This is a genomic window from Rhodopseudomonas sp. AAP120, from assembly GCF_001295845.1.
GTDB lineage: Bacteria > Pseudomonadota > Alphaproteobacteria > Rhizobiales > Xanthobacteraceae > Rhodopseudomonas.
The window spans coordinates 1-57,208 of record NZ_LJIC01000170.1 but is presented as its reverse complement, the minus strand read 5'-3'; the positions used below and the strand labels follow the sequence as shown (position 1 = coordinate 57,208).

54 protein-coding genes, 1 tRNA gene and 1 pseudogene (1 of these 56 cut by a window edge) are annotated in these 57,208 nt (G+C 65.2%); 19 read left to right on the top strand and 37 right to left on the bottom strand.

The genetic code is table 11. From position 1 onward, the window contains the following. From ppx to IP86_RS23905, 4 genes are all read right to left on the bottom strand, one after another. Positions 1–1,232 carry the 5' portion of an exopolyphosphatase gene (gene ppx, locus IP86_RS23920; protein WP_054164933.1) on the bottom strand. The gene continues 274 nt to the left of window position 1, outside the view, so only the first 1,232 of its 1,506 coding nucleotides appear in the window; its start codon is at positions 1,230–1,232; the stop codon falls past the left edge of the window. A 12-nt stretch (positions 1,233–1,244) separates the two neighbouring features. After that, positions 1,245–3,446, bottom strand: a complete 2,202-nt coding sequence (locus tag IP86_RS23915; protein WP_054164932.1) for an RNA degradosome polyphosphate kinase — start codon at positions 3,444–3,446, stop codon at positions 1,245–1,247. Positions 3,447–3,583: 137 nt separating this feature from the next. Then, positions 3,584–4,261 carry a P-loop NTPase family protein gene (locus IP86_RS23910; protein ID WP_054164931.1) on the bottom strand — a complete coding sequence of 226 codons (678 nt, stop codon included), beginning with the start codon at positions 4,259–4,261 and terminating at the stop codon, positions 3,584–3,586. A 47-nt stretch (positions 4,262–4,308) separates the two neighbouring features. Next, on the bottom strand, positions 4,309–4,854 hold the full coding sequence (locus IP86_RS23905; protein ID WP_054164930.1) for a CDP-alcohol phosphatidyltransferase family protein: 546 nt from the start codon (positions 4,852–4,854) through the stop codon (positions 4,309–4,311). A 263-nt stretch (positions 4,855–5,117) separates the two neighbouring features. On the opposite strand from IP86_RS23905, the gene purM reads away from it, so the two are divergent. Both purM and purN read left to right on the top strand, forming a co-directional pair. Continuing rightward, positions 5,118–6,191: a phosphoribosylformylglycinamidine cyclo-ligase gene (purM, locus tag IP86_RS23900; RefSeq protein ID WP_054164955.1), complete on the top strand. Its 1,074-nt coding sequence runs from the start codon at positions 5,118–5,120 to the stop codon at positions 6,189–6,191. Between the two features lie 4 nt (positions 6,192–6,195). Then, the gene (purN, locus tag IP86_RS23895; RefSeq protein ID WP_254982842.1) at positions 6,196–6,846 is read left to right on the top strand and encodes a phosphoribosylglycinamide formyltransferase; all 651 of its coding nucleotides are present in this window, start codon (positions 6,196–6,198) and stop codon (positions 6,844–6,846) included. Positions 6,847–6,902: 56 nt separating this feature from the next. Here the strand turns inward: purN and IP86_RS23890 are convergent, their stop codons facing one another. Further along, the gene (locus IP86_RS23890) at positions 6,903–7,106 is read right to left on the bottom strand and encodes a cold-shock protein (RefSeq protein WP_054164928.1); all 204 of its coding nucleotides are present in this window, start codon (positions 7,104–7,106) and stop codon (positions 6,903–6,905) included. A gap of 506 nt (positions 7,107–7,612) precedes the next feature. Here IP86_RS23890 and IP86_RS23885 point away from each other — a divergent pair. Beyond that, positions 7,613–8,401, top strand: a complete 789-nt coding sequence (locus IP86_RS23885; protein ID WP_054164954.1) for a Crp/Fnr family transcriptional regulator — start codon at positions 7,613–7,615, stop codon at positions 8,399–8,401. A 73-nt stretch (positions 8,402–8,474) separates the two neighbouring features. Here IP86_RS23885 and IP86_RS23880 read toward each other — a convergent pair whose 3' ends face one another. Both IP86_RS23880 and ndk read right to left on the bottom strand, forming a co-directional pair. Then, positions 8,475–9,305, bottom strand: coding sequence for a TerC family protein (locus IP86_RS23880; RefSeq protein WP_054164927.1), 831 nt, complete (start codon positions 9,303–9,305; stop codon positions 8,475–8,477). Between the two features lie 71 nt (positions 9,306–9,376). Continuing rightward, the gene (gene ndk, locus IP86_RS23875; RefSeq protein WP_054164926.1) at positions 9,377–9,799 is read right to left on the bottom strand and encodes a nucleoside-diphosphate kinase; all 423 of its coding nucleotides are present in this window, start codon (positions 9,797–9,799) and stop codon (positions 9,377–9,379) included. A 163-nt stretch (positions 9,800–9,962) separates the two neighbouring features. Between ndk and IP86_RS23870 the strand changes: the two genes are divergently transcribed. Beyond that, on the top strand, positions 9,963–11,840 hold the full coding sequence (locus IP86_RS23870) for an ABC-F family ATP-binding cassette domain-containing protein (RefSeq protein WP_054164925.1): 1,878 nt from the start codon (positions 9,963–9,965) through the stop codon (positions 11,838–11,840). 76 nt (positions 11,841–11,916) lie between these two features. On the opposite strand, the gene IP86_RS23865 is transcribed toward IP86_RS23870, so the two are convergent. Both IP86_RS23865 and IP86_RS23860 read right to left on the bottom strand, forming a co-directional pair. Further along, positions 11,917–12,414: a hypothetical protein gene (locus IP86_RS23865; protein WP_245290720.1), complete on the bottom strand. Its 498-nt coding sequence runs from the start codon at positions 12,412–12,414 to the stop codon at positions 11,917–11,919. Between the two features lie 11 nt (positions 12,415–12,425). Continuing rightward, on the bottom strand, positions 12,426–13,172 hold the full coding sequence (locus IP86_RS23860; protein WP_054164924.1) for a S1 family peptidase: 747 nt from the start codon (positions 13,170–13,172) through the stop codon (positions 12,426–12,428). Positions 13,173–13,431: 259 nt separating this feature from the next. On the opposite strand from IP86_RS23860, the gene IP86_RS23855 reads away from it, so the two are divergent. Further along, complete coding sequence (locus IP86_RS23855) at positions 13,432–13,614, top strand: hypothetical protein (RefSeq protein WP_054164923.1); 183 nt, start codon at positions 13,432–13,434, stop codon at positions 13,612–13,614. 347 nt (positions 13,615–13,961) lie between these two features. Here IP86_RS23855 and IP86_RS23850 read toward each other — a convergent pair whose 3' ends face one another. The 3 genes from IP86_RS23850 to IP86_RS23840 are packed head-to-tail and all read right to left on the bottom strand — an operon-like array spanning position 13,962 to position 19,921. Then, a complete protein-coding gene (locus tag IP86_RS23850; protein ID WP_054164922.1) occupies positions 13,962–15,449 on the bottom strand; it encodes an efflux transporter outer membrane subunit in 1,488 nt (495 codons plus the stop codon). Next, a complete protein-coding gene (locus tag IP86_RS23845) occupies positions 15,446–18,673 on the bottom strand; it encodes an efflux RND transporter permease subunit (protein WP_054164921.1) in 3,228 nt (1,075 codons plus the stop codon). The genes IP86_RS23850 and IP86_RS23845 overlap by 4 nt, the downstream gene beginning before the upstream one ends. Positions 18,674–18,703: 30 nt before the next feature. Beyond that, entirely contained in the window at positions 18,704–19,921 is a 1,218-nt protein-coding gene (locus tag IP86_RS23840) for an efflux RND transporter periplasmic adaptor subunit (RefSeq protein ID WP_082364231.1), read from the bottom strand. A 187-nt stretch (positions 19,922–20,108) separates the two neighbouring features. Between IP86_RS23840 and IP86_RS23835 the strand changes: the two genes are divergently transcribed. Both IP86_RS23835 and IP86_RS23830 read left to right on the top strand, forming a co-directional pair. After that, on the top strand, positions 20,109–20,783 hold the full coding sequence (locus tag IP86_RS23835) for a response regulator transcription factor (RefSeq protein WP_054164920.1): 675 nt from the start codon (positions 20,109–20,111) through the stop codon (positions 20,781–20,783). Continuing rightward, positions 20,784–22,127, top strand: a complete 1,344-nt coding sequence (locus tag IP86_RS23830) for an ATP-binding protein (protein WP_349509541.1) — start codon at positions 20,784–20,786, stop codon at positions 22,125–22,127. On the opposite strand, the gene IP86_RS23825 is transcribed toward IP86_RS23830, so the two are convergent. The 5 genes and pseudogenes from IP86_RS23825 to IP86_RS28855 form a co-directional block, all read right to left on the bottom strand. After that, the gene (locus IP86_RS23825) at positions 22,102–23,445 is read right to left on the bottom strand and encodes a nitrogenase component 1 (protein WP_082364230.1); all 1,344 of its coding nucleotides are present in this window, start codon (positions 23,443–23,445) and stop codon (positions 22,102–22,104) included. The genes IP86_RS23830 and IP86_RS23825 overlap by 26 nt on opposite strands. After that, a complete protein-coding gene (locus tag IP86_RS23820) occupies positions 23,445–24,803 on the bottom strand; it encodes a nitrogenase component 1 (protein ID WP_054164919.1) in 1,359 nt (452 codons plus the stop codon). Before IP86_RS23820 ends, IP86_RS23825 begins: the two co-directional genes overlap by 1 nt. Before the next feature lies 1 nt (position 24,804). Continuing rightward, a pseudogene (locus tag IP86_RS23815) lies at positions 24,805–25,672 on the bottom strand (nucleotide-binding protein). 37 nt (positions 25,673–25,709) lie between these two features. Continuing rightward, on the bottom strand, positions 25,710–26,927 hold the full coding sequence (locus IP86_RS23810; RefSeq protein ID WP_054164918.1) for a radical SAM protein: 1,218 nt from the start codon (positions 26,925–26,927) through the stop codon (positions 25,710–25,712). A 32-nt stretch (positions 26,928–26,959) separates the two neighbouring features. Then, positions 26,960–27,226, bottom strand: a complete 267-nt coding sequence (locus tag IP86_RS28855) for a hypothetical protein (protein WP_156332607.1) — start codon at positions 27,224–27,226, stop codon at positions 26,960–26,962. A gap of 147 nt (positions 27,227–27,373) precedes the next feature. Here IP86_RS28855 and IP86_RS23805 point away from each other — a divergent pair, with 147 nt between their 5' ends. From IP86_RS23805 to IP86_RS23770, 8 genes are all read left to right on the top strand, one after another. Next, positions 27,374–28,321 (top strand): aliphatic sulfonate ABC transporter substrate-binding protein, encoded by a 948-nt coding sequence (locus tag IP86_RS23805; protein WP_054164917.1) that lies wholly within the window; start codon positions 27,374–27,376, stop codon positions 28,319–28,321. 42 nt (positions 28,322–28,363) lie between these two features. Beyond that, on the top strand, positions 28,364–29,533 hold the full coding sequence (ssuD, locus tag IP86_RS23800; protein WP_054164916.1) for an FMNH2-dependent alkanesulfonate monooxygenase: 1,170 nt from the start codon (positions 28,364–28,366) through the stop codon (positions 29,531–29,533). After that, positions 29,530–30,336, top strand: a complete 807-nt coding sequence (gene ssuC, locus IP86_RS23795; RefSeq protein WP_054164915.1) for an aliphatic sulfonate ABC transporter permease SsuC — start codon at positions 29,530–29,532, stop codon at positions 30,334–30,336. Before ssuD ends, ssuC begins: the two co-directional genes overlap by 4 nt. A 7-nt stretch (positions 30,337–30,343) precedes the next feature. Beyond that, positions 30,344–31,186, top strand: a complete 843-nt coding sequence (locus IP86_RS23790) for an ATP-binding cassette domain-containing protein (protein ID WP_054164914.1) — start codon at positions 30,344–30,346, stop codon at positions 31,184–31,186. A 10-nt stretch (positions 31,187–31,196) separates the two neighbouring features. Next, positions 31,197–31,766 carry a flavin reductase family protein gene (locus IP86_RS23785; protein WP_054164913.1) on the top strand — a complete coding sequence of 190 codons (570 nt, stop codon included), beginning with the start codon at positions 31,197–31,199 and terminating at the stop codon, positions 31,764–31,766. 164 nt (positions 31,767–31,930) lie between these two features. Further along, positions 31,931–32,884, top strand: coding sequence for an aliphatic sulfonate ABC transporter substrate-binding protein (locus IP86_RS23780; RefSeq protein ID WP_054164912.1), 954 nt, complete (start codon positions 31,931–31,933; stop codon positions 32,882–32,884). Positions 32,885–33,165: 281 nt separating this feature from the next. After that, the gene (locus tag IP86_RS23775; protein WP_054164911.1) at positions 33,166–33,690 is read left to right on the top strand and encodes an Lrp/AsnC family transcriptional regulator; all 525 of its coding nucleotides are present in this window, start codon (positions 33,166–33,168) and stop codon (positions 33,688–33,690) included. Positions 33,691–33,895: 205 nt separating this feature from the next. After that, positions 33,896–34,864 (top strand): aliphatic sulfonate ABC transporter substrate-binding protein, encoded by a 969-nt coding sequence (locus IP86_RS23770; protein ID WP_054164910.1) that lies wholly within the window; start codon positions 33,896–33,898, stop codon positions 34,862–34,864. A 255-nt stretch (positions 34,865–35,119) separates the two neighbouring features. Here the strand turns inward: IP86_RS23770 and IP86_RS23765 are convergent, their stop codons facing one another. The 5 genes from IP86_RS23765 to IP86_RS23745 are packed head-to-tail and all read right to left on the bottom strand — an operon-like array spanning position 35,120 to position 40,211. Next, positions 35,120–36,697 (bottom strand): rhodanese-like domain-containing protein, encoded by a 1,578-nt coding sequence (locus tag IP86_RS23765; RefSeq protein ID WP_054164909.1) that lies wholly within the window; start codon positions 36,695–36,697, stop codon positions 35,120–35,122. A gap of 44 nt (positions 36,698–36,741) precedes the next feature. Next, the gene (locus IP86_RS23760; RefSeq protein ID WP_502694014.1) at positions 36,742–37,332 is read right to left on the bottom strand and encodes a cysteine dioxygenase family protein; all 591 of its coding nucleotides are present in this window, start codon (positions 37,330–37,332) and stop codon (positions 36,742–36,744) included. Then, positions 37,329–38,123 (bottom strand): ABC transporter ATP-binding protein, encoded by a 795-nt coding sequence (locus IP86_RS23755; protein WP_054164907.1) that lies wholly within the window; start codon positions 38,121–38,123, stop codon positions 37,329–37,331. Before IP86_RS23755 ends, IP86_RS23760 begins: the two co-directional genes overlap by 4 nt. Beyond that, positions 38,117–39,127 carry an ABC transporter permease gene (locus tag IP86_RS23750; RefSeq protein ID WP_054164906.1) on the bottom strand — a complete coding sequence of 337 codons (1,011 nt, stop codon included), beginning with the start codon at positions 39,125–39,127 and terminating at the stop codon, positions 38,117–38,119. Before IP86_RS23750 ends, IP86_RS23755 begins: the two co-directional genes overlap by 7 nt. Positions 39,128–39,134: 7 nt before the next feature. Further along, entirely contained in the window at positions 39,135–40,211 is a 1,077-nt protein-coding gene (locus tag IP86_RS23745; RefSeq protein WP_054164905.1) for an ABC transporter substrate-binding protein, read from the bottom strand. A 400-nt stretch (positions 40,212–40,611) separates the two neighbouring features. Here IP86_RS23745 and IP86_RS23740 point away from each other — a divergent pair, with 400 nt between their 5' ends. Continuing rightward, positions 40,612–41,277 (top strand): DUF1847 domain-containing protein, encoded by a 666-nt coding sequence (locus IP86_RS23740; protein WP_054164904.1) that lies wholly within the window; start codon positions 40,612–40,614, stop codon positions 41,275–41,277. Between the two features lie 372 nt (positions 41,278–41,649). Here IP86_RS23740 and IP86_RS23735 read toward each other — a convergent pair. The 7 genes from IP86_RS23735 to IP86_RS23705 form a co-directional block, all read right to left on the bottom strand. Next, positions 41,650–41,727 (bottom strand) — tRNA-Pro (locus IP86_RS23735). A gap of 94 nt (positions 41,728–41,821) precedes the next feature. Beyond that, complete coding sequence (locus IP86_RS29745; protein WP_054164903.1) at positions 41,822–42,562, bottom strand: MerR family transcriptional regulator; 741 nt, start codon at positions 42,560–42,562, stop codon at positions 41,822–41,824. A gap of 14 nt (positions 42,563–42,576) precedes the next feature. Further along, positions 42,577–42,957 carry an integration host factor subunit alpha gene (locus IP86_RS23725; RefSeq protein WP_054164902.1) on the bottom strand — a complete coding sequence of 127 codons (381 nt, stop codon included), beginning with the start codon at positions 42,955–42,957 and terminating at the stop codon, positions 42,577–42,579. Positions 42,958–43,089: 132 nt separating this feature from the next. After that, on the bottom strand, positions 43,090–44,067 hold the full coding sequence (locus tag IP86_RS23720) for a beta-ketoacyl-ACP synthase III (RefSeq protein ID WP_054164901.1): 978 nt from the start codon (positions 44,065–44,067) through the stop codon (positions 43,090–43,092). Further along, entirely contained in the window at positions 44,064–45,125 is a 1,062-nt protein-coding gene (plsX, locus tag IP86_RS23715; protein ID WP_054164900.1) for a phosphate acyltransferase PlsX, read from the bottom strand. The genes IP86_RS23720 and plsX overlap by 4 nt, the downstream gene beginning before the upstream one ends. Before the next feature lie 238 nt (positions 45,126–45,363). Beyond that, positions 45,364–45,921, bottom strand: coding sequence for a YceD family protein (locus tag IP86_RS23710; RefSeq protein WP_054164950.1), 558 nt, complete (start codon positions 45,919–45,921; stop codon positions 45,364–45,366). 16 nt (positions 45,922–45,937) lie between these two features. After that, positions 45,938–46,477 carry a ubiquinol-cytochrome C chaperone family protein gene (locus IP86_RS23705; protein WP_054164899.1) on the bottom strand — a complete coding sequence of 180 codons (540 nt, stop codon included), beginning with the start codon at positions 46,475–46,477 and terminating at the stop codon, positions 45,938–45,940. Positions 46,478–46,575: 98 nt separating this feature from the next. Between IP86_RS23705 and IP86_RS23700 the strand changes: the two genes are divergently transcribed. Together IP86_RS23700 and IP86_RS23695 are read left to right on the top strand one after the other, a co-directional pair. After that, a complete protein-coding gene (locus IP86_RS23700; RefSeq protein WP_054164898.1) occupies positions 46,576–47,052 on the top strand; it encodes an outer membrane protein assembly factor BamE in 477 nt (158 codons plus the stop codon). 112 nt (positions 47,053–47,164) lie between these two features. Further along, on the top strand, positions 47,165–48,160 hold the full coding sequence (locus IP86_RS23695) for a Bug family tripartite tricarboxylate transporter substrate binding protein (protein ID WP_054164897.1): 996 nt from the start codon (positions 47,165–47,167) through the stop codon (positions 48,158–48,160). A gap of 219 nt (positions 48,161–48,379) precedes the next feature. On the opposite strand, the gene IP86_RS23690 is transcribed toward IP86_RS23695, so the two are convergent. From IP86_RS23690 to IP86_RS23660, 8 genes are all read right to left on the bottom strand, one after another. After that, positions 48,380–49,249, bottom strand: coding sequence for an alpha/beta fold hydrolase (locus IP86_RS23690; protein WP_054164896.1), 870 nt, complete (start codon positions 49,247–49,249; stop codon positions 48,380–48,382). A 3-nt stretch (positions 49,250–49,252) separates the two neighbouring features. Next, positions 49,253–49,408 carry a hypothetical protein gene (locus IP86_RS29175; protein WP_197279965.1) on the bottom strand — a complete coding sequence of 52 codons (156 nt, stop codon included), beginning with the start codon at positions 49,406–49,408 and terminating at the stop codon, positions 49,253–49,255. A gap of 251 nt (positions 49,409–49,659) precedes the next feature. Further along, positions 49,660–49,902: a DUF2171 domain-containing protein gene (locus tag IP86_RS23685; protein ID WP_054164895.1), complete on the bottom strand. Its 243-nt coding sequence runs from the start codon at positions 49,900–49,902 to the stop codon at positions 49,660–49,662. Positions 49,903–50,023: 121 nt separating this feature from the next. Further along, positions 50,024–50,707, bottom strand: coding sequence for an HAD hydrolase-like protein (locus IP86_RS23680; RefSeq protein WP_054164894.1), 684 nt, complete (start codon positions 50,705–50,707; stop codon positions 50,024–50,026). 9 nt (positions 50,708–50,716) lie between these two features. Then, positions 50,717–51,463: a hypothetical protein gene (locus IP86_RS23675; protein WP_054164893.1), complete on the bottom strand. Its 747-nt coding sequence runs from the start codon at positions 51,461–51,463 to the stop codon at positions 50,717–50,719. 161 nt (positions 51,464–51,624) lie between these two features. Next, entirely contained in the window at positions 51,625–53,745 is a 2,121-nt protein-coding gene (locus tag IP86_RS23670) for a sodium-translocating pyrophosphatase (protein WP_054164892.1), read from the bottom strand. A gap of 229 nt (positions 53,746–53,974) precedes the next feature. Continuing rightward, on the bottom strand, positions 53,975–54,970 hold the full coding sequence (gene thiL / locus IP86_RS23665; RefSeq protein WP_502694013.1) for a thiamine-phosphate kinase: 996 nt from the start codon (positions 54,968–54,970) through the stop codon (positions 53,975–53,977). A gap of 71 nt (positions 54,971–55,041) precedes the next feature. Beyond that, complete coding sequence (locus IP86_RS23660; protein ID WP_054164890.1) at positions 55,042–55,977, bottom strand: LysR family transcriptional regulator; 936 nt, start codon at positions 55,975–55,977, stop codon at positions 55,042–55,044. Positions 55,978–56,143: 166 nt separating this feature from the next. Between IP86_RS23660 and IP86_RS23655 the strand changes: the two genes are divergently transcribed. Beyond that, positions 56,144–57,082 (top strand): MBL fold metallo-hydrolase, encoded by a 939-nt coding sequence (locus tag IP86_RS23655; RefSeq protein ID WP_502694015.1) that lies wholly within the window; start codon positions 56,144–56,146, stop codon positions 57,080–57,082. The last annotated feature ends 126 nt before the right edge of the window (positions 57,083–57,208 follow it).

Below are 57,208 nucleotides of genomic sequence, written 5' to 3'. Positions count from 1 at the left end.
CTGAAGCCGGCGTAGCGATAGAACACCGACAACGCCATGAAGGCACGCTCCTGGTGGGTGACGTCGCCGAAATTGCCGTTGGTGATCAGCGACAGCGTCTGCTCGCCACGGTGATCGGGATGCACGCGCCAGCCGATGTCGGACATCAGGCAAGCGGCGTGACGCAGCCGGCGTTCGCCTTCGATCTCGCGCACTTTGGCGATCCGGAACAGCCGGTCGGTCCAGTCGATCAGCTCCTCGGCATGGCGGGCGGAGCGCGACAGCAGCTTGTTGAGATCCTGCGCGGCGCAGATCAGTCCGTCCTTGGCGCGCTCGGCAGCGGGAAGCTGTTCGTACAGCAGGCCTTCGCGAACACCGTAAGTCGAGAACACGATGGTCTTCGGCTTCGCCGCCTCGATGACGTATTCGAGCACGAGCGCCGCATAGACGAGCAGCGGCCGGCGTGCATCGGAGACGAGTTCGAGATCGGCCAGCTGATTGGTCGCGACCAGTGTGCGCAGCCGTCGCACGAAGCGGAGCGCCTCGGCCGCCGGGATCGCATACCCGTGCATCACCTTGAGCTGATAGCCGCTCTGCGCGATGTGAATCCGCGCCAGCGCACGCCAGGTACCGCCGACCGCGTAGAACGCCCGGCCCCGCGCGGCCTTCAACGGCAGCGCCCCGGTCAGCGCTTCCTTGGCGATCTTCTCGGCGCGCTTCAGCGACTTCTGCGAAGCGTCCTGAAGCGCCAGACTGCCGAGCGGCAGCGTCACACCCTTGCGAACCGCATTACCACGGACGTCGATCAGTTCAAGCGAGCCGCCGCCGAGATCGCCGACGATGCCGTTGGGCTTGTGCACGCCCGAGATCACGCCGAGCGCCGACAGCTTGGCCTCGCGAGGCCCCGACAGGATCTCGATCGACACGCCGCAGATCCGCTCCGCAGCAGCGATGAAATCCGGCCCGTTGCTGGCGTCCCGGCAGGCCGCGGTGGCGATCGCATAGACCCGCCCGACCTTCATGACGCGGACCAGCGCGCGGAATCGGCGCAGCGCCGTCAGCGCCTTGTCGACGGCGTCGGTCGCGAGCAGCCCGGTGCTCTGCACTTCACGGCCGAGGCCGCACAGCGCCTTTTCGTTGAAAACCGTGATCAGGCTGCGCGCCAGCGCCTCGTAAACCACGAGGCGGACGGAGTTCGAGCCGATATCGATCACGGCGACGCTGGTTTCGCGCCTCAGCGCCCGCTTCGTCAACGTCGCTGTTCCTCAAGTGGAGGTGTTGCGCTCCGAACGGCGCGTAAGGCGCCGCGGCGAGGATTCCTTGAGCGACTTTCCACGGCCTGACAGACTCGGATTGGTCATGAAGTAGTTGTGCACATTGAAAGGCTCCTCGCCCTTCGCCGCCTTCATACGCGTGGACGATCCGTCCGGCAACAATTGCCAGCTCTGCTCGGTATCCTTCAGGTTCGCCACCATAATCTGTTCCAGCACCTGCTGGTGAACCGTCGGGTTCTGCAACGGGCACAGGATCTCGACCCGGCGGTCGAGGTTACGGGGCATCATGTCGGCAGACGAGATGTAGACCGAAGCCTTGGCGCTCGGCAGGCCGTGACCGTTGCCGAAGCAATACACCCGGCCGTGCTCCAGAAAGCGCCCGATGATCGATTTGACACGGATGTTCTCAGACAGCCCGGGCACGCCGGGGCGCAGGCAGCAGATGCCGCGTACGATCAGATCGACCGAGACGCCGGCCCGCGAGGCTTCATACAACGCGTCGATGATGTCCGGATCGACCAGTGCGTTCATTTTGAGCCAGATCGCGGCGGGTTTGCCATGGCGGGCGAACATCGTCTCGCCGTGGATGTGCTCGAGCATCCGTTTGCGCAGCGTCAACGGTGACACCGCCATCTTTTCGATGTCGCTCGGCTCGGCGTAGCCGGTGATGTAGTTGAACACCCGGGCAGCGTCGCGGCCGATGATCGGATCGGACGTGAAGTATGACAGGTCCGTATAAATACGCGCCGTGACCGGGTGATAATTACCCGTACCGGTGTGCACATACGTCGTCAGGCTGCCGCCCTCGCGGCGCACGACCAGCGACAGCTTGGCGTGAGTCTTGAGTTGCAGGAATCCGTACACCACCTGCACGCCTGCGCGTTCGAGATCGCGCGCCCAGCGGATGTTTGCTTCCTCGTCGAACCGCGCCTTCAGTTCGACCAGCGCGGTGACCGACTTGCCGGCCTCCGCGGCTTCGGCGAGCGCGCGGACGATCGGCGAGTTGTTGGAGGTGCGGTACAGCGTCTGCTTGATCGCCACCACGTCCGGATCGCGCGTTGCATGCTGCAGGAACTGTACAACCACGTCGAACGACTCGTAGGGGTGATGGACGATCAGGTCCTTCTGCCGGATCGCCGCAAAGATATCGCCGCCATGTTCGCGCACCCGCTCCGGATGCCGCGGCACGTAAGGCGGGAATTCGAGATCGGGGCGATCGACGCGGGTCAGTTGGGAGAGCTCGTTCATCGCCAGCACGCCGTCGACCAGCAGTACCTCGTCATCGGACGTGGTCAGCGCGCGCTGCACGAATGCGCGCAGTTCTTCCGGCATCGTAGCGTCGACTTCCAACCGGATCACCGATCCGCGGCGGCGGCGCTTCAGCGCGGTCTCGAACAGTCGGACGAGGTCCTCTGCCTCTTCCTCGATTTCGAGCTCGCTGTCGCGGATCACTCGGAACGACCCCTGCCCCTTGACCAGATAGCCCGGGAAAAGCCGTCCGATGAACAAGGAGGTCGCCTGCTCGAGCGTGATCAGCCTGACGTTCTGGTCCTTGCCGTTCGGCGGCAGGCGGATGAAGCGGTCGATCTTGCCGGGCATACGGATCAGCGCATTCATCGCCCTGCCGTCGGTGATCCGGGAGAGCTGCAGCCCGATGGTGAAGCCGAGGCTGGGGATGAACGGGAACGGATGCGCCGGATCGATCGCCAGCGGGGTCAGCAGCGGGAAAATGTTGTGGAGGAAATGATCCTCGATCCAGGTCCGTTCCGCTTTGTTGCAATCGCGGCCATCCAGCAGAAGGATCCCGCTTTCCGCAAGGACGCCGCGAAGGTCCCGCCAGATCGCCTGCTGGTCCGCGGCCAGACGAGACACCGCCTCGTTGATCAGCACCAATTGCTCGGCAGGGGTCAGCCCGTCGGGGCTGCGTTCGGTGATGCCTTCGCGGACCTGCGCCTTGATGCCGGCGACGCGGACCATGAAGAATTCATCGAGATTGTTGGCGGAAATCGACAGAAAGCGGACGCGCTCAAGCACCGGGTGGTGCGGATTCACCGATTCTTCGAGCACCCGGCGATTGAAATGCAGCCAGGACAGCTCGCGATTGATGAACCGCTCCGGTCCGGCCGCCACCACCGAAGCCGGCTCGGCCTCGCCTTTTTTCTCTTCTATTGTAATGATTTGGTCGGATTCCATGAGAAATCGGGTCCACTGTCCTAACGAGCGGGATACCGCAGCGCGGCGGCGCGACAATGCTGCAAACGTAAGACGTTTCCATGACATTGAGCGGCGCGCAGAACATGTCGTCAAGCGGCGCCGGCGCACCCCGGCGTTCAGCCCTCGCGCAGAACCTCTGCGGCGAGCGCGCGCGTCACGGGCCGCCCGAGGCGCAACGCTTCAGTATCGAGCAGTTCCACCGTCCGGCGCGCTGCCGCGAAGGAGCGGTCGATCCGCTTGGCCAGATAGCCGACCAGGTTGGCATCGATACTCATCTGTCGGTCGGCACAGAACTTGACGATCAAAGCCCGAAACAGCGCGTCGTCGGGCGCCAGCAGGCTGACGACCGGCACGGCACGCAGCCGCGAGCGCAGGTCGCGCAGTTCCGGCGGAAATGCCGATGGCGCCAAGCGCGCGGTGATCAGGACGAAGGCCTCATCCTCGCGTGCCAGGTTGATGAGATGGAACAGGGCCCGCTCATCGAAGCTTCCCGGGACCAAGTCCTCGACCACCAGCGCGCCGGTAGCGAGTTCTCCAGGCACATTCGCTGGCGTCAGCGCATGTGCCGAGGTCGACCTGGCGCCGGCCAGTTCGGCCCAGATCGAGGCCAGATGGCTCTTGCCGCTGCCTTCTGGACCGACCAGCAGCATGATCCGGTTCGGCCAGTCCGGCCAGCTCTCGATCAGTTTGAGCGCCGCGGTATTCGCCGTCCCCTCGAGGAAATCCTCGCGCGACAGGCTTTCGCCGTGCGGCAGGTCCAGGGCCAGTTGTCGGGGTTGTACGCTGACTGCCACGGGGGTCGCTCCATGCCGGCCCGCGTGTCGCGACCGGCCGACGCGTGTCAGCGACCAGGCTCGATCGTGCTCATGTGCCGCGTCCACTCCACGAGATAGAGGGAGACCGAAAGCAAGGTCAAGACCGTCACCAGGACCATGAGAATAACGTCGTAGGGCGCCGGCTCGATCCCGAAGCCGAGCGTGCCGAGCACGAGTGCGGCGAACCCGACCTGCGCCACGGTGTTCAGTTTCGAGACCATCAGCGGTTTCATCGGCACCGGCTTGCCGAACAGCCACGACACGATCACGGCGCCGACGATCATGATGTCGCGCGACACAACCAGGATCACGAGCCAGCGCGGAATCGCGCCCCAGATCCCGAGCGAGACGTAGATCGAGACAAGCAGCGCCTTGTCAGCCAGCGGGTCGAGCAGCGCGCCGAGTTCGCTTGCCATGTTGAACCGCTTGGCAAGGAAGCCGTCGACGGCATCGCTCACGCCAGCGATGACGAAGATCGCGAACGCCACCGCCATTTCATTCGACGCGATCGCCCAGACAATGACCGGCACCAGCAGAATACGAACAAGCGTAATAATATTCGGAATGCTCACGCGACGGTCCCGGCTTGCACCCCAGATCCGGCCAAACTCACGAAGTTTCCACGGCAGCCGGGGCCGGTTGTCTACATAGACCATGCTGGGTCAGCTTGCGAGCCATTGCGCGCCGGCGAAATCCGACGTAACCACCCCAAAACCATCGTTCGGGCGCGAACAAGCGGGACTTAGGTCTAGCGCGACCGGCGGTCACCAATGGCGGCGGCTTGATGCCGGGCGGCACGCCTGCCGCGCAGCGCCTTTTTCTGCAGGAGCCGGCCATGACCGAGCGCAAGCACGGCCTCACCTACGCCGATTCAGGCGTCGACATCGACGCCGGCAATCGTCTCGTCGACCTGATCAAGCCGATGGTGCGGGCGACCGCGCGGGCCGGCGCCGATTCCGAGATCGGCGGCTTCGGCGGCCTGTTCGACCTCAAGGCCGCCGGCTTCAAGGATCCGGTTTTGGTGGCGGCGACCGACGGGGTCGGCACCAAGATCAAGGTCGCGATCGAAGCCAAGCTGCACGCTGGCATCGGCGTCGATCTGGTGGCGATGTCGGTCAACGACCTCGTCGTCCAGGGCGCCGAGCCGCTGTTCTTTCTCGACTACTTCGCCTGCGGCAAGCTCGATCCCGAGGCGACCGCCGAGATCATCGCCGGCGTCGCCGAAGGCTGCCGGGAATCCGGCTGCGCGCTGATCGGCGGCGAGACCGCCGAAATGCCGGGCCTCTACAAGGACGGCGACTATGACCTCGCCGGCTTCGCGGTCGGCGCTGCCGAGCGCGGCACGCTGCTGCCATCCCCCGACATCGCCGAAGGCGACGCGGTGATCGGCCTCGCCTCCTCCGGCGTGCACTCCAACGGCTTCTCGCTGGTGCGCAAGATCGTCGAGAAGTCCGGTCTGCCCTATGACGCGCAGGCGCCTTTCTCGCCGGTCATGACGCTCGGCGGAGCGCTGCTGGCGCCGACGCGGCTCTACGTGAAATCCTGCCTGCACGCCATCCGCACCACCGGCGCGATCAAGGGGCTGGCGCATATCACCGGCGGCGGCTTCACCGACAACATCCCGCGCGTCCTGCCGAAGCATCTCGGCGTCGGCATCGACCTGCCGCGACTGCCTGTGCTGCCGGTGTTCAAATGGCTGGCCGAGCAAGGCGAGATCGCTGAGCTCGAACTGCTGCGCACCTTCAACTGCGGCATCGGCATGATCGCGATCGTTAAAGCCGACGCGGTCGACTCCGTGACCGAAGCCCTGACCAGCACCGGCGAAAGCGTGCATCTGCTCGGACAAGTGATCGCCGCCAAGGGCGAACATCGCGTCGTCTATGATGGTCACCTCGATCTGTCGTGGTGATGCCGTGAGCAAGCGTCGTGTCGCCATCCTGATTTCCGGGCGCGGGTCCAATATGGCCGCGTTGATCGAAGCCGCCGCCGAGGATGGATTTCCGGCCGAGATCGCCGTGGTGATTTCGAACACGGCCAGCGCCGGCGGTCTAGCGATCGCACAGCGCAGCGGGATCGACACGCTGGTGATCGAGAGCAAGCCGTTCGGTAAGGACCGCGCCGGTTTCGAAGCCGTACTGCAGGCCGCGCTCGACGAGCGCAACATCGAGCTGATCTGCCTCGGTGGCTTCATGCGGCTGTTCACGGCAGATTTCGTGAACCATTGGAATGGCCGGATGCTGAACATTCATCCGTCGCTGCTGCCGTCGTTTCCCGGGCTCGATCCGCACGGCCAGGCGCTGCGCGCCGGCGTCAAGATCTCCGGCGCGACGGTGCATTTCGTCATCGCCGAAACGGACGCTGGTCCGATCGTGATGCAAGGTGCAGTGCCGGTGCACGACGACGACACGGCAGATGCGTTGGCGGCTCGCGTCCTCGCGGTCGAGCACCGCATCTATCCCAAGGCGCTACAGCTGGTGGCCTCCGGCCGCACGCGGTTCGAAGGCGACCTTTGCAAATCGACCTCGAATGCCGTCAATGATCAGGCGCTGATCGTCCCAGAGTGAAGGCCAGCGCGAAGTGCGGATCGCCACACGTCCGCACGCGCCGGGAAGAGCACCTATCAGGAGACCTTCAAGTTCTCCGCCGACGTCTTGCCGCGGTTCTCGACCAGATCGTACTCGATGCTCTGGTTTTCGTTCAGCGTACTTAACCCGGCGCGCTCGACAGCGGAAATGTGGACGAATACGTCCTTGTCACCGGTGGTCGGACGAATGAAGCCGTAACCCTTGGTCGGGTTGAACCATTTGACGGTGCCCTTGTGCATCGCCTGTCTCCTGTCTGGACATAAAAAAGACGCGGCGCGCTAACTGCGTGCCACGCCACACACGGCGACCCAAGGCCTGCTGAATTTCCAAGTCACGAAACATCAAAGCCGAACGGCCCAACTCCGAATGCGCATCAATTGCAACACGATTTTGTAGGCTTAGCAAGTCTTGCGCGTGCTGCAGAAATAAGCGCCGATTGGTTGCGCCGGATAGTTGAACTGATTACTCCGTCGGCGCATCGCCATGCTGCTCCGCGGCATGACGCGCAGAATGCGCGACACCGTCCGATTTCCGGTCGAAATGATCGAAAAACAGGCGGCAATCGTGCAGGCGTGCGAGAGGGCCGTGCGCGGAAGATCGGTGCGGGTTCCATAACATGCGACAATTTTGAACAGCTGCCGCGATGTTCATGCACCGTACAGTTGACTACTGTCCCGTCCATGAATCGGCTGCGCCGGTTCCCTTCGCCCTCCACTCACCCGCGCGCAAGGAGACCGTCCTGATCGTGTCCAGCGACATTCAAAGTTCCCCCATCACGGTTAAGAACCGCATTCTGGCGCAGTTGCCGCCGGATGATCTGCTGGCGCTCCAGCCGATGCTCCGTCCCGTCGATTTCAGGGGCCGGGCCGTGCTGCAGGAAGCCAACCGCCGCGTCGAATACGTGCACTTCATAGAGCAAGGTCTCGTCTCGCAGGTCGCCGGAACCCGCACCGACTATGTCGAGACCGCGATGGTCGGTGTGTTCGGCTACGTCGGCGTTCCTGTGGTGCTCGGCAGCCCGATCGCTTCGCAGCGTTCGATCGCTTCGATGCCGGGAACCGCTCTCCGCATTTCCGCAGCGGACCTCACCGCTGTCCTGGCAGACCGGCCACATATCCGCGAGCACCTACTGCGCTACGTGCAGGCCTTGATCGCGCAGAACACCCAGAGTGTGCTGTGTGCGGCTCGCCACGAGATCAACCAGCGCCTGGCGCGTTGGCTGCTGCTCGCCAACGACCGCATTCAGAGCGATATTCTTCACATCACCCACGAACTGCTTGCCGCCAGCCTCGGCGTGCGCCGCGCCAGCATCACCAATGCCCTGCTGCAATTCGAAGCCGAGGGTATCGTGCAGAAGACTCGCGGTGCGGTCCGTGTCATCGACCGTCCCGGCCTCGAAAACCGTGCCTGTGATTGCTACAGCGTGGTGCGCGACGCTTATGCATGGACGCAGGACACCCACGACGGGCACTCCCATGCCGGTTGCAGCCATGGCCATGGCGGGCAGGACGACATCATCGCTGGAACCGCGTGACCGCTTGCCCCGCGCCGCCAGGCCGGCGCGGGTCTCTGCCTCCCGGGGACCGCCATGCGCGCGCTGGGGACGATCAGGTCGGCTTGGCCGCCTCAGCGCCGCCGAGCGAGACCCGCCGCCAGATGGCGCCGGCGACCAGGACCAGCACCGCGCCGAGCAGCGCGAACAGATATTCCCCGACGTTGCCCGGCACTGCGAAATCGGTGGTGAGCCCGACCGTCCGGAACAGCCGGTCGATCTGCGCGCCCGGGCCGTCGAACACCACCATCAGTGGATGAATCGCCGGATCGGTCGCGATCACCTCGCCGGCGATCCAGCCGAGCAACGCCGCGCCCAGCCACACCAAAAGCGGTAGCTTCTCCAAAACCAGCATGATGAGCGCCGCGCCGGCGACGATCAGCGGCACGCTGATTGCGAGGCCGAGGATCAGCAGCGGCACACTGCCATTGGCGGCGGCCGCCACTGCGATCACGTTGTCGAGGCTCATGATGATATCGGCGGCGACGACGATCTGCACCGCGTGCCATAGATGCTTGCCGGACTTGACGCTGTCTTCGTCTTCGTCGTCCGGCACCAGCAGCTTGGCGGCGATCACCAACAGCGCAAGACCGCCGATCAACTTGAGATAAGGCCACTCCATCAGGGTGGCGACGATGCCGGTGAAGATGATGCGGAGTAAAACCGCGGCGCCCGCGCCGAGGATCATGCCCCACAGCCGGTGCTGGGCATTGAGGCCGCGGCACGCGAGCGCGATCACCAGCGCGTTGTCGCCGGAGAGTAGAACATTGATCCAGATGATTTTGCCGACGGAGAGCCAGAACGCAGGCTGATGGATGTCGCTTTTGAACTCGGCGACCAGACCTGACAGGGCGGCGGGATCAAAGATGCTTAGAACCCAATCCACAGCCCCTCACCGCGCTTGAAGAATGGCCGCGGCCGCTCTTCAGCGGGCCGCGACCATGGTCATTATAACCTTCAGCCGACGATTTCGTTGCCGGCGAAGAATTGCGCGATCTCGATCGCGGCGGTTTCCGGAGCGTCCGAGCCGTGCACCGAGTTTTCGCCGATCGACTTGGCGTGCAGCTTGCGGATGGTGCCGTCGGCCGCCTTCGACGGGTCGGTGGCGCCCATCACGTCGCGGTACTTGGCAATCGCCCCCTCGCCTTCGAGCACCTGCACCACCACCGGGCCGGAGGTCATGAAATCCACCAGCTCGCCGAAGAACGGGCGTTCCTTGTGGACGGCGTAGAAGGTCTCAGCCTGGCCGCGGGTCATATGGATGCGCTTCTGCGCGACGATGCGCAGGCCGGCCTTTTCGATCAGCGCGTTGATCGCGCCGGTGATGTTGCGCTCGGTCGCGTCGGGCTTGAGGATCGAGAAAGTGCGCTGAATCGCCATGGAAGGTCCTTGAAAGCTAGGGCTGGAGTGAGTTGCGCGGCTTATATCGGCGCGGCCGCGGTCCGGCAAGCAGGAGCCTGCGGCAGCCGGCAGAATCGCGCCCGACTTCACATTCGCCGCCTCCCCGGTTGCCTTTGGCCGCCGTCCCGGTCAAAACCCGCCAATGCTCACCCTCTCCGACATTTCGGTCCGGATCGCCGGACGGCTGCTGATCGACCAAAGCACGGTGCAGATCGCGCCCGGCGCCCGGGTCGGCTTTATCGGCCGCAATGGCGCCGGCAAGTCGACGCTGTTTCACGCCATCCGCGGCGAGCTCGCGACCGAGACCGGCCGCATCACCATGCCGCCGCGCTGGACCGTCGGCAGCCTTGCCCAGGAGGCACCGAACGGGCCCGAAACGCTGATCGAAGTGGTGCTGAAAGCCGACCTCGAACGTCACGCGCTGCTGGCGGAGGCCGCGACCGCGCACGATCCGCACCGCATTGCGGAGATCCAGACCCGGCTGGTCGATATCGACGCGCATTCGGCCCCGGCGCGGGCCGCCGCGATCCTCAGCGGCCTCGGCTTCTCGGCGGCGGACCAGGCACGCTCCTGCTCGGAATTCTCCGGCGGTTGGCGGATGCGGGTGGCGCTGGCGGCGACGCTGTTCGCGGCGCCCGACCTGCTGCTACTCGACGAGCCGACCAACTACCTCGATCTCGAAGGCACGCTGTGGCTGGAGGATCACCTCGCCAACTATCCGCGCACCGTGATCGTCATCAGCCACGACCGCGACCTGCTCGATACTTCGGTGAATGAGATCCTGCATCTCGACCGGGGCCGGCTGGTGCACTTTCGCGGCACCTATTCGGCCTACGCGGAATTCCGCGCCAACAAGGAAGCGCTCGACGCCAAGAACGCCAAGCGCGAGGAAGCCCGGCGCAAGCACCTGCAGGCGTTCGTCGACCGCTTCAAGGCCAAGGCCTCGAAGGCGCGCCAGGCGCAGTCGCGCGTCAAGATGCTGGAGAAGATGAAGCCGGTCGCACGCCTCGTCAGCGACGACGTGCCGGACATCGTCTTCACCCCGCCGGAGAAGACGCTGTCGCCGCCGATCCTCGCGGCCGACAACGTCACGGTCGGTTACGATCCGGCGCATCCGGTGCTGCGCAACGTCACACTGCGCGTCGACACAGACGATCGCATCGCACTGCTCGGCGCCAACGGCAACGGCAAGTCGACGCTAGTGAAGCTGTTGGCCAATCGACTGGCGCCGTTCTCAGGCTCGGTGACCCGCGCCGACAAACTATCGGTCGCGTACTTCGCGCAGCACCAGCTCGACGAACTCAACCCGGACGGCTCGCCCTACGACCACATCCGCCGGCTGATGCCGGATGCGCCGGAGAGCAAGGTGCGGACGCGGGCCGGCACCATGGGCTTTTCCGGCAAGGCCGCCGATACGCTGGTGAAGAGTCTGTCGGGCGGCGAGAAGGCGCGCTTGTTGCTGGGGCTCGCGACCTTCTTCGGCCCCAACATGATCATCCTCGACGAGCCGACCAACCATCTCGACATCGACAGCCGCGCGGCGCTCGCCGAGGCGATCAACGACTTTCCTGGCGCCGTGATCATGGTGTCGCACGACCGCTATCTGATCGACGCCTGCGCCGATCAGCTCTGGGTAGTGGCCGATCACAAGGTCAAACCCTATGACGGCGATCTCGACGATTATCGCCGCGCCGTGCTGTCGTCGCGCGGCGGCCGTCCCGCGCGCGATCCGAAGGAGCGCGGCGACGGCGGCGCTGCAGCCAAGCCGGCGCAGCCGCGGGCCAAGAAAGCGGTGCCACTGAAGCAGCGCATCGCCGACGCCGAATCCGAGATCGAGCGCATCACCGGCATCATCGAGAAGATCGATGCTGCGCTTGCGATTCCGGACCTGTTCACCCGCGACCCCAAACAAGCTGCCCAGCTCGCCACCGCCCGCGCCAATGCCCAGGCGGCGCTGCACAAGGCCGAAGAGCAATGGCTCGAAGCCAGCGCGGCGCTCGACGAGCCGCAAGGGTCGTGAAGCAAGCGTCGTGAAGCAAGACCGTTCGGCACGCTGATCGCTGTCGAACGACGCGCAGGCCGAGCGCGCGCTGTTGCTACTTCTTCAGGTTGAGCGAGAACTGCAAATTTAACGGCTGCAGCATCTCCGGCGGTGGCGGCTCACCGATATTGCCGCGGGTCAGGATAGTGCGCAGATCGGCTTCGGCGCTTGCGTCCTTCAGGGCAGGAAACGCGACCCGCTCGACGGTGCCGTCCGGGTTGAGCCAGGCCCGCACCACCAACACCGACGGTGGCCCGTCCGGCTTGCCCGCACGTTCGATCACATAGGTACGAAATCGATTCGCGACCTGCTCATCGGCGCCGATCCAGGACTCGAACCGGTACTGAACCAACTTGGCGAACTGCGTCCAAGACGGCGGAGCAGCGGCGGGATTGCGATAATCGATCGACTGCGCCCTCGCCGGCGGCGCCACATCGGCGCCCTGCCAGACCGCGAATATGCAGGATGCCAACAGGCAGATCCGAGGCAGCAATAGGCCCATGACGCGCATCATCACTCCCTCTCCAAGATCGCCTCGATCCGGCAGCCGCACACCATCTACGTTCAATCTTGCAAGCATGTGACCCGCGCCGAAATCGACGCCGCGCGGTGCGCGCGCGAGCCTCCGCCGGCAAGCTGAGGCCGATCGTCTTCGTTCAGCCTCATGCCATGGCTGCCGAGGAACGTCTTGGCTTCGGCCACTCCAACCGCCTGCACCCGATTCATCGAACTTCGGCGGCTGACCACGCCTTCGACCAGACCACGACTATCCAGCACCGGAGCTCCGCTGGTCCCGAAACTCGCGCTGGATTCCAATTCCAGCGTTGCTCCCGCGCCTCCGCTGCTTGCCACCGCCGCATTCGCGAGCGTGCCGCCCCGCGCGATCAGGGATGGCAGATTGTCGTAGGACGCCGCGAACATCAGATCGCTGGCCGAAACCGACGACTGCCGTGGAAACACTGCAGCCAGTCCGAGCGTCTTCGGCACCTTGATCAGCGCGAGATCCGCGCGCGGCGACAACGCCACCACACGTGCCGCGACAGACCGACCTTCCTTGGCAACGATGACGCGTGCGCAATCTTCGACCGCATGGCGGGCGGTCAGCATGTGCCCCGCCCCATCGACGAAAAAAGCCGTGCCGGTCTTCTCACGGCGGAAGGTGCTCGGCTCGGCCGTTCGCGTCAGCCGCTGCGGCTGCTGCCGCTCCACGCCCCATTCTGCAAAGTTGCTTGGAAACGACGATTGCCCAACGGCAGGCAGCGAGGCAACCGCGCAGAAACCCATGATCAGAAACAGACGACGTCCCATCATGGTGCGGATTCTTTCCTGCAGCGGCCGGCGGACATTCCCGCAAGCTACTGGCAATAGCCTTCGCGGCTGTCAACGTCAGCAAGGCCCGTCTGATCGCGTAGTAGCGGCGGTTTAGCCGACGTGTGCTCGAAGGGTCACTTGCCCGGATCAGCGTCGGATGTCGGACTGGCCCCATGACAAATTCCGTCAGGAAACTTGTCGACGCTCCCGTGTCGCAATATGTTCACGGACACATCATCATAACTCTGACGAGGCCTGTATGGCGGACGAACTTCGCGAGCCAGCATCGAAGCAAGAGGCATACCTGTCGGCCATCCGGCAGGAATTGGACACGTTCGAACGCCGCGAGCGCGACTTCCGGGCGCAGGGCCGAAGGGAACAGGCTCAGCACTTGACGGAACGCTTTCGTCTCCGCGGCAGCGATTTCGCCTCGATCGACTAGCCGTCCTCGTTCAGCGACGGCCAAGCGCCATTGTGCGACCGGGGCGAGCACGGATCAGGCACGACGATGCTGCCGCCCCCGATCGCTCGATCGCGGTATAGATCATGGCCGCTCGAGGTTCGTCTTTTCTTCCTCGGTCAGAACACTCGGGGCAGCAAACGCGATGGCGCCCCAGAGAACCATCAAGATCTGGAATCTCAGGACAAGCGACACGGCGATAATCTGACGTTGCTGAAGCGATGCTTTTCCACGCGAGAACGATCACCATAGCGACGGCATTTTACATTAAAATGTCATCTGCAAGCGTCTATCCCTCATGAAGCGGCGGTCCGCTGGCCGCGACGACGTCAGCCATCCAGCACACAACTACGCCAATCCGCCGCTTTGCAATCACGCGGCCAACCGCCACCGATCGCCATGAACAGCGCGACGGCATCCGAGAGCCGCGTTGCTTCGGCCTGTACTCGCGTGATCGCAGCGTTGAGATAGGTCTGCTGCGCGTTCAGGACCGCGACCTGATTGACCTGTCCCAGCGTGAGCTGCTGCCTCACGATGTCGAGGCTGGCGTGCGCCGCGGTCTCGGCTTTGATCGCGGAGCGTACGAGCCGGGCGTCGATGGCCAGGCTCTGCAACGCATCCGCCACGTTTTGCAACGCCGAGATCACGGCCTGCCGATACTGCGCATCGGCCTGTCGTAGCCCAGCCTCGGCGGCGTGCTGCTTGTTGAGCAGCGTCATGCCGTCGAAAATCGGCTGGGTAGCGTTGGCGGCGAGAACATAGAAGCCGGTCCCCGGCGCGAACAGCTGCGCGAATTTGTAAGCGCTGGCGCCGGCGGTACTGCCGCCGATCGCGATGTTCGGTAGCCGCGCCGCGACGGCGACGCCGACCTGAGCGCTGACCGCGTGCAGATTGGCTTCGGCTGCTCGCACATCCGGGCGATGGCGAACCAGCGTCGCCGGCAGCAGGACGGGGATGTCGCGCGGCAGAGCGAGTTGCGCCAGCTCGAAGCGCTGCGGAATTCCTGCGGCCGACGGCTCGCCGGCAAGCGCGGTCAACAGGTCGCGCTGGATCGCGAGCTGTTTCTCCAGCGGCGGCAGGGTTTGTTCGACCTGGGCCAGCGCGGCCTGCTGGCTGAGCACATCGACCTGCGCGGCCTGCCCGGCTTCGAACTGCGATTTCAGGATGCGCAGGATGTCGCGTTCGATGGTGACGATCCGCTGCGTCGCCGCGATCTGGCCGCGCAGCGACGCTTCGCCCACCGCCGCGGTGACGATGTTGGCGGTGAGCGACAGATGCGCCGCCTCCAGCTGGAAGTGCTGCTGTTCGGTCACGGCGTCGAGACTCTCCACCGCGCGCGCATTGGCACCCCAGACGTCCAGCGTATAGGCAATCGTCAGCTGGGCGGTGTGCAGCGAGTAGCGCTGCTGCGGAACGTCGGACGTCTCGAAGTTCGACGTGAGCTGCGTCGACGGGCCGTAGCTCGCCGCCAGCTGCGGCAAGTACAGCCCCCGCTGCGCCAGAGCGTTGTACTGTGCGAGCTTCAACGCGGCATCGGCGGCCTGCAGCGACGGATTGTTGGTGACGGCCGCCCGGATCAAACGATCGAGCGGATCCGACCGAAAGGCCGACCACCATCGCGTCGGGATATCCTCGGCCACTACGAATGATGTCCCTGCGTCCTTACCGCCAATCGCGGCCGGCAGGGCCGCCGCGGTGTAGCGATCCACCTTTGGCGGCGCCGGCTGGACAAAGTCGGGTCCAACCGCGCAACCGCCGAGCAACACGCAGACCACCATTACCGCCAGGCCGACGCAGCCCTGACCGCCCATTCTCATGACTGTTGCTCCGGGGCCGTCTCGACATCGGTCCGAGGTGCGCCGACCGCATCGCGAAGAAACAACTGGCGCAGCGCCGGCGCTACCACCAGCAGCAACAGCGGACCGATGAACATGCCTCCGACCACGACGGTGGCCAGCGGGCGTTGCACCTGGCTGCCGATATCGTGCGATAGCGCCGCCGGGAACAAGCCGACACCGGCCGACAGCGCCGTCATCAGCATTGGACGCATCCGCTGCTCGGAAGCCTGCAGCACCGCATCGGCGGTCGAGACGCCCGTCGCACGCAGTTCGCGCACGTAGGTGATGTTGAGAATGCCGTCCATCACTGCGACGCCGAGAAGCGAGATAAAGCCGATCGCGGCCGACACGCTGAAATTCAATCCGGTCAGATACAGCGCGATGAGGCCGCCGCCGGCTGCGAAAGGGATGCCGACCAGCGCCAGCAGGCTCTCGCGGATGGTGTTGAACAGCGCGTAAAGCAGCACGAACACCAGCAGCAGCGTGATCGGAACTACAATCAGCAACCGCGCCTTGGCATCCTGCAGATTGTCGAATTCGCCGGACCACACCAGCCGATAGCCCTCCGGCAGTTGAACCGCCGCGGCGACACGACGCTGGGCCTCCTCCACCGTGCTACCGAGATCACGGTCGCGCACGCTGAACTTGATCGGAATGTAGCGCTGGCTTCGCTCGCGATAGATGAAGGACGCGCCGGTATCGAGCGAGATCTCAGCCAATTCGCTGAGCGGGATGTAGGCGTTCACGCCGCTCGGCGTCGCATAGGCGACCTTGAGCTCGCGGATGGCATCGACGCTCTGCCGAAACTTGGGATCCAGCCGGACCACTACGCCGAACTGTCGATCGGCCTCCAGCACGGTCGTGGCCGTACTGCCGCCGACTGCCGCCTGGATCACCGAATTGACGTCGCCGGTGTTGAGGCCATAGCGCGCCGCTCGTTCGCGATCCACCCTGATATTGAGATTGGGCTGGCCGAGCAGATGAAACACGCCGAGGTCGGCGACGCCGCGGACCTTGGCCATCTCCTGCATCACCTTGGTGGCGAGCCGCTCCAGCACGTCCAGATTGGGACCAACGATCTTGACCGAGTTGGCGCCCTTCACCCCGGACAGCGCCTCCTCGATGTTGTCCTGGATGTATTGGGAGAAATTGAAAGTGACGCCGGGCAGTTCGGCCTCGAATTCCTTTTGCAACTGATCAGCCAGCATCTCCTTGGTCAGCCCCGGCGGCCAATCCGCGAACGGCTTGACCGGCGCGAACAGCTCCACATTCGAGAACGCTGATGCGTCGCTGCCGTTGTCCGGTCGCCCGTGCTGCGACACCACGGTTATCACCTCCGGATGCCGCAGCAGGATCTCGCGCATCTTGCGGACATAGATCGTGCCCGCGTCGAGCGACATCGTCGGCGGCATCGCGGCCCGAATCCAGAAATTGCCCTCCTCCAGCGCTGGCAGAAATTCGCTGCCGAGGCGCGTCGCGGCCAGGCCGGCGAGTGCGAGAAACACCAGGCCAGCGATCACCGCGAGCTTCACGCGACCGAGCGACCAGCGCAGCACCGGTTCATAAAGCCGGCGCAGACTGCGGACGATTATCGTCTCGTGCTCTTCGATTCTCGCCGGCAGCAGCAACGAGGCCAGCACCGGCGTCACCGTGAATGTCGCGATCAACGCGCCGGCAAGCGCATAGCCATACGTCCGCGCCATCGGGCCGAAGATCTGCCCCTCGACACCCTGCATGGTGAACAGCGGCACGAAGGCGGTGACGGTGATCGCGGCCGTGAACAGCACCGCCTTGTCGACCTGCAGGGCGCTGGCGAAGATCATCCGCGGCCGTTCAGTCCACACCGGGGCGGACTCGTCACCGCCCGCCCTGTTGCCGCGATCACCCAGCGCCGCCAGCATGCGCTGTTGCTGCACCAGCGGCGATTGCAGATTGCGGAAGATGTTCTCCATCATGATCACCGCCGAGTCGACGATGATGCCGAAATCAACGGCTCCGAGTGACAGCAGGTTGGCGTCCTCTCCCCGCAGCACCAGGATGATGATCGAGAAAAACAATGCGAACGGAATATTCGCGCTGACGATCAGCGCGCTGCGCAGATCGCCGAGAAAGACCCACTGGATGAAGAACACCAGTAGGCAGCCGAACACCAGGTTGTGCAGCACCGTATGCGTCGTCACCGCAACCAGCGCGCTGCGATCGTAGTACGGCACGATCCTGACGCCGGGCGGCAGGCTGCCGTCGCTATTGAGCTTCTCTACCTCGGCTTTGACCCGCGGCACGATGTCGTTGGTGTGCTGAGTCCGCCCCATCACCACGATGGCGGCGGCGACGTCGTCACTCTTGTCGCGGCCCGCGATTCCGAGGCGTGGTACGAAGCCGACCGACACCTTGGCCACGTCCTTGACCTGGATCGGAAGCCCGTTGCTTTGCGTCAGCACGACGTTCTCGATGTCGCGAACCTTGTAGCCGCCGGCGATCGTCTCGTCCCCGCCGGTGTCGATCAGCCCAATGCCGCGGATGTTGACCGATTGCTGGCCGATGGCGATCTCGCGCGCGCCGACATTGATGTTGGCGTTGCCGAGCGCGGAGACCAGCTGCGGCACGGTGATGTTATAGGATTCGAGCTTCTGCAGATCGGCATCGACGTTGAACTGTTTGGTGGTGCCGCCCCACGCGTTGATCTGGACCACGCCCGGCACCGTCATCAGCCGCCGCGCCACCACATAGTCCTGCACCGTGCGCAGATTGGTCAGGCCGTAATTCGGTGGTCCGACCAGCTGATAACGATAGATCTCGCCGACCAGACTGGACTGTTGGATGGTGGGCACAAGATTGTTCGGCAGCGTGATGTTCTGGGTGATCGAGTTGGCCGTTTGGGTCAACGCGAAGTAGTAATCGATGCCGTAGCGGAAGGTGATGCGGACAAACGACAGGCCGTAGAACGAGGTGGAGCGGATGTTCTCCACGCCCGGCGTTGGATACAATCCGACCTCCATCGGAATTGTGTAATACTTCTCCATTTCTTCGGCCGACAGTCCTGCCGCCTGCGCGGTGATCTCCAGGATCACCGGCGCGGGATTGGGATAGGCCTCGACGTTGAGCCGCAGAAAGGCGGCGATGCCGGCGCCCGTGAACACGACCAGCGCCAGCACGATGATCGCCTTCCGGGTCAGGCAGAATTCGAGGAGACTCTTGAGCACAAGGACCGCCGTGAGGGGTTCGAGGACGCTCTAACTGCTCGCCGCGTTGGCGAGCTTGTTGCTGAGGAAGATCGCGCCGCTCGTGACCGCGAGCTCACCGGCCGCGACACCTTCGAGAATCTGCCGCCGGCCAGCCTCGACAAGGCCGGTTTTGACGGTGCGGCGCTCGAAGACGTGACGATCCCGCGTCACCCAGACCGACATCGTGCCGTCGCCCTCACGGACCACGCCATCCAGCTTCATCGCCGCGGAGGTCACCGGAGGACGGACGTCGATCGAAAACGTCGCCAGCATCCCTGGCAACAGCAGATGTTCCGGATCCTCGATCTCGCTCCGCACCATGCGACGATGTGAATTCGAATCGATGCTCGCGCCCAGCGTCGTGATCCGTCCCCGGAACGTCTCCTCCGGAAAGGCGGCGACCCGTACCTCGACCGGCTGGCCGCGCTGAAACAGCGGTGCGTCGATCTCGGTCACGTTGGCGACCATCCATTTCAGCGACAGGTTTGCGAGCGTCAACGGCGCCGGCGCATTGCCGGGTTGAACGTAAAGGCCCGGAGCGGCGTTGCGCGCCGTGACCTGGCCGTCGACAGGGCTCCTGATCACCAGGGTCGAGTCCACCCTTCGCTCGGCGATGACCCGATCGATCTCGGCGTCGGTCTTGCCAAAGATCCGAACGGCGTCGCGCGCCGCCTTGTAGTTGCCTTCCGCGGTCTGCTGGTCGGAGGTCGCTTGGTCGACGTCACGCTGCGGGCCCCCGCCAGCCTTCAGCAGTTGACGCACCCGGCTGAGCGCACGGTTCTGCAGATCCAGCACCCCGGCGGTGGCGAGCAGGTTGGATTCCTGCTGGAGCAGATCGGGGCTGTCGATTGTGAACAGCGGCGTCCCGGCCGTGACCTGGTCTCCGATGTTCACCGACGTCTCGATGATGCGCCCTGCGTAGGGTGTGAACACTTGCACCAGCAAGTTCTCGTTGTAGGCGATCGCTCCCACCGCATCCTTCGTCACGCGAAACGAGCGCTGCTCGATCGGCTCGATCGTCAGCGCGTCAACTTGCGTACCGGACAAGGTCACGGTTTGACGGTCGAGATCGACCCCGCGCTGCTCCGGCGCCGGGTCACCCGCCTGCTGCGCAGCTGAGTCCCGAACAATCGGACTGCCGCGTAGATCGATCACCGCGTAGAGCGCCGCAGCCGCCACCAGCGCGCCGCAGGCGGCCAGGATCAGGCGTGTCCTGCTTCTCGCCATCTGCCGCTCCGCTCCCCAGCCGGTCCGGGCCGACAATCGGCGAGGAGGGCGTGAGCTGCACTAGCAAGCTGACCTTACATGGACCTTACAGCTGCGCCCCCTCTCCGACATCGCGCGACTTGTGTTAGTTTACGGACGGGCGCCTGATAGGATACGACGTCAAGTGCCACAGGGCCCCGTACATCCGATGCGTCTTCTGCTCGTCGAGGATAATACCGAACTGGCTGGCCTGATTGCGCGAGGTCTCGCGGCATCAGGCTATCAGCTCGACGTCGTCGAGGGCGTCGAGGACGCGCGGATCGCGTTGTCGGGCGCGGGCTATCCGGCGATGATCCTCGACCTCGGCCTCCCCGATGGTGACGGCATGATACTGCTGCGCGAGTTGCGCGCGAAACACGCGCCGCTGCCCGTTCTGATCCTGACCGCACGAAGTGCCGTCGAAGATCGGGTCGCCGGATTGAAGAACGGCGCGGACGACTATCTGGTGAAGCCATTCGCGATGGAAGAACTCGCCGCGCGGATTCAGGCGCTGCTGCGCCGCCCCGGGCAGTTGCTCGGTCGTTCGCTGAGCTTGGCGAACCTGACTTACGATACCGAAAGCCGTGAGGTATTCGTCGGCGGACAGCCCCGGCTATTATCGGCGCGCGAACTCAGCGTGCTCGAAATCCTGCTGCGACGGCAGGGTCGCGTGGTGTCGAAGAAGGCCATCGAGGATCATATGTTCGGCCTCACCGGCGAGATCGCCTCGAACGCGGTCGAGGTCTATGTGTCCCGGCTACGCAAGCAGCTCGAGACATTTGCAGCGACGGTCGAAGTTCGCAACATTCGCGGCGTCGGGTATCTGTTGTCGGAGATCCGGTAGGTGTTGCGTCGGGATTCGCTTGCTGTTCGCATCCTGCTGCTGCACGTCGCTGCGCTGACGATCACCGCAGTGGTACTGCCGCTGATCCTGTTCTGGATGCTTGGGCGCGAGATCGACCGGCTGCACGCGGAGACGATGCGGCGCCAGGCCGATGTCATCGCCCAGCACCTTACGACCGATCCGGACGGACGCCTGACCCTCACCCTGCCGCAGGACCTGCGCGATCTGTATTCCGCAGCCTATGGACGCTACGCCTATGCGGTGGTGGACGCGGCCGGCAGAGTGCTGTTCAGCTCGAGCGACGCCACCACCCCGCTGTTGCCGCTCAACGACGAGGAGCCGGCGCCCGGGATCCATGGCGGTCGCGATGTCATGGCGGGCGGCAGCATCACGCGCAACATCAGCGGCCACGAGCTGCGAATTCAGGTCGCGGAAGATCTGTCGCATCGTGACGTGATCACCGACGATATCGTCGCCGATTTCTTCCACACGGTCGGCTGGATTACGCTGCCGATCCTGTTGCTGCTGCTGGCGTTCGATGTCGTGATCTTCCGTCGCGCGATGCGGCCGCTGGTCGAAGCATCCGAACGCGCCGCCGCCATCGGCCCCGCGCGCACAGACATCCGCCTCCCGACGTCCGGTATTCCGAGCGAAGTGCGGCCGCTGGTTCAGGCCGTCAACCTGGCGTTCGACCGTCTCGAACAGGGCTTTCGCGAGCAGCGCCGCTTCACCGCGGATGCCGCGCACGAGCTGAGAACACCGCTGGCGATACTCAACGCGCGGATCGAAACACTCGATCCGGTCGGCGCCAACCAGGATTTGCATCGCAATATCCAGACCATGAGCCGCATCGTGGCACAGCTGCTCGACGTCGCCGAACTCAACGCGATGCGGATCGATCCTGCCGAGACCGTCGATCTATCGCAGATCGCCGTCGAGATCATCGAGCAGATGGCGCCGCTGGCGCTCGCGGCCGGGAAGGATATCGAGCTACGGGGCGGAGATCGGCCGGCGCACATTCGAGGCCATGCGGAGATGGTGCGGCGAGCACTCCGAAACTTGGTGGAGAATGCGATCCGCCACACCGCCGTAGCTTCCACGGTGATCATCGACGTCGGGCGCGACGGCTCGGTCAGCGTGCGCGACTATGGTCCCGGCATTCCGCCGGTCGACCGGGCGGCAATCTTCCAGCGCTTCTGGCGCGGCGACCGGACCCGGAGTGACGGTGCCGGCCTGGGATTATCGATCGTTAAAACGGTGATGGAGGAGCACGGCGGCAGCATCGAGATTACCGATGCACCGCGTACGGGCGCCCTCTTTACGATGCGGTTTCGGACAATCTGATGCGTTGCGGCCACCGCGGCTGGACAGACGTGCCCGCGGCAGGCTTGCCCAGATCGGCAACGGAGGCAGCATTGGTGTCGGCCGCGCTGAGGATCGCCTCGAGCATTGCCAGGCCGCCACGGAAGCCGCCGAAGCCGGTTGTCAGGCCGAGGCGGCTCGTCGGAGCCGCGCATTCGATGAGCGGCGCTTCAAGCCGGTTCGCGGCTATCTGTTCAAGTGCACTGCCGAACACGATGTCCGCGCCGCTGGCGCCGATCAGGCCGGCGATCTCGTCGTCGTCCTCAGTGTAATGCACGGCGGTGAGGCCGTTCTGTAACGCCACCCGGCTGTCGTTGTCGGGATTGTCGGTGATGACGATCGCCGCCGGTGACCAGCCCAGCGTCTGAACCAGAAATCGCGCGAGGCCAGCCGCGTGCAGACTTGGTAGCGCCAGCGCAAAGGCGCGCGGGCCGCCTTGCCGATACAGAGGCTCGAGCACGCGGTCGAGATAATAGGCTTCGCGGCGCCGCTCGTGATCAATGAAAGCGGTGGCAACCGGCTCGTCGATATCGACTGCGGCCGCGACGATCGTCTCCAGCCAGGCGGCCGTCGCCGCGGCACCGACCGGCAACCCTGCACTTTCGATCCACGGGATGCCAAAGCGATCGTCGAGCGTGCGAACCGCGGCGGCGGTCCACGGCGAGACCGTCACGCTCAGTTCGGCCTGCGCCGCTGCCCGCAGACTGCCGAGGCCGCCGAACGGGCCAAAGATCGGATTGGGAGTCAGGCCGATGCCAGCGATCAGGCGGGACAGTTCCTCGATCTCGGCGAGCCACGACCCATCCTGATGCGGCAACGGCCCGAAAATGTTCACCAGTCCAGCACGTCGCGGCGCGGCGGGGACCGATTTCTCCAGCACGGCTTGGAGGAAGGCCGCGAAGCCGCGATAGGCGGAGCCGCGAAACCCCGCGGTCGCGAGATCAACAACGTCGCCCCCGGCGTCGCGCGCTTCCTGAGCCATCGCGTCGACATCGTCCCCGATCATCTCGGCCGGACAGCCGGTGAGCACCACCGTCAGTTCGCCGGCGACCACGCTGCGGGTGTTCTTGATCTGCTCGCGCAGCCGAGAGGCGCCGCCGAACACGACGTGCTTCTCGGACAGGTTCGAGGTCGGCCACCCGCTGCCGAGCCCGCAGCCGACGCCGCGCCACAACGCGGCCTGAACGCCGCAGCCCGGCGTCGCATGCACCAGCGGCGTCACGCCGTCGATCGCCGACGCCGCGTATAGCGCTCCATGCAGCGCACAGCCCACACGGGGACGCGTCAGATGCGCCGCCATCATCTCACCTCGCGCTTGATGTACCAGTCCGGGCTGCGCTTCATCCAACCGGGATTGTAGTCGGTCCCAGCGGCAAAGCCGCCGAAGCCACGCCGTTGCGCGTCGAGTGCCCGAGCAATGCGTGCCACCAATCGCGCTTCGCCGGCGGCGCCCAGCAGTTCGTCACCCTGGATTGCGACCGCAGCGATTGCCGCACGGGTCGCGGTCGCTGCTGCGGCCGGTGTACCGATCAGCAGATCGGGCTTCAGCTTGTCGAGCCAGTTGATCAGTTCGAACGGTTGCCCTGCGCCGATACGCAACGCCAGTGTCGCCGTGGCGCTCAGCGCCTTGAGTCCATCGAGGTGGAGGCTGTCGATCCAATCGACGCTGAGACCGGCGAGACGACCGCCGAACTGCTCGATCAGGCCCGCGACCGCGAATGCCTGGGAGGGCGGCAGCGCGACAACGACGCGTCGATCGCCGAGCAATTCGCTGCCGCACGCCCTCTCATCCTTCGCCGGCGGAGGCCGCTCGGTGGCTTCGGCGACGGCTTCGACGAATTGGCGGGCGCCAGCGACTCCGATCGGTGGCGGCAGATGCAGGAACGGCACGCGTTGCAGCCGGTCGAGCTCGCGCCGCAAGACGTCGGCCTCGTCCTGAAACACCGCGACGCTGAGCACGGCCTGCGCGGCTCTCGCAAATGCGTCGGAACCAGCGCCAGCCGGCAGCACGTTGACCTCGAGCCCGAGCGCAGCGAGTTGCTGCGTGATCGCCCTCAAGCCCGGTCCCTGCTCAAAGGCAAGCAGGTTGATCACATCGTGGCGGCGGCCGTGCTGCGGTTGCACCAGCGCGGCCAGCGCTGCACCGGCGATATCGTAGCCGGTCGCCGCGATCCGCGAGCGGAAACCATCGGTACGCAGCTCGATCACCGGCACGCCGAGTTCGTCGCCAAGCTCGGCGGCGACCGCCTGGATATCGTCGTTGTTGATCGCCACCACGGGGGTGGCCACCACGACGATCGCCCAAGGCCGGTGCTGCTCGTATAGCCGGCGAAGCGTGCGCGCCAGCACGCCGTCGGCGCCCAGAATGGTGTCGCGCTGGTCGAGATTGGTGACCGCCCACGGCCGCCCGGCCCCGCCATGCGCAAGCGCACCGGCGCAACCGCGCGCGCCATGCACCACCACCCCGAGGCCATCGATCTCGGCGAGTACGCCGAGCGCCGCGGAGACGTCGTCGGCAGCCACCTGGGAGAACGTGCGGATGCGTTGGACCGACGGACCGGATTCGAGTTCGGCGATCAGCGCGGCAATGTCGCCGAGATAGGCGCTGATACCATTCAGCCGCCGCTCGCGAGTCGGCGGTTGCAGCGGCTTGTTCATCTCACACCACCTCGGCGAGCGACCGCTCGGCTGTGCCGAACACCCTGTCGCCCCATTGTCTCGCCCAGTCCTTCAGGGCCGGTCCGTTCAGCGGCCTGGGAATCGACGCCGGATGCTCGCCGGCGATGTGCCGCGCCAGCTTGCGATAGATCTCGGCCTGCTCCGACGCCGGCGCAGCCTCGATCACCGTCTGACCGTAGAGTTCACTCTGCGCGACCGTGCGACCGCGGCACATAGCCGACCACGCCCGTCCCAGTGCGTGCGGCGAAATCGTCGATCAACGCCGTCGCATAAGGCGTCTGGATGCTGTTGGCGATCACGCCGCCCAGCCGGGCCCCGCCGGACGGCGCGTATTTGCCGATCGCCTTGAACAGATTGTTGGCCGCAAAGATCGCCATGAAGTCCGACGAGGTCACCACGAAGGCCGACTCGGCGATGCCGTTGCGGATCGGCACCGCGAAGCCGCCGCACACCACGTCGCCGAGCACATCGTAGAGGACGTAGTCCGGCTTGAACTCCTCGAACAGCCGGAGTTCGTGCAGCAGATCGACCGCCGCGTTGATGCCGCGTCCCGCGCAGCCGACACCCGGTACAGGACCGCCGGCCTCGATGCACAGCACACCGCCGAAGCCGGTCGCCGAAACGTCAGCGATGGTCGGCCGGCCACTGTCGCGCAGGCTGTCGAGCACGGTCGGCAGATCCGCGCCGCCGCGCAGGATCGTGGTCGAGTCGCTTTTCGGATCGCAGCCGATCTGGACGACGCGATGCCCCGCTTCGGCGAGCGCCGCCGAGATGTTCGATGTCGTGGTCGACTTGCCGATGCCACCCTTGCCGTAGATGGCGATGTGCCTGGGCTTTGCGTTGCTCACGCGGCCTCCGTGGAATCAAGATGAGCGATCGGATGAACTATTCGGCGGGCTCGAGTTGCTTGGCCGTTGCGAAGATCGGCAGCGTTTCGTCCTCGATCCGGTAGATATCGTGCTGCAGCGTATCCGACGATGCATTGCTGTCGAACACGTGCTGATAGGTAATGCCGTTCTTGCGCCAGATCGCCACCAGTCTGTGTGCGAGGTCGAGATACCAGCCTGGCACCGGCGGGCGGTGGCCTTCGAGCTCGGATCCAGGGTTCGGGCACCACACCGCGAACGTGCCGACCACGCCCTTCGACGCGAGATATTCCAGCCCCGCCAGCGTGCTGCGTTTCGGCTCGATGCCCGCGACGATATTGGAGCGCACCCGGCCATGGCCGAACACCGTCACGGCGTATTCGAGCGCCTTGACCCAGTGCTCCCAGCCGCCACCGCCACGCGCCTTGCCGGGACAGATCGCCTCGTAGATGCCTTTATCCCAGATCTCGATGTTCATCGCCGTGGTCCGATAACCGGCTTCCTTGAAGCGATCGAGATTGCGCAGGTCGAGCGGCGCGGCAATCGTGGCGGTGCCGTTGAAGTCCTCGCGCCCGGTATGCTGTTGGATCGCCTCGGCGACATCGAGATAGTATTCGAGTTCGCGCCGCTCCGGGATGACGCCGCCGCTCACGGTGAGATGGTCGATCGCGCCATCCGAGTATGCGCGCGCCGCGGTCTCGCCGATCTGCCGTGCGTTCTTCCAGAACACGCCGCCTTTCTCACCATACACGTCCTTGGTGTAGTTGATATTGCAGAACAGACAGTCTTCGCCCTTTTCCTTGTACGAACACTCGTTGCTGTAGACGATGAACAAATGCCGGTCGGCGTAATGCGCCCCGATCTGACTCATCTCGATGCCGTCGGACGTCTTGGCGCCGTAGAACGCAGGCCGCTCGCGGAACTTGACCTCTGCAATCACCTCGGCACCGTCGATCAGCACCGTGCGATCGCCGATCAGATCGACCCGATAGGTCGATTTCGGATTCCAACGGAACGGTACGCTGAGCCCGAGAGGCAGATAGAAATGCGACGGCAGCTCGACCGTGTGAGTCTCGAAATCCATCTCGAACAAGCAGTGGACCTGTTCCTGCGCCCGCACCCCGGGCTGCACGACGTCAAGCGCTTCGCCGCTGATCGCAACCCCGTTGATGCCGAGTTCCGCCTTCAGCGCCAGCTCTCGCCAGAGCCCGTCCTTCAATTCGCTCACCGTCGCCATGAGTGTCCGATCCGCCTGTCCGTAAACCGCCGTCACGCCGCCAAACGCGTGTTTGGCTCATCATCACCGAGCGATTTCCCATCGACAATTCTGAAGATCACCGTGTTGAGAGATCGTTTTGCAGCTTGATAACTGCTCCGACAGCACAGTCCGCCTGCTCTGGTAATCGACTGCAGCATCGCTGCGGTGGCCTCAGCCGAGCAAGCGCGGCATCGCCCCACAACTGCGGGTCGCACCATCACGCGACGTTCGCGGGCGCGCACGCCGGCATCGAGTTCCTCGTCCGCGAGAACATCCATCCCGAAACTGGTGCTCCGTAAAGGATTTTACCGCTCTCCTCATGCGGACTGCAGCACTAGCATTGCTATTTTCCCAGACGTCTCGACAGCCCGGCGGCGTCTGCCCATCATTCTCAGCAACGATGATCGACCGAAGGATGAAGCGGAATGCAGCGGCGCGACTTTCTCAAGCTATCGGCGGCCGCGTCGCTGGCTCCGCTGCTATCAGAGCGCGCAGCCGCCGAGCCGCTAACAGAGATCCGCATCGGCTATCAGAAGAACGGCGTGCTGGTGATCGCACGCCAGCGCCGAACCCTTGAAGATCATTTTGCATCGCAAAACATCGGCATCAAATGGCTCGAATTCTCATCCGGCCCGCCGATGCTGGAAGCGATGAACGTCGGCAGCATCCACTACGGCGCCGTCGGCGACTCACCGCCGATCTTCGCCCAAGCCGCCGGCGCGGCGGTCGTCTATGCAGCTGGCCAGCCCATCACCAACGGCCAGGGCATCCTGGTCCCGAAGGATTCGTCGATCCGCAGCCTCGCCGATCTCAGGGGAAAACGCATCGGCTTCACCAAGGGATCGAGCGCCCACAACGTCGTTCTGCTGGTGCTGCAGAAGGCGGGACTGAGCTACGACGACATTGTCCCGGTGTATTTGACGCCGCCTGACGCGGGCCCGGCGTTCGCGCAAGGCAGCATCGATGCATGGTCGATCTGGGACCCGTACTTCGCGATCGGCGAGCTGAAACAGAACGGCCGCATCCTGGTCAACGCGTCAGACGTCGGCCGCACAAATTCGTTCTACATCGCCAATCGTGACTTCGCGCAGCGCAACGGCGCGATCCTCAAGCAGATCGTGACCGTCACCAGCGCGACGGCGCAATGGGCGGAAACGCATCGCAATGAGGTCGCGCAATCGCTCGCCGCCGTCACCGGCATCCCTCTCGACATCCAGACGGCTGCGGCCAACCGCTCGTCCTTCGCGGTCGGACCTGTGACCGACGACATCATCGCCACCCAGCAGGGCGTCGCCGACCGGTTCCACCAGTTGGGGCTGATCCCGCGGCCGATCGTGGTTCGCGACGCGGTGTGGAAGCCGCCGCAGGCGTAACGCAACGACGGCATCAATAGCGACAACACGGAGCAATCCCCGATGAGCTCAGCTCACGCGTCAAATTTCCTCTGGTTCCTGCCCACCCATGGTGACGGCCATTATCTCGGCACGTCGACCGGAGGGCGTGACGTCAACTTCGCGTATCTGCGCCAGATCGCCCAGGCGGCCGACCAGCTCGGCTATTTCGGCGTGCTGCTGCCGACGGGGCGGAGCTGCGAGGATTCCTGGGTCGTCGCCTCGGCGGTCGCGCCGTGGACCGAGCGGCTGCGCTATCTGGTCGCCGTTCGCCCCGGCCTGCAGTCGCCGAGCGTCGCCGCCCGGATGACCGCGACGCTCGACCGCGTCACCGGCGGCCGGCTACTGATCAACGTCGTCACCGGCGGCGATCCGGTCGAAAACAAAGGCGACGGCATCTTCCTGTCGCACGACGAGCGCTACGAGGTGACCCGCGAATTCCTCAACGTCTATTCGGATCTGCTCGCCGGCAAGACGGTGAACGTCAGCGGCAAGCACATCACCATCGAGGACGGCCGGCTGCTGTTCCCGCCGTTGCAGAGCCCGCGTCCGCCGCTGTATTTCGGCGGATCGTCGGACGCCGGCATCGACGTCGCCGCCGACACCGTCGACAAATATCTCACCTGGGGCGAGCCGCCGGAAGCTGTCGCCGAAAAGGTCAGCCGGGTCCGGGCCGTCGCCGAACCGCGGGGCCGCAAGCTGTCGTTCGGCATCCGGCTGCACGTCATCGTGCGCGAAACCAATGAAGCGGCCTGGGCCGCCGCCGACGATCTGATCCGCTACGTCACGGATGACACGATAGCCGCCGCGCAAAAGGTGTTCGCGCGGATGGATTCGGTCGGCCAGCAGCGCATGGGGCAGTTGCACGGCGGCCGGCGCGACAAGCTCGAAATCAGCCCAAACCTCTGGGCCGGCGTCGGCCTGGTGCGCGGCGGTGCCGGCACGGCGCTGGTTGGCGATCCGCAGACCGTCGCAGCGCGGATCAAGGAGTATCAGGACGTCGGCATCGACACGTTCATCCTGTCCGGCTACCCGCATCTCGAAGAGGCTTATCGGTTCGCCGAACTGGTTTTCCCGCTGGTCAAGCCGCAGCATGCCGGCAACGTCACGCCGCTCCGCGTCAACTCTGGACCATTCGGCGAAACCATCGCCAACGAACATCTGCCCAATGCCAAGCAGGTGGCCAAGCCATGAGCCTCGTCGAGACCCTCGCCCGTCCGCACAGCTGGCGTTTGCCGCGCGCCGACGGTCTGATCCAATGGATCGTGCCGCTGCTGATTATCGTCGTCTGGCAGGCGGCCTGCAGCTTCGGCCTGGTGTCGGCGCGCGTGCTGCCGGCGCCGAGCGACGTCGTCGTCGCCGGCTGGAGGCTGCTGCAATCCGGCGAACTTGTGCGCAACATCTGGGTCAGCTTCTGGCGCGCTTCGGTGGGCTTTGCGATCGGCGGCACCATCGGCTTCGCCTTCGGGCTCGCCAACGGCCTGTCCAGCCTGAGCTCGAAACTCTCCGACACCACGCTGCAGATGGTGCGTAACGTACCGCATCTGGCGCTGATCCCGTTGGTGATCCTGTGGTTCGGCATCGACGAGCAGGCCAAGCTGTTCCTGGTCGCCCTCGGCGTGTTCTTCCCGATCTATCTCAATACACTGCACGGCATCCGCACCGTCGATCCACAGCTGATCGAAATGGGCCGGATCTACGGGATGAGCAACCTCGAGCTGTTCCGCCGCGTGATCTTCCCCGGAGCGCTGCCCTCGGTGTTCGTCGGCGTCCGCTTCGCACTCGGCATCATGTGGTTGACGCTGATCGTGGCCGAGACCATCGCGGCCTCATCGGGCCTCGGCTACATGGCGATGCAGGCGCGCGAGTTCATGCTGATCGATGTCGTCGTGCTCTCCATTCTGATCTACGCCCTGCTCGGCAAGCTCGCCGACAGCGCGTCCCGGCTGCTCGAACGGCTGACGTTGTCGTGGCACCCGGCGTTCCAGAAGTCGTGAGGGGCCGATGATGGAAGCGCTGCAGTTTCTCGCCGCCAGCCAGCGGCAACGCCTCGGCGAAGCCGACCCTCCCCGAGTCAAAGAAGCAGCGCCGGCCCGTGCCGCGACGCCGGCGCTGCCGCTCGACATCCGTGGCCTGCGTAAATCGTTCGGCGACAACGACGTGCTACGCGGCATCGATCTGCAGATCCCGGCCGGTCAGTTCGTCACCATCGTCGGGCGCAGCGGGTGCGGCAAGAGCACGCTGCTACGCCTGATCGCCGGGTTGGAGACGCCGACCGCCGGTCATATCAGCTTTGGCGAGGACAAGCTGCCGGGCGATGTCCGCGTCATGTTTCAGGAGCCGCGGCTGCTGCCGTGGGCGCGCGTGCTCGCCAATGTCGAAGTCGGACTCGGCGCCGAACGCAATTCGCCGGATGCCCGCGCACGCGCCGATGCGGCGCTGATCGAAGTCGGACTCGACGACAAGCGGGGACAATGGCCGGCGGTGCTGTCGGGCGGCCAAAAGCAGCGCGTTGCGCTGGCCCGGGCGCTGGTGAGCCGGCCGCGCGTGCTCGCCTTCGACGAGCCGCTGGGCGCGCTCGACGCGCTGACGCGCATCGCCATGCAGCGTCTGCTCGAACAGGTCTGGCAGGACCAGGGCTTCACCGCCATCCTGGTGACGCACGACGTTGCCGAAGCGGTAGCGCTCGCCGATCGCGTGCTGGTGATCGAGGACGGCCGCATCGCCAAGGATCTCTTGATCGACCTGCCACGCCCGCGCCAGCGCGGCTCGGCCGAACTCGCCGCGCTGGAAGGCGAGATCCTGCGCGACCTTCTGAAGGGCTCGGAGGGCGCGTTTGAGCTGTGAGGCTGCCGCCATGAATGTTGCCATCGACGACTGTCTACGCTCGGCCTCGCCGGCGGATTTCGCCCATGCGATGCGGCAACTCGCCAGCGGGGTCAGCATCATCACCGCCGGCACCGGCAGCGGCCGCGTCGGCATGACCGCCACGGCCGTCACGTCGCTGTCGGCATCGCCGCCGGCACTGATCGTGTGTCTGAACCGCAGTTCCTCGGCCGGCCCGCAAATTGCGGAAAGCCGGACATTCGCAGTCAACATCCTGGCGGCGGATCAGATCGAGATCGGCGAACGCTTCGCCGGCAAAGGCGGCTTCAAGGGCGCGGCTCGGTTCGGCGTCGGCGCGTGGAGTACCGGGATCTCCGGCGCGCCGGTGCTGTCCGGCGCGCTCGCCAGCATCGAATGCGAACTCGATGAACTGATCGAGCGCCACACCCATGCGATCCTGATCGGCCGCGTCGTTCACACCGCGACGCTGCCGCGCAAGGCGTCGCTGGCCTATTGGCAGGGCAGCTACGTCGCAATCGATCGCGACGAGGATCTCGTGCGCCTCGCCGAAGTCAGCGTGCCCAGCGCCAAGCACGGTTAGTCCGCTGCGCCGATGGCGGACCACTAACATGATTGACGCCTATTCCCTGCCATGCGGCTGGTGCCGCGAAGCATGGTCCTAACGCGTCGCATCGATCTTTGGAATTCAACTCGGCCGCGTTCCCACCTCTAATGATCGCCCCGCAATGATCACTGGAGCAGGCCATGAAGACTTCGCGCAGATCACTGTTCGCCCTTGCTTTCGCCGCCCTGGCGGCATCCTCTCTCGGCGCCGCCTCGGCGGCCGAATTGAAGGAAGTGCGTATCGGCTTCCAAAAAGCCGGCATCCAGCCGGCCGTGAAGGAGCGTGGCTCGCTCGAGGCCGCGCTGAAAGACAAGGGCCTCACCGTGAAGTGGGTCGAGTTCGCCTTCGGCCCGCCGCTGCTCGAGGCGCTCAACACCGGCAACATCGATTTCGGCTACACCGGCGATACACCGCCGATCTTCGCGCAGGCGGCGACGGCCAACCTGCTCTATGTCGCCGCCCTGCCCGGCTCCGGCAAGAACGAGGGCATCGTGGTGCCGGCCAACTCGCCGATCAAGTCGGTCGCCGACCTCAAAGGCAAGCGCCTCGCCATTCCGAAGGGATCGAGCGCGCACAACACCGCGGTCGCGATCCTGGAAAAAGCCGGTCTGCAATTCACCGACGTCACCGCAGTGTATCTGCCGCCGGCCGACGGCACTGCGGCTTTTGCCGGCGGCACGGTCGATGCGTGGGCGATCTGGGACCCTTATCTCGCGCTCGCCGAGAAGAGCGGCGCCCGCGTGCTGAGCTTTGCCGGCGACGCCCACGAGTCGATTGGCTTCTTCCTCGCCAATCGTGAGTTCACCAACGCACATGGCGACGTCGTCGCGTTGCTGAACCAGACCTTCGCCAAGGAGGCGCAGTGGGCCAACGCTCATCACGACGAGATCACCAGGTCGCTAGCGACGGCGACCGGCGTCGATCCTGCCGTCGTGACGACTTTCGTGGCCCGCTCGGTGTTCGAGGTGACGCCGGTGACCGACAAGGTTCTTGCCGAGCAGCAGCAGACCGCCGATCGCTTCCACAAGCTCGGGCTGATCCCGAAGCCGATCAATGTCCGCGACATCGTCTGGAAGTGGTCGCCGGCGTCCTGATCTCGATCACTCGCGGATCGGCGCCGTGCAGTGGCGCCGATCCGTGTTCCCCGCGTGGTCGGCTGCCGTTGAAACCGCACCGCACCTCTCGCTTCCACGCAAAGGAGAGTTTGTATCGTCGGTGACGATCTGATTAGTCTGCCGTTCTTCGGACACTACGTCACGTGGAAGCTTCTTTCGATTTTGTCCGGCCCGATTGTCATATCTCACGAACCGCCGTTAGATCGGCAGACACGCGGCTGCGCCGGCGCATTTCCCAATCAGGTTCGTGATCCATCCCGATGAACTCAGCTCCCCCTGAAACATCCCGCGCGCTCGACCGAGTCGACTTCAAGATCCTGCGGCTGCTGCAGGAGGACGCCACGCTGTCGGTCGCGGACGTTGCCAACCAGGTCGGCCTGTCGTCGACGCCCTGCTGGAAACGTATCCAGCGTCTGCAGATGGAAGGTGTGATCACCGGGCGCGTTGCGCTGGTCGATCAGGACAAGATCGGACTGGGCCTGTCGGTGTTCGTGTTCATCGAAAGCGGCGATCATTCCAAGGAATGGCAGACCTCGTTCGCCGCCACATTGAAGGCGATGCCGCAGATCGTCGACATGTATCGGCTCGCCTGCGATTTCGACTATGTGCTTCGCGTCGTCGTTCCGGACATGAAGAGCTTCGATCAGTTCTACCGAACGCTGATCGGCGCCGCCGCGTTGAAGAACGTCACATCGCGCTTTGCCATGGAGAAGATCAAGTCGGTCACTGCGCTGCCGATCGCTTCGGCCGAGCACGCCCGCTCTCCCGCAGGCGTTTCCGCCTGAGCGCGCGTCGCGCAGGCGAACTGCCGACCTACGCTCGTTATTCGGCCGTGAAGAACGAGTTTCTCAAAGCAGGTGGGCGCGAAGTACAAGCGATCTGCATTTCGCAGAAGTGCAGAATTGCCAACAGCACTCATTCCTCGGACATTCTGTAACTCCCCCATGCGGTTCGGCCGCCCGATGCCGCTTCTCCTGGCAAGGATCCGTGATGACTTCCCGACGTTCATTTCTGGTGTCGACGATCGCCGCCTCCGCAATCGCACTCTCCACGCTGCCCGGCCGGGCGCAGTCGCCAACCGATACGGTCCGGATCGGCTATCAGCGCTCCTCGACGCTGGTCGCGGTGCTGAAATCGAACGGCGAACTGGAGAAGGCCCTCGCTCCGCTCGGCGTGAAAATCACCTGGCATGAGTTCACCAGCGGTCTGCCATTGCTGGAAGCGATCAATGTCGGCAGCATCGATTTCGGCGCAGACGTTGCCGACACCGTGCCGATCTTCGCGCAGGCCGCCGGCGCGCAGCTCGCCTATGTGGCCGAGGAAGCAGCCTCGCCGGCCGCACAAGCCATCCTGGTCGCGCAGTCGTCGTCGATCAAGACGCTGCCCGATCTCAAGGGCAAGCGCGTCGCGGTGACCAAGGGTGCCGGCAGCCACTATCTGCTGCTGGCTGCGCTCGCCAAGGCCGGCCTCACCTTCAAGGACATCACGCCGGCGTATCTGGCCCCTGCCGACGGCCGTGCCGCCTTCGTCAGCAACAATGTCGACGCCTGGGTGGCGTGGGACCCGTTCTACACCAGCGCCCGGCACCAGACCGGCGCCCGGATCCTGGCCGACGGGTCGGATGGCCTCGCCAGCTACAAGCGCTATTATCTCGCGTCGGCCTCCTATGCGGAGAAACGCAGCGACGTGTTGAACGTCATCTACGACCAGCTTGCGCAGACCGGACGTTGGGTCAAAGCCAACCCGAAAGAGGCAGCAACGCTGCTGGCCGGCCTGTGGAGCATCGAGGCGCCGATCGTCGAGGAGGCTAACAGCCACCGTTCCTACGCGGTCGGTCGCGTCACGCCGGATGGCCTTGCCGAGCAGCAGAAGATCGCCGACGCTTTCTTGACCGAGGGGCTGATCCCGACAAAGGTGAAGACCGACGCGGTGAAGATCTGGGTGCCGCGCGGATCCTGAGAACGCCGACGATCCGCCAGTGAGGCCGCGCCGACTGACCTTACGAAATCGAACCCTGCCTCTCCGCGTGTTGCCCGGCCTTGTGCCGGGCATCCACGATCTTCGCTGTGGGAGGGTCGAGAACAGACGGAGATGGCTGGCACAAGCTCGGCCGAGACGGCGCAGATCAACTAACGACTCGGCTGCAAGGCGTTTCATCGTGTGAGCCGTCGTCTCGGCGGGCTTCAGCAGAACTACTATCCGGACGACGTTGCGTTACAGCACCCGGAAACCGTGGGTGCCGTCGCGAGCGAGTTGGTCGACCAGACCGAATTCCCAATCGAGATACGCCTGCATCGCCGCAGCGGCGTTGTCGGTGCCCTCATAGGGCCGCTTGTAGACATCGTCGACCGTATGCGCCGCATGCGTGATGCCGCGCTCCAGCGGCGGGCCGGCCGCCTCCCACGCCTGCGTGCCGCCACCGAGCAAAGCGATCGGTCGATCGGTCAGTGCCCGCAGCTCGCCGGCTGTGAATTGCGCCAGCACGCCGTCCCACGACGTCAGCGCCAGTTGCCCCTCGCCAGGCAGCACTGACAACGCCTCGGCCAGCCGCGCCCGCGCCGCGAACCACGCGCCGGGAATATGCCCGGCCGCGTGGCGCGGGCTCGGTGCGAGGTCGATCACCGTCCATTGCGCGAGCTCGGCCGCGAGCGCCTGAGGCGTCAGCGTCGGAAGCCCGTGGTTCGGCAGCGGCGGCCGTCGTGGCAGACGCGCCCCGGTTTCGAGTTCACCCTCGAAAGGCCCCGGCAACACGTAGACGTTGCGCCAGCCCATCTGGATCAGCCACGATGCCGCCAGTGTGGCACGAACGCCATCGTCGTCGAACAGAACCAGATGCGCGTGTCGGACGCCGACCCATTCGTCGGTCGCCTGGACCAATTGCCCGCCAGGCGCCGAGCGAAAGCCAGGCAGGTGGCCGGCAGCGAATTCCTCCGGCGTGCGGACGTCGAGCAGATACACCGTGACGTCGCGACGATCGCGCCAGCGATCGAGCGTGACGCGGTCGATCGTCTGCAGCCCGACGCGCTGCGCCAACACCTGCGCGCGCTGGCGGGCCAGCCGCTGCGCTTCGTCGGACAGGTCGGGGAAGCGTCGTTCGGCGCCGTGGTCGAGTTGCAGGCCTGCGAGCGTCCAGCCGATGGTGCCGTTGCGCAGCGCGAACACCTTGTTGGGAATGCCCGCATTGATCAGCGACTGCGTACCAATGATCGAGCGCGTCCGGCCGGCGCAGTTGACGATCACGGTCGTCTCGGGACGCGGCGCGAGATCCTGGACACGCAGCACCAGCTCGCCACCGGGCACGCTGGTGCCGGTCGGGATCGACATCGTGCGATATTCTTCGAAGCGCCGGGAATCCAGCACGACGACATCGGCATTGCGGGCGATCAGCCGCTCGACCTCGGCGGCCGGCAGCGACGGCGTGTGCCGCGTCGACTCGACCAGTTCGCCGAACGCCTTGCTCGGCACGTTGACATCGATGAACAACTCGCCGCCGGCGCGCCGCCAGCCGTCAAGACCGCCCTCGAGCTCGGCGACGTTGCTGTAACCCAGTTCGGCGAGCTTCGCCGCAGCGCGCGCGACCAGCCCCTCGCCGTCGTCATACAGCACGATTGGTGCATCGCGCCGTGGCACCAGGTCGAGTACGTCGAGTTCGATACGGCCGAGCGGCAGCGGCACCCCGAACAGCGGATGACCGCGCGAGAACGGCCCCTCCTCGCGGACATCAAGCAGCGCGATCTCGCGGCCTTCGATCAGCGCCGCGCGAACCTCGGCGAAGGACACGCGACGTGTCACTGGCGGATCCCTGCGGACAAATCAGACATCGGCATCACGTCGGTCTACTCCTTGGAGCGGTCCCACAGATTAGGGACCGCGGCATTGGCATATCCGGACACGAAAGGCTTGCGCTCGCCGGTCACCGGATCGAACACCGAGCGACGGACCGCGCCGATATTGCCGCCATAGACGTGGATCGAGATCGAGGGGCGATCGTCATAGGCGTTGGCGATGGCGTGAATGTCGCCGATGCGCGGCGACACCGCAACCACCTCGCCGGCCTCGATACGCTCCGTCGGCCCGATCTCGAAGCCCCCTTCCGCACGCGGCGTGTAGCTCTCCGACAGTTCGGCGCCGCGCAGCACGCCGACCAGTCCCCACACCGTATGGTCGTGCACCGGCGTGCGCTGCCCCGGACCCCAGACGAAGCTGACGATCGACAGCCGCTCCAGCGGATCGGCGTGCAGCAGATACTGCTGATAGTATTGCGGATGCGGCTGCGCGTAAGCATCCGGCAGCCAGTCGTCCTTGCTCACCAGATCGGCGAGCAGAAGCCGCCCCTCGCCGAGCGCCTCCACTTCCTGCGGCGCGCGGTCGATCAAGCGGGTGAACGCGACGACGAAATCGCGTAGCTTGTGCGGCTGGGGGCTCACCAAGTGGCGTCGAGCCCGAGCAGGCCGAGAATCTGCCGGCGCAAATCGGCGAGCACGGGATCGCCGCGGTGGCGCGGATATGGCAGATCGACCGCGATGTCCGCCTTCAGCCTGGCGGGCCGCTCACTGAACACGACCACGCGCTGCGCCAGAAACAGCGCCTCCTCGACATCATGCGTCACCAGCAGCGTGGTGAAGCCGTTGCGCTGCCACAGCGACACGATCTCGGTCTGCATGCTGAGCCGCGTTAGGGAATCGAGCTTGCCGAGCGGCTCGTCGAGGATGAGGATATCCGGATCGTTGACCAGCGCGCGCGCCAGCGACACGCGCTGCGCCATACCGCCTGAAAGCTGATGCGGATAGGCGTTGGCGAAGCCCGACAGGCCGACCAGTTGCAGCGCCGCATCGACGCGGTGCCGCTCGGACTTGATGATGCCTTGCGCCTCGAGCCCGAGCGCGACGTTCTTCCACACCGTGCGCCACGGAAACAGCGTCGGGTCCTGAAACACCACGACGCGTGACGGATTCGGACCGGTGATGGGGCGGCCATCTTCAAGCAGCCTGCCGGAGCGCGGCGGCTCAAGTCCCGCCACCAACCGCAGCAGCGTGGACTTGCCGCAGCCGGACGGGCCGAGCAACGCCACGAATTCGCCGGGCCGTGCGTTGAGCGAGACGCGATCGAGCACAGGCAGCGGCTTGCCGTCGATGTCGAAGTGGTGGCTGACGTCGTCGACCTCGAGGGAGGCGCCGGCGACCGGCGCCTCGTATTTCACCGCCAGCGAACTCACCATTTCACCACACCCTTTTGCCAGCTGAGCAGACGATCGCGCAGTTTGAACAGCGCCGTGATCGCGCCGGAGCACAGCAGCGACATCACCAGCAGCGCCGCATACATGTTGGCGTAGGCCGCCCAGCCCTGCGCCCATTGCAGGTACCAGCCGAGCCCCGACTTGACGCCCATCATCTCGGCAACCACCAGCACAGCGAACGACGCGCCGAGGCCCATGAACAGGCCGACGAAGACGTGCGGCAGCGCGGCCGGAATCGCCACCTTGAACACCAGGAACGACGGCTTGGCGCCGAGCGTGCGCGCCACGTCGTAATACGCGTTGCTGACGCTGGCGACGCCTGACCAGGTCAGCACCGTCACCGGAAAGCCGGTGGCGAGCGCGATCAGGAAGGTCGAAGCGCTCCAGCTGGTCGGAAACGCGAAAAACGCAATCGGCAGCCACGCCGTCGCCGGCAGTGGCCCGATGAAGCGCAGCACCGGGTGCACCCAGTAGCCGATCGCCCGCGACCAGCCGATCAACACCCCGGTGACGAAGCCCGCGAACGCGCCGATCGCATAGCCGCCGAGCTGCAGCTTGACCGAGGCGAATACACTGTCGAACAGTTTTGGCAGATCGTCGGTATAGACCTCGACGATCGCCTGCGGCGGCGGGAAGAACGGCAACGGCAGCAGGCCGAGCTTCGCGGTCAGAACTTCCCAGACCGCAAACCAGACGCCGAGCAGCACCAGCCATGGCGCCCGCCTCTGCACCGTGTCGGCGACGCGCCGCGACCAGAATGCCGCCACGGCGGCCAGCGCCACAGCGCCCGCGATCACCAGCGCGGCGATCGCCACCTCTTGGGTGCGCGACCAGTCGCCGACATCCTCCCGCCACAGGCAGGACAGGCCGAAAGCGAGCCAGGCGAGGCTCGCGGCGAACCCGGCAAAATGACCGCGTACGGCGCGGAGCAATGACAGGCTGCCGGCCGACGAGGCGCCTACAGGAAGATCGAGCGCTTCGGACATCGGTCCCTCACACCTTGAATACGTCGGCGTAAATCTTGTCGGCGAACTTCGTCGTATCGGTCGAGGGCTTGATCACCGATACCACCTTGAGATCATCGGCGTAGAGCTTCAGCTCCTGCTTCAGATGGGCGCCGGTCGGATGATGATCGTGGGTGTGATACTTGATCAGCTCGCGCAGATCGTCTTCGGTGACGAGCTTCGGCGCGTAAGGCAGGAACGACTTCGCCGCCTTTTCCGGATTCCTCGACGAGAACTCAGCCGCGTCGAGCAGCGCCTGAGTCAACGCCCGCGCGACCTGCGGATCGTCGCGCAGCAGCGAACCGCGCAGGCCGACGATGCAGCAGCTGACATTGCGATAAATGCCGTCGAGATTGGAGCCGATCTCGCGGAATTCACCGTCCTTGAGGAAGGCGTAGGCAAGCGGATCCGACGACAGCGCCGCCTGCGCCTCGCCCTTCTCGACCGCCAGCCGCACCAGATTGCCCGGATACTGCCGCCAGTCGACATCCTTGTTCGGGTCGACGCCGGCCTTGGCGAGCTGGATCGCGAAGAAGTTCTTGCTCGGCCCGGCCTGGTCGTCGATCGCCACCACCTTGCCTTTCAGGTCGGTGACTTTCGTGATGTCCGACTTGGTCGGCGCGATCGCGCGCAGGCAGCCGCCATGCGTGCCGGCGACGATCTTGACGTCGAAACCCTGCTCCAGCGGCTTCAGCCAGCGCAGCGCCATGCCGACACCGGCGTCGCTCTTGCCGGTGGCGATGGCTTCGAGCAACTGATCAGTCGAGCCGGAGAAGTTCACCAGTTCGACGTCGAGGTTCTGTTTCTTGAAGAAGTCGTAGTCGACCGCGACCGGGACCTGCACCGAGCACACCGCGTTGGCGTTCCACGACAGCTTGAGCTTGCGCGGCGCGCCGGTCAGCGGCGTCGCCTCGCCCGCCGTTCGGCAGATCGGGGCATTCTCGAAATCGAACGGTGCCGGGCGGCCGGGAAAGGCCTGCACGCCGAGCGGCGCAATCAGCGCGCCGGCTCCGGCGCCGAGCAGAAGCGAGCGCCGGCTCAGCCGATGACCAGTGTGGTTGCTCATGGAGTCCCCTTCACATCATGATGCGGAAGCACACGCGTCGTCCCGAGCCGGCGCCGTGACCACCAGCATTGCCGCTCGGGACGACGGGCGCTCGCGGGCGCGACCGCTTCCGTTAAAGTCCGTACGCACATGATCGTGCGGTCGCGACTAATCGGTCAATGAAACGCGATTTCAAATGTCTCGCCGAACAGAGAAGATCACCGCCGCCCGCCAGCGCTTGATGAGTGAAGACGTCCGGAGCGCGAATATCATTCCATCGCGACGCATCGCAGGAGGTCAACTCACTCCCGCGCCACGCCTGCTTGCACCCGCGTGGTCCTCATCGATCGAGCGTCGAATTGCGCACGCTGCTGCTCTCGGCTAGTTCGCGATCGAACATGCCAACATCAGGATCTTAGCGATGGCCAAGCCGAAGCCCGACGTCGTTACATGCTCGGAGTGCGGGCAATACAATTGCTATCGCCACGACAAGCGCTATCCCGGCATCTGCGCCACCACCGATCTCGCTGGCGAAGAACGCGCCGAGCTGGTCGATCTCTATGCTGGCGATGGTCTCGACGGCACGCTGGCCCGGGCTGCCGCCGAGGTCGAGGGCTTGTACTATTGCAAGCTGAACCGGATCGAAGAGACCGTGGCGTTCGCCCGGCGCATCGGCGCGCAGCGGATCGGCATCGCCACCTGCATCGGCCTGATCGACGAGACCAAGATCCTGGTCGACATCCTTCGCCTCGCCGGCTTCGAGACGCGCACCGCGCTGTGCAAGGTCGGCTCGATCGACAAGACCGAAGTCGGCATTCCCGAAGAGCTCAAGATCAAATGCGGCCACGAGGCCTGCTGCAATCCGGTGCTGCAGGCGCGGCTACTCAATCGCGAGAAGACCCAGCTCAACATCATCATGGGACTCTGCGTCGGCCATGACTCGTTGTTCATCCGCCACGCCGAAGCGCCGGTGACGACGCTGGTGGTGAAGGATCGCGTGCTGAGCCACAATCCCGTCGCGGCCTTCCACACGATCAAGACCTACACTAGCCGGCTGCTCGACACGAACCGGCTTCAGGAGCTGTGAGGCGCCGGCGTGCGTGAGGATGCCGGCACGGCGATCCTGATGAACGCAGCGCCTCGGCTGCCGGCCTCCGCCTGGTCCTCAGCGGTCTCTTCGCCGCCGACATCCGGGGATTCCACAACAGCACGATCACGCGCATCCATGCACGACAGCAGACGACCGATGCCGCTTGCATTGCGGTTGCACGATTGACGCGTTCGATCGCCTGAATGAGCCGCGAGGCTGATGTTGCTGGGGACGCGGATGCCAGCCTCGCCGGCGTCGATATCGCCCCCCGCGATGGTGCGGATGCCGCCGCTGACGGCGCGACAGTTGCTCGACGCGAAGATGGTGAGCGTGCTGCGTCCGCTTATTGTTGATTCTTCGAGTAGAAAATGGTCGGAGCGAAAGGATTTGAACCTTCGACCCCTAGTCTCCCAGACTAGTGCGCTAACCGGGCTGCGCCACGCTCCGATGCCGTTTCGGCCCTGATGCTGTAGCTTCGATTGGCCCGACGCGCAAGGCGGGTGGCGTCAATTCGGCCCGCCGGGCCACCGAAACCGCCCCGTCAGCCGTCCTTCATCACAGCATCAAGCGCCTCGCGGCAGGCGATCAGATCCTGCAGCACGGCTCGCAGCGGCGCGAGGTCGACCGCCGGCCGCGCGGGAGCCGGACGCGCCTGCGGCAGGTCCAGCGGTGGCAGCTTGAGCCGAGATGGCGCCGCCGTCGGGGCCGGATGAGGATCGTCATCCTCGTCGTCGCCGGAATCGAAAGCCGGCACCTCGAAATCGTGCTCGTCGAACGCCGGCTCCGCCCGCGTCTCCGGACGAGTGTCCTGGCGCGCAGGACGTGCGGCGGGCGCCGGCGCAGGACGCAGATCCGGCTCGGCCATCGCGGCGTGCAGGTCGAGGCCCTCGTCCTCGCCCTCGTAGTCATCATCATCGAGATCGATGCCGCGGCCGAGCGCCGGCTCGTAGTCCTCTTCGGCAACGGTGCGTCCAATCGCTTCCTCGACGGCACCGAAGGTCGCGCTCGCCTCGCTGTCGGCGAGCCGCTGCACCGACTTGATGCCGTGCTCCTTGAGGATGCGCTGAACACCGCGGATGGTGTAGCCTTCGCCGTACAGCAGACGGCGGATACCCTTCAGCAGATCGACGTCGTCCGGCCGGTAGTAACGCCGGCCGCCCGATCGCTTCATCGGCTTGATTTGCGTGAAGCGCGTCTCCCAGAACCGCAGCACGTGCTGCGGAATGTCGAGCTCGTCGGCGACTTCGCTGATAGTTCGGAATGCATCCGGCGCTTTGTCCAAATGCAGTCTCCTCGTCAGGTGCCCGAGGCCGACCCGGCGGACTCGGTCTTGTCCTCAGTCGCGGTGCTCGCCGACGACGTCGACGTGCCTGCGGCGCCATTGGCGTTGATACGCTGCTTGAGGATCGCCGACGGTTTGAACACCATCACTCGGCGCGGCGAGATCGGCACCTCGGTGCCGGTCTTGGGATTGCGCCCGATCCGCTGTCCCTTCTGCCGTACCAGAAACGAGCCGAACGACGACAGCTTCACCGTCTCGCCCTTCTCCAGGCAGTCGGTGATCTCCTTCAACACCAGTTCGACAAATGCCGACGATTCCGTGCGCGACAATCCCACCTTCTGGTAGACGGCCTCACATAGATCGACACGTGTAACTGTTCTTCCGGTCCCGGTCATCGCCCGCCCCGCCTCACGGCGAAATGAAAAATCCGTGCTGAAACTAAGGGTTTAACAATCGGCGGTCAACCTCCGCCAACATTCAGAATAACACGGAACGCGATGGAAATGCTGTTAAATTTGTACGCGCAACTACCAGCGCAGCAGCGCGGCGCCCCAGGTGAAGCCGCCGCCCATCGCTTCGAGCAGCACCAGATGGCCCTTCTGGATGCGTCCGTCGGCCACCGCCGTGGCCAGCGCCAGCGGAATCGAAGCCGCCGAAGTGTTGCCATGGCGGTCCACGGTCATCACCACCTTCTGCGGTGCAATATGAAGTTTCTGCGCTGATGCATCGATGATGCGCTTGTTAGCCTGGTGCGGCACGAACCAGTCGACATTGTCGGCGCTGGTGCCGCTGGCATTGAACGCATCGACGATCACCCCGGTGATCATGCCGACGGCGTGCTTGAAGACCTCGCGCCCCTCCATCCGCAGATGGCCGGTCGTTTGCGTCGTCGATGGTCCGCCATCGACGTAGAGCTTGTGCTTGTGCGCACCATCGGAGCGCAGATGCGTGGTCAGCACGCCGCGGTCCGCAGAGGTGCCCCACCCGGTTTGCGCTTCGAGCACGATCGCGCCCGCGCCGTCGCCGAACAGCACGCAGGTTCCGCGGTCATTCCAGTCGAGGATGCGGGAGAAGGTCTCGGCGCCGATCACCAGCGCGCGCTTGGCAGAGCCGGCGCGCAGGAAGTTATCAGCCGTCGCCACGGCAAACACGAAGCCCGAGCACACCGCCTGGATGTCGAACGCGGCGCCGTGGTGAATGCCGAGCGCGGCCTGCACTTGGGTGGCCGTCGCCGGAAAGGTGTGGTCGGGCGTCGACGTCGCCAGCACGATCAGGTCGATCGACTGCGCGTCGATGCCGGCATTGGCGAGCGCCGCCTGCGCCGCCTTGGTGGCCAGATGCGAGGTGTATTCGCCCTCGGCGGCGATGTGGCGCTCCCGGATGCCGGTGCGCTGCACGATCCACTCGTCGGAGGTGTCGACCTTCGCGGCCAGTTCGGCGTTGGTGAGGACCCGCTCCGGAAGATAGGCCCCGCAGCCCAGCACAACCGAACGTACCACAGTCACGAGACAGCCTCCTGCGCGGGCGGCGTCGAGACCAGCGCGCCAGCTTCACGATTGAGCGTTTGATTGATCTTGGTCAGGAGATCGTAGCGGACCATGTCATAACCAACATCGACCGCATAGGCAAAGCCGTCCGCGCTGGTTCCGCCGTGGCTTTTGACCACGATTCCGTTAAGACCCAGGAAGACGCCGCCGTTGGACTTGTTGGGGTCCATCTTCTCCTTGAGCGCCTTGAAGGCGTCGCGGGCGAACAGATAGCCGATCTTCGACCGCCAGGTCCGGGACATCGCCGCGCGCAAATATTCGCTGAGCTGGCGAGCGGTTCCTTCCGCGGCCTTGAGCGCGATGTTGCCGGAGAATCCCTCCGACACGATGACGTCGGCGGCTCCCTTGCCGATGCCGTCGCCCTCGACGAAGCCGATGAATTCGAACCGCCGCGAATCCATCGCGCGTAGCAGCTCGGCGGCCTCGCGGATTTCCTCGCCGCCCTTGATCTCTTCGACGCCGATGTTGAGCAGGCCGACGGTCGGGCGCTCGAGATCGAACAGCACGCTGGCCATCGCGGCACCCATCACGGCCAGCGCCTTGAGGTGGTGAGCGTCGCCACCGATCGTGGCGCCGAGATCGAGCACCACCGAATCGCCACGCATCGTCGGCCAGGTCGCGGCGATCGCCGGGCGGTCGATTCCCGGCAGCGTGCGCAGACAGAATCGCGCCATCGCCATCAGCGCGCCGGTGTTGCCGGCCGACACCGCGACGTCGGCCTCGCCCTTCTTCACTGCCTCGATCGCCTGCCACATCGACGATTTGTAGCGCCCGCGCCGCAGCGCCACGCTCGGCTTGTCGTGCATCGCCACCGCGACGTCGGTGTGGATGACGCGCGCAGCCTTTCGGAGCGCGGGATGTGCGGCCAGCTCTTTCTCGATCGCGGCGCTGTCACCGAACAGCAGGAATTCCGCATCGGGATGTCGACCGAGCGCGATCGCGGCTCCTGGCACCACGACCGATGGACCGAAATCACCACCCATGGCGTCCAGTGCGATTCGAACCTTCTGGGGCATGCCGTTCCGGAAACCCGTTCGCTTGCGGCCTGAAGCGCTTGGCCGCGCTTTGGAAATGCCCTCAGGCACGAGATGCCCAGGCAGTTGGGCGTGCAGCGCCGCACGCCTGATCGGGCCGGACAATAGCCGTTCCCGGCTCCGATACAACATCTTGACCGGGCAGATTTAAGTCGCATTCCGGCACGCGGAGAACACCGCCGCGGACACAATCCGGCGGCCCCAGTCCCACGACCGTGCGCTAATCGCCTTTCGGTTTGCGCGCCGGCTTGCCGGTCGCCTTCAGCGCGCCGAGCGCAGCGAACGGGTGCTCCTGCGGATCGCCGGTCTCGACGATCGGCTCGAACACCGCGTCGGGCTTGCGGGGATACGGGTCGATGGCGAGAAACAGCGCATCGGCCGCGACCCTGCCGAGATCGATCGAGCCACGGTCGATGGCCTCTGGCGGATCGCCGGGATCGGGCTCGCCGTCGTCGTCGACGGTCTCGCTCAATTCGCGAATCTGCTCCGGCGGTACGAACATCAGATCGATCGCCTCGTCGATCGTACTGTCGATCGGATCGAGCGTCACCACGCAGACCTGCCCGACCGTCGCCTGCACCCGCCCGGTGACATGCACGCGCCCGCCGCTGAGCGGGACCAGGTCGAAGCTGGCTTTCGCCGAGCTGACGTCGCGCAGTTCGCCGAGCGTTGCCAGCGCGGCGCGCACCGGCTCGTCCGCCTCGATCTGCCGATGCAGACCGGTGTCGGGAATCTGCATCACCACCACCGGCTCGCGCCAGGGATTGTCGCCGCTCATATCGCTGTCCTTCGTCTCAGGCGGCGGCCGGCGCGGCAAACCGCAACTCGCCGCCACGCAATCTGGAGGGCTCGATGCCATCCAGCGTGTCGATCGTCTGCCGGACATAGGAGGCCAGCCGGCGCGCATTTTCAATATCGGCGCCGTCGAGAACGTTCCGGTTGAGCGCGATCGCCAGCGCCTCGTCGCCTTCGGTCATCGCCAGGTCGTAGGCCGCCGAGCGGCCGTAAAACGCTTCGCCGAACGCCTGCATCCGCTTCGGGACCGACAGGTCGCCGACCCCGAGCTCGCGCAGATTGGCGTCGAGATCGCTGCAGAAATAGTCGAACAGCGCCTGGGCGAAGGTCGAGGCGTCCTGAATCGCGCGAATCCGTCGCAGCACCAGCCAGAGATGGACAACGATCATCTCGAATCGACCGTTGACCGTGTCGGCGACGCCGTAATGCTGGTAAAACGCCGGTTCTCGCGCCTGCGCCACGATCATGCCATAGATCGCCTCGATGGTGCCGCGCGACGGCGTCCGGGGCGGACGGAAGTGGTTGAACGGCCAGATCATTGCGGGTTCCTGACGCGGGCCCTTCGGGATTGCAATCCGAATGCCTGCCCGGTACGTCAACGCCTTGCGCGATGCAAGGGGATGGAGCCTGCTTTCGGATGAGACATTCGATCGAACGAAGCCGTCGCGGCGGCCTGCGCGCGGCGGTCCGTCGTGGCCTCGGTCCGGCGCTGGCGCTGGGACTGCTCGGCGCCGGCCTGTCGGCCTGCACCTCGGAGCAATTCCAGAAGGGCTACATCCTGCCGGCCGGCGCGCTCGAGCAGATTCCCATCGGCGCCAGCCAGGACCAGGTGCTGATCGTGATGGGCACCCCCTCCACCGTCGCCACGCTGAACGGTGAAGTGTTCTACTACATTTCGCAGCGCTCCGAGCGACCGGTCGCGTTCATGCCGCAGAAGGTGGTCGATCAGCGCGTCATCGCGATCTATTTCGACCAGAACCGCCAGGTCCGCCGCATCGCCAATTACGGCCTGCAGGACGGCAAGATCTTCGACTTCATCAGCCGCACCACGCCGACCTCCGGCCAGGAGATGAGCTATCTGGCGCCGCTGTTCAGGCTGATCAGCTTCCGCTGACGGCGCCGGTTGCCCGACGGACCATGCGCGAGCGCCGCGACCGGGCGGCGCTTGCCGGTGCACGCTTCCGCCTCTACGCTTCCTGAAAATACAAACTCAGGGAGCCAACGCCGTGACCCACCTCTCGCGCCGCCGTCTACTCGGCGGAGCCGCCGCGCTGTCCGCCGCCGCCATCCTGCCCCGCCGCGCGCTCGGCGACTGGCGCCCTACCGAAACCATCCGGATCATCGTGCCCGCCTCGGCCGGCGGCTCGACCGACGTCATGGGCCGGCTGCTCGGCCAGCAATTGCAGGCGTCGTGGGGCCAATCGATCGTGGTGGAGAATCGCTCCGGCGGCGGCGGCACGATCGGCACGGCGGAGGCGGCGCGGCAGAAAGGTGACGGCCACACCATCCTGGTCGGCAATCCCGGGCCGAACGCGATCGCCTACAGCATTTTCAAGAACCTCAGCTACAAGCCCGATCAGTTGCTGCCGGTGTCCAACATGATCCGGATCCCCAACATCGTGGCGGCGCATCCGACGACCGGCCTGAAGTCGATTCCCGAACTGATCGCCTTCCTCAAGGCCAACCCCGACAAGCTCACCTACGGATCGTCGGGCGTCGGCCAGAGCCCGCATCTCACCGGCGCCTGGTTCTTGCAGCTTACCGGGCTGAAGATGACGCACGTGCCGTTCCGCGGCGCCGGCCCCGCGCTGCAGGCCGCGCTCGCCGGCGACATCCAGGTGCTGTTCGACAATCTCTATCCCAGCCTGCCCCAGGTGCAGGACGGCAAGCTGACCGGCCTCGCCGTCACCGCGGCCGAGCGCAGTGATCAGGCCCCGCAGCTCCCGACCGTGCGCGAAAGCGCGCCGGAGCTCGACAAGTTCGACGTGTCGTCCTGGTTCGGCGTCTTCCTGCCGAAGGGAGCCTCGCCCGAAATCGTCACGGCGCTTAACCAGCAGATCAGGCTGGTGCTCGCCCGCGACGACGTCAAAAAGAACATCGCCGCCATGGGCGCCCGCGCCGACTACGGCACGCCGCAACAATTCCAGCAGTTCGTCGAAGCCGAAACCGCCAAGTTCAAGGGCATCATCGACCGCGAGGGATTGCAGATGGAGGTGAAGTAGCCGGGGTGAGTTCGACGAACGCGATGCTCGGCGTTGCCCGCAACGGGCAAGCTCCGCGTGCCGTCATTGTGAGGAGCACCCGGATCGGCGCTTCGCGCCTCCGAGCACAGGCTCCGCGACGAAGCAATCCAGCTCAGTGCACGAAGCCTCTGGATTGCTTCGCTACGCTCACAATGACGGGGTCCAACTCGCGAATCTGAGCGTGCAACAGCCTCGGCTTCACGCCAGCCGTTTCGCCCGCGCCCATTCCGCAATCAGCTCGTTCACCCGGTCCGGCGCGTCCTGCTGCACCCAATGCGAGACGCCGGGCAGCGTGCGCAGGGTGAAGTCGGCGACGTACTGTTCATTGCCGCGGGTCAGCGCGATGCCGAGCGCGAGATCGTCCTCGCCCCAGATCATCAAGGTCGGCACCGCCAACTTCGCATGCGTGCCGGCGCCGCGCTCTAGCACCGGGAAGTTGGCCCGGTAGTAATTGATCATCGCGGTCGCCGCGCCTGGCGCGATCGCGTTGCGGCGATAAATCTCGATCTGCGCGTCGGTGATCTTGTCGCTGTGCTGGCGAAACATCTGCGCGAGCGGCTTGCCGAGTTCGCGCGTCATCAGCCATTCCGGCAGCCACGGCAACTGGAAGAACGCCACGTACCAGGACTTGCGCTTCTGCGCCCAGCCGTCCGCCAGCACCCGGGCGAACACGTCGGGATGCGGCGCGTTGAGGATGACCAGCCCGTCGAGCGCGACCTTGCCGCGCAGGGCCGTCTGCCACGCGATCACCCCGCCCCAATCATGCCCGATCAGGATCCTGCGCCGGCCGCCGAGCGCCGCGAACAATGCGGCGACGTCGTCGGTGAGATGATCGAGGTGATAAGCCGCTTTCCCGGTCGGCCGCGACGAGCCGCCATAGCCGCGCAGATCCGGCGCCACCGCATGCCAACCGAGCCCGGCCAGAAACGGCAGCTGCCGCGCCCACGACTGCCGCGCTTCAGGAAAGCCGTGCAACAGCAGCGCCATGGTGTCGCCCTCGCCGGCTTCATCGATGGCGAAGCTGAGGCCGTTGGCGGCAAGCGTCGTGGTGCGGATCGCGGCCGTCATCGCTCAGCCCGTTTTGTTCATCTTCTTGATCTTGGCGTCTGTGGTCTCGATCGAACTCGCCAGCTCCAAAATCGCCTTCGACAACAGCTCGATCGCCTCCTTCTGATCCTGCGCTTTGGCGGCGCGCAGCGCGTAGTTCTTGGCGGATGACAGCGACATTGGAGGCTCCTTACAGACGTTTCGCGCCGGTTGGCTGGCCATGCCTCAAGCACGGCCTCATCCCGAGGCGTCCGGCTTCGCTTGCCGAGCGAGACCGGACGCCTCGAAGGACGAGCCACACATCCACGGTTCGTGCCGCCGCGCAAGGGCGTGCCGCGTCCCGTGGCCCGGCTTCGAAATGACAAACCCCGCGGCTTTGGCCGCGGGGCTTTGATGGCGTATCGGCCTTGCCGGCCACAAACAACCGCCGCCTACTTCTCCTGCTCCATCGACACCGCCACATTGGCATTGGCCGACAGCCGCACCTTGTCACCTTCAACCTCGGCCACCAGGCCGCCGTCGATGAAGTGATGATGGCCCTTGTGGCTACCCTCGCCGCTGTCCTTCTTGGTCAGCTTGATGCGGTCGCCCTCGACCTTGTCGACGGTGCCGACATGTACGCCGTCGGCGCCGATGACTTCCATGTGCTCTTTGATTCCGCTCACGCCGCTCATCTGATCATCCTCTCGAAAGTTGGCCACCGCTAACGCGCCGGGTTCCGAGAGGTTCAATTGCGGCCGCCCACGTGCCATTCACCACGTGGTGGAGGCGGTTGCTTCGGACGCGCGATCCGACTCAGCAGGCCGCAGCGGCGGTCCTGGTGCTGAGCACCACGGACTGATCAATGAAGAGGTGACAGAATTCCTTGACCGAATCGACCAGATAATCGCAGCCAGCGGACCTCAGTTCTTCCCGAGTCCCGTAGCCCCAGGCCACGCCGACAGCGATGACACCGTTGGCTTTGGCGCCTTCGATATCGTAACGTCGGTCTCCGACCATCACAGCATCTTCTGGCGAAACGCCTGCCTCGTCCAGCGCGCGCCTCACCAGGTCGGTCTTGGTGTCCAACTCTTCGAGTCCCGCGCCGACAACGTCGGTCACGAGATCGGCGAAGCCGAGATCGCGGACCACGCGCTCGGCATAGGACTGCGGCTTAGAGGTGACGACCCAGACCGGAATGACCTTGCTACTGAGCGCCTGCAGCATCTCCCGCACTCCAGGATAAGCCTCGTTCTGACGGATACCGTGCGCTTCGTAGTAGTCGCGGAAAGCATCGATGCCGGCGGCGATCTCGTTCGATCTGATCTCCGGCTTCAAGGTACGGAACATCTCGGGGAGCGGCGTGCCGAGGAAGAGATCAAGTTCTGCCTCAGCGAGCGGCGCGACGCCGATCGCCGTGAGCGCAGCGCGAAATGAGTCGTGCAACCCCTCCCGCGAGTTCGTCAGCGTGCCGTCGAGGTCGAAGAAAAATGCTTTCATTGCATTGGCCTAGGCGTGCTTGTTGAACTTAGATACGACCTCCGGCGTGAACCAGCCCCGCGGTGCGGGTGTCGGATCCTTGTCGGTTCCGGCCAGTACGGCTGCCATCATGCTAGCCATCTTTTCGGTGTGACGACAGTAGTTCTTGCGTGCGGCTGAAATGAGAACCCAGCTCGCGCCAGCGTAGAAGCCGACGATCACAATGGCACGAGTCGGTGCATGTGACCCGATCAAATAGCCGCAAAATGCCGCGGAAAAGATCGTTATCGACAACCAAAGGTTCATCTGAAATTCCAAATGAAACCAATATTGCTCGCGAACATACCCGATCGTGTTGACGCCGACCCTGTGCAGCAGCAGTTGCTCCGGGTCGATACTGTCCCTGAAAGCGCCAGCATGTGAAGCATCGATGCAATTGATTGCAGACCAGCATCTGGCCCGCAGCAAGGCAGATAACTCATCGTAGAGTTCGAACAACGGCTCTTTGGTCATGCGCATGGGTTTGCGCACCAGACGATCGTTAATTCCCATGAAGACCAAGATATTCGACCCGAGCCCGAGCAGGATTGAGAGTGGCACCGCTAACACGGTCGCGAGCGTCTGGTTGTTGGCGGCGATGACGTAGTTGCCCCATGATGGCCAACCGAACCAAGGCGCGAGTTGTGTTTCCCCGAGAACAATGGCAGCCAGCCAAACAAACCCAGGGAGAAATGTCTTGATAAGCGCGCCGAAGGTGAATGCGCCGAATACATTCATAGAATGCTCCTACATCGAAAAAACTTGGTCGATCTGCCCACTGAAATATGGGCCGGACTTATCGGCAATAACTTAGTCTATCGCGGGTGGGCACCGCAGACCAAACAAAAACCCCGCGGCTCGCACCGCGGGGCTTCATTCAGACCAGCTTCTCCGCCGCGTCAGTGCGCCAGGATCGCCAGCAGCAAGAGCGCGACGATGTTGGTGATCTTGATCATCGGGTTCACGGCGGGGCCCGCCGTGTCCTTGTAGGGATCGCCGACGGTGTCGCCGGTCACCGCCGCCTTGTGGGCGTCGGAGCCCTTGCCGCCGTGGTGGCCGTCCTCGATGTACTTCTTGGCATTGTCCCAGGCGCCGCCGCCCGAGGTCATCGAGATCGCGACGAACAGTCCGGTGACGATGACGCCGAGCAGCATCGCGCCGACCGCCGAGAACGCCGCCGACTTGCCGGCCGCTCCGCCGCCCGCGATCGCGTAGATCACGAAGTACACCACGATGGGCGACAGCACCGGCAGCAGTGACGGGATGATCATCTCCTTGATCGCCGCCTTGGTCAGCAGGTCGACGGCACGGCCGTAGTCCGGCTTGTCGGTACCCTGCATGATACCCGGCTTCTCGCGGAACTGGCGGCGCACTTCCTCGACGATCGCGCCGGCGGCGCGGCCGACCGCGGTCATGCCCATCGCGCCGAACAGATACGGCAACAGGCCGCCGAACAACAGGCCAACCACGACGTAGGGGTTGTTCAGCGAGAAGTCCGGCGCGACGCCGACGAAGTATGGCGACTTCTGCGCAATGAAGAATTTGAGATCTTCATTGTAGGCCGCGAACAGCACCAGCGCGCCGAGACCGGCGGAGCCGATCGCATAGCCCTTGGTGACCGCCTTGGTGGTGTTGCCGACGGCGTCGAGCGCGTCGGTCGACTTGCGGACTTCCTTCGGCAGGCCGGCCATTTCGGCGATGCCGCCGGCGTTGTCGGTGACCGGACCGAAGGCGTCGAGCGCCACGATCATGCCGGCGAGCGACAGCATCGTGGTGGTGGCGATCGCAATGCCGAACAGACCCGCGAGGCTGTAGGTCACCAGGATGCCGGCGATGATCACCAGCGCCGGCAGCGCGGTGGCTTCCATCGAGATGGCGAGGCCCTGGATGACGTTGGTGCCGTGACCGGTGACGGAGGCCTGGGCGATCGACTTCACCGGCCGATAGTCGGTGCCGGTGTAGTATTCGGTGATCCAGATGATCAGGCCGGTGACGGCGAGACCGACCACGCCGCACAGGAACAGCGACAGGCCGCTGTAGCTGACGCCGGGAAGCTGCCCGAAGCCGACCAGCGCGAAGATCACCGCGCCGACGCCGACCAGCGACAGCGCGCCGGTGGCGATCAGGCCCTTGTACAGCGCGCCCATGATCGACTGCGAGGCGCCGAGCTTGACGAAGAAGGTGCCGGCGATCGAGGTCAGGATGCAGATGCCGCCGATGGCCAGCGGCAGCGTCATCACGCTTTGCAGCTGTTCCGGCGTGGCCGATCCGAAGAAGATCGCGGCCAGCACCATGGTGGCGACCGCGGTCACCGCATAGGTTTCGAACAGGTCGGCCGCCATGCCGGCGCAGTCACCGACATTGTCGCCGACGTTGTCGGCGATCGTCGCAGGGTTGCGCGGATCGTCTTCCGGGATGCCGGCCTCGACCTTGCCGACGAGGTCGCCGCCGACATCCGCACCCTTCGTGAAGATGCCGCCGCCGAGACGGGCGAAGATCGAGATCAGCGAGGCGCCGAAGCCGAGCGCCACCAGCGCGTCGATCACGGTGCGGTCGCGCGGCGCAAGCCCGGCGAAGTGGATCAGGTAGATGAAGTACAAGGTGACGCCGAGCAGCGCGAGACCGGCGACGAGAAGACCGGTGATCGCGCCGGCCTTGAACGCGAGTTCGAGGCCGCCAGCGAGCGAGGTGGTCGCCGCCTGGGCGGTGCGGACGTTGGCGCGGACCGACACGTTCATGCCGATGAAGCCGGCGGCGCCGGACAGGATCGCACCGATCGCGAAACCGATCGCCACCAGGATGCCCAGGAAGTAAGCGAGCAGCGCGAAGATGACGATGCCGACGATGCCGATCGTCATGTACTGCCGCTTCAGATAGGCCTGCGCGCCTTCGCGCACCGCGCCCGCGATTTCCTGCATCCGCGCGTTGCCCTGATCGGCCGCGAGCACCGACGAGGTCGCCCAGATAGCGTATACGATCGAAAGCGCTCCGCAGAGCACGATCACCCACAATGCTGTCATTCCCTGATGCCTCAGTCCCGAGTTTCACCCCCGTGCCTGCATCGCGGGAGCGATGCGGGCGCGCAACAAGATGGCCTGCCCTCTTCCCGGGGCAGCCTCAAATCGGGGCGAACCTTGCCGCAATCACGGGTGCTCCGCAATCGCTGCGAAGGGACTAACGTGGGCTTTTCCCGCAGCCTCGGACCAATTCCAGATGATCCTGAGGCCGGCGATTACCTGTCACTAAGCATCAGAAATGACTGTAAGACAAAGCTGTCAGCGAGACTTCACAACCATTCGCATCGAGCCATCGCGGTGCAGCAGTTCCGTCTGCTGCAGTGCCGATCACCGCAGCCGGAACTGCTGATCGCTGCGCCGCAGCAAGAAATGCGTCGAGCTGATCCGCCGCGATGCCGCAAAGTAGTTCGTAATCATCGCCACCGCTGAGAATGCGTTGCAGTGCAGCAGCACCGTTGCCGATCATTGTACGCGCCGCGGATGACAGCGGGACGGCAGCGGCCTCGAGCGTGGCGGTGACGCCGGACGCGGCGCACATCTTGGCAAGGTCGCCGGCGAGGCCGTCGGAGATATCCATCGCGGCCCGAGCGTGCCGACGCACCGTCTCGGCGAGTGCCGAGCGGGGCTGCGGCTCGCGGTAGCGCCCGATCAAGAAGTCGCGATCCCGCGCGGTGGTCGCCGTCGTTCGCCCGAGCAGCAGATCGAGCCCCAGCGCGGCATCGCCGATCGTGCCCGTGACCACGATGGTGTCGCCCGGCCGCAGCGCATCGCGCCGGACCATCGCGCCGGCCGGCACGCGGCCGAGTGCAGTGACCGAGATCATCATCGGCCCCGGGGTCGAGACGGTGTCGCCGCCGAGCAACGGACAGCCATAGGCAGCGGCGTCCTGACCGAGCGCCTCGGCAAAGGGGGCAAGGAACGACTCGTCGGCGTTGCGCAGCGCCAGCGTCAGCAGGAAGCCGGCCGGCGTCGCCCCCTTGGCGGCGAGATCGGACAGATTGACCCGCAGCGCCTTGCGGGCGATCGCCGCCGGCGGATCATCGGGCAGATAATGCACGCCCTCGACAATCGCGTCGGTGGTCAGCACCAGATCGCTGCCGGATGCCGCCAGCACCGCCGCATCATCCACCAGCCCCCGCGCCCCCGGATCGGTCGCCAGCGGCTTGAAGTAACGGGCGATCAGATCGTCTTCACCGGACATGTTCACCGTAGGCATTGGGATCGGCATGGCTCGCCGATCGGGCTGTCTCAATCATCAGAGAAGCCAGAACCGCCGCGAACGCAAGTCGTGCGGCCGGTTTAGGTCGTCTCCTCCAACCGGACGGCCCTCAGGATCTGCCGCCGCAGCCAGGCGTGATCGGGCTCGGCGTGAACCCGCTCGTGCCAAACCATGCGATAGCCGAAGTTCGGCAACTCGAGCGGCGGCTCGACCACGCGCAGCCTGCTGTCATCGGAAAAATTCTCAGCGGCGCGGCGCGGAATCGTCAGCACCAGATCCGAACTCGCCGCTACCAGCGCCGCCGTCGCGAAATACGGGATCCGCACGGCGATGTGTCGCGACCGGCCGATCAGCGCGAGGGCATTGTCCACCGTGCCCGGGCCGCCACCAACGATCGACACCAGGATGTGCGAGGCCGCGACGTAGTCCGCCAGCGTGAGGCGGCCCCGCTCCGCACCGCCCAGCGCCGGATGGCCGGCGCGCAGCAGGCAAGCGAACGTCTCGCGAAACAGATCGCGGGTGTGCAGATGCGGCGGCACGGGATTATCGCTGTACAGTGCCAAGTCGACATTGGTCTCGCCGAGATCCTTGAAGGTCTGGCCGCCGACCGGAACGATCTCGACACTCGCCTTTGGCGCCTCGGCCCCGATCAGGCCGGCGAGCCGCGGCAAGATCACGGTTGCGCCGTAGTCGGTGGTGGCGATCCTGAACACCCGCTCGGAGCGCGCCGGATCAAACGCAGGCCGCGCCGCCAGCACGTCGGCGACACCGGCGAGCGCCTTCTGCACCGGCTCGAGCAACTGGCTGCCGCGCGCCGTCGGCCGCATCACGGTGCCGGCTTTGACCAGCAAGGCGTCGCCGAACAGTTCGCGCAGCCTGGCGAGCGCCCGGCTCACCGCGGGCTGACTCATCCCGCTCTGCTGCGCGGTCTTAGTGACGCTGCGCGTCTCCAGAAGGGTCCGCAGCACCACCAGCAGATTGAGATCGACGCCGTAGAGGTTCTCGTCGGACGGCAAGCTCGGTCCCCGCTCGCGTTATTCGCCAGAAGGAAAACGATTATTCGCAAGCTCCGCCTTCTGCAAGACGGGTGCCGGCTTACATCCAGCCGGCTGCATTGCCGATGCCGGGCGAAGAAAGAAAAGGACCCGCATGACCAAATTCGCGATCAGCCGACGGCGCCTGATGCTGGCGGCTGCGGCCGGCCCGGCGCTGCAGATCAGCGGCGCCACCTGCGCCAAGGCGCCGCCGATGGTCCGCAACGCCGCCGCCTATCGCTTCCATGTCGGTGACATCCAGGCGACCGTGCTGAGCGACGGCCTGCTCAGCGGTCCGCCCAGCGTCTATGCCAACGACGCACCCGAGGCCGAACTACGCGACGTGCTGCGACAGGCGTTCCTGCCGACCGATACGATGACGCTCAACCTCAACACCCTGCTGATCGAGACCGGCGGCCGTCGCATCCTGATCGAAGCCGGCGCTGCGCAGACGATGGGCCCGAACGGCGGCCGGTTATTTGCGAACCTTGCGGCGATCGGGCTGCAACCCGACGACATCGACACCGTGGTGATCTCGCACACTCATCCCGATCATGTCGGCAATCTGTGCAACGCCGAGGGCGGCAAGGCCTTTCCGCGCGCGACCGTCTATGTGCCGGAAGCCGACTGGGAGTTCTTCGTCCGCGGCGAGCCCGACCTATCGTATTTGCCCGTCAGCGACGAATTTCGCCGCCGCTTCGCCGCGGCGGTCAAGCGCAGCGTCGAGCCGGTCGCGTCCGATGTCGTGCTGTACCGCGCCGGCGCCGAGATCGTGCCGGGCCTCGCGACGCTGCCGGCGGTCGGCCATACGCCCGGCATGGCGGCGTTCCTGGTGCACTCCGGATCGGACGAGCTCCTGCTCACCGCCGACCTCGCTTACCACCCGATCATCAACGTTGATCGGCCGTGGCGACCGGGTCCCGACCGCGATCAGGAGACCGCGTTGCAGTCCCGCCGCCGAATCTTCGACCGCGCCGCAGCCGACAAGCTACTGGTGCTGGGCTTTCACTACCCGTTTCCAGGCCTCGGCCGAATGCTGAAAACCGAAGCTGGCTACGCCTGGGTGCCGGCGAACTGGCAGTTTTGATGCGCTGGCTCCCGTATGTTGAGGCGACCCATCCGCGAGGCACAGCGGGCTCCCTCGCCCCGCTCTTGCGGGGAGAGGGTCGGGGTGAGGGGCGACGCGGGCAGTGACTCTCGGCGTTGCGGAGGC

Coding starts and splice junctions, on each gene's coding strand:
- IP86_RS23790 (WP_054164914.1), top strand. CDS start 30,344: ATGATGGAAGCGCTGCAGTTTCTCGCCGCCAGCCAGCGGCAACGCCTC.
- IP86_RS23890 (WP_054164928.1), bottom strand. CDS start 7,106: ATGCACAAGGGCACCGTCAAATGGTTCAACCCGACCAAGGGTTACGGC.
- IP86_RS23775 (WP_054164911.1), top strand. CDS start 33,166: ATGAACTCAGCTCCCCCTGAAACATCCCGCGCGCTCGACCGAGTCGAC.
- thiL (WP_502694013.1), bottom strand. CDS start 54,970: ATGCCGATCCCAATGCCTACGGTGAACATGTCCGGTGAAGACGATCTG.
- IP86_RS23870 (WP_054164925.1), top strand. CDS start 9,963: ATGCTCACCCTCTCCGACATTTCGGTCCGGATCGCCGGACGGCTGCTG.
- IP86_RS23820 (WP_054164919.1), bottom strand. CDS start 24,803: ATGAACAAGCCGCTGCAACCGCCGACTCGCGAGCGGCGGCTGAATGGT.
- ssuD (WP_054164916.1), top strand. CDS start 28,364: ATGAGCTCAGCTCACGCGTCAAATTTCCTCTGGTTCCTGCCCACCCAT.
- IP86_RS23710 (WP_054164950.1), bottom strand. CDS start 45,921: ATGAGCGGCGACAATCCCTGGCGCGAGCCGGTGGTGGTGATGCAGATT.
- plsX (WP_054164900.1), bottom strand. CDS start 45,125: ATGCCCCAGAAGGTTCGAATCGCACTGGACGCCATGGGTGGTGATTTC.
- IP86_RS23855 (WP_054164923.1), top strand. CDS start 13,432: ATGGCGGACGAACTTCGCGAGCCAGCATCGAAGCAAGAGGCATACCTG.
- IP86_RS23835 (WP_054164920.1), top strand. CDS start 20,109: ATGCGTCTTCTGCTCGTCGAGGATAATACCGAACTGGCTGGCCTGATT.
- IP86_RS23840 (WP_082364231.1), bottom strand. CDS start 19,921: ATGGCGAGAAGCAGGACACGCCTGATCCTGGCCGCCTGCGGCGCGCTG.
- IP86_RS23785 (WP_054164913.1), top strand. CDS start 31,197: ATGAATGTTGCCATCGACGACTGTCTACGCTCGGCCTCGCCGGCGGAT.
- IP86_RS23685 (WP_054164895.1), bottom strand. CDS start 49,902: ATGAGCGGCGTGAGCGGAATCAAAGAGCACATGGAAGTCATCGGCGCC.
- IP86_RS23810 (WP_054164918.1), bottom strand. CDS start 26,927: ATGGCGACGGTGAGCGAATTGAAGGACGGGCTCTGGCGAGAGCTGGCG.
- IP86_RS23750 (WP_054164906.1), bottom strand. CDS start 39,127: ATGTCCGAAGCGCTCGATCTTCCTGTAGGCGCCTCGTCGGCCGGCAGC.
- IP86_RS23740 (WP_054164904.1), top strand. CDS start 40,612: ATGGCCAAGCCGAAGCCCGACGTCGTTACATGCTCGGAGTGCGGGCAA.
- purM (WP_054164955.1), top strand. CDS start 5,118: ATGACCGAGCGCAAGCACGGCCTCACCTACGCCGATTCAGGCGTCGAC.
- IP86_RS23655 (WP_502694015.1), top strand. CDS start 56,144: ATGCTGGCGGCTGCGGCCGGCCCGGCGCTGCAGATCAGCGGCGCCACC.
- IP86_RS23850 (WP_054164922.1), bottom strand. CDS start 15,449: ATGAGAATGGGCGGTCAGGGCTGCGTCGGCCTGGCGGTAATGGTGGTC.
- IP86_RS23690 (WP_054164896.1), bottom strand. CDS start 49,249: ATGACGGCCGCGATCCGCACCACGACGCTTGCCGCCAACGGCCTCAGC.
- ssuC (WP_054164915.1), top strand. CDS start 29,530: ATGAGCCTCGTCGAGACCCTCGCCCGTCCGCACAGCTGGCGTTTGCCG.
- IP86_RS23825 (WP_082364230.1), bottom strand. CDS start 23,445: ATGGCGGCGCATCTGACGCGTCCCCGTGTGGGCTGTGCGCTGCATGGA.
- IP86_RS23725 (WP_054164902.1), bottom strand. CDS start 42,957: ATGACCGGGACCGGAAGAACAGTTACACGTGTCGATCTATGTGAGGCC.
- ndk (WP_054164926.1), bottom strand. CDS start 9,799: ATGGCGATTCAGCGCACTTTCTCGATCCTCAAGCCCGACGCGACCGAG.
- IP86_RS23700 (WP_054164898.1), top strand. CDS start 46,576: ATGAGACATTCGATCGAACGAAGCCGTCGCGGCGGCCTGCGCGCGGCG.
- IP86_RS23670 (WP_054164892.1), bottom strand. CDS start 53,745: ATGACAGCATTGTGGGTGATCGTGCTCTGCGGAGCGCTTTCGATCGTA.
- IP86_RS23915 (WP_054164932.1), bottom strand. CDS start 3,446: ATGGAATCCGACCAAATCATTACAATAGAAGAGAAAAAAGGCGAGGCC.
- IP86_RS23805 (WP_054164917.1), top strand. CDS start 27,374: ATGCAGCGGCGCGACTTTCTCAAGCTATCGGCGGCCGCGTCGCTGGCT.
- IP86_RS23680 (WP_054164894.1), bottom strand. CDS start 50,707: ATGAAAGCATTTTTCTTCGACCTCGACGGCACGCTGACGAACTCGCGG.
- IP86_RS23755 (WP_054164907.1), bottom strand. CDS start 38,123: ATGGTGAGTTCGCTGGCGGTGAAATACGAGGCGCCGGTCGCCGGCGCC.
- IP86_RS23860 (WP_054164924.1), bottom strand. CDS start 13,172: ATGATGGGACGTCGTCTGTTTCTGATCATGGGTTTCTGCGCGGTTGCC.
- IP86_RS28855 (WP_156332607.1), bottom strand. CDS start 27,226: ATGGATGTTCTCGCGGACGAGGAACTCGATGCCGGCGTGCGCGCCCGC.
- IP86_RS23675 (WP_054164893.1), bottom strand. CDS start 51,463: ATGAATGTATTCGGCGCATTCACCTTCGGCGCGCTTATCAAGACATTT.
- IP86_RS23770 (WP_054164910.1), top strand. CDS start 33,896: ATGACTTCCCGACGTTCATTTCTGGTGTCGACGATCGCCGCCTCCGCA.
- IP86_RS23705 (WP_054164899.1), bottom strand. CDS start 46,477: ATGATCTGGCCGTTCAACCACTTCCGTCCGCCCCGGACGCCGTCGCGC.
- IP86_RS23745 (WP_054164905.1), bottom strand. CDS start 40,211: ATGAGCAACCACACTGGTCATCGGCTGAGCCGGCGCTCGCTTCTGCTC.
- IP86_RS29175 (WP_197279965.1), bottom strand. CDS start 49,408: ATGTCGCTGTCATCCGCCAAGAACTACGCGCTGCGCGCCGCCAAAGCG.
- IP86_RS23780 (WP_054164912.1), top strand. CDS start 31,931: ATGAAGACTTCGCGCAGATCACTGTTCGCCCTTGCTTTCGCCGCCCTG.